Source organism: Kitasatospora sp. NPDC002522 (genome assembly GCF_053595195.1).
The window spans coordinates 1-55,830 of sequence record NZ_JBSFXE010000036.1 but is presented as its reverse complement, the minus strand read 5'-3'; the positions used below and the strand labels follow the sequence as shown (position 1 = coordinate 55,830).

General features: G+C 73.4%; 51 protein-coding genes, 1 tRNA gene, 1 pseudogene and 1 riboswitch (1 of these 54 only partly in view). Of the genes and pseudogenes, 38 read left to right on the top strand and 15 right to left on the bottom strand.

Annotated elements, in window-relative coordinates; all coding sequences use genetic code 11:
- Positions 1–560 carry the 5' portion of a UDP-N-acetylglucosamine 1-carboxyvinyltransferase gene (gene murA, locus ACWD4U_RS26655; RefSeq protein ID WP_363456290.1) on the bottom strand. It extends 796 nt beyond the left edge of the window, so 560 of the gene's 1,356 nt are visible here — the first part of the coding sequence; the start codon lies at positions 558–560; its stop codon lies beyond the left edge, outside the window.
- 226 nt (positions 561–786) lie between these two features.
- Between murA and ACWD4U_RS26650 the strand changes: the two genes are divergently transcribed.
- From ACWD4U_RS26650 to ACWD4U_RS26610, 9 genes and pseudogenes are all read left to right on the top strand, one after another.
- Positions 787–1,356, top strand: coding sequence for a YqgE/AlgH family protein (locus tag ACWD4U_RS26650; RefSeq protein WP_449787324.1), 570 nt, complete (start codon positions 787–789; stop codon positions 1,354–1,356).
- A 71-nt stretch (positions 1,357–1,427) separates the two neighbouring features.
- A complete protein-coding gene (locus ACWD4U_RS26645) occupies positions 1,428–1,703 on the top strand; it encodes a DUF3039 domain-containing protein (protein WP_363456287.1) in 276 nt (91 codons plus the stop codon).
- Positions 1,704–1,774: 71 nt separating this feature from the next.
- A complete protein-coding gene (locus ACWD4U_RS26640; RefSeq protein ID WP_363456285.1) occupies positions 1,775–3,412 on the top strand; it encodes a beta-N-acetylhexosaminidase in 1,638 nt (545 codons plus the stop codon).
- Between the two features lie 218 nt (positions 3,413–3,630).
- Positions 3,631–4,527 (top strand): FAD binding domain-containing protein, encoded by an 897-nt coding sequence (locus ACWD4U_RS26635; protein ID WP_363456282.1) that lies wholly within the window; start codon positions 3,631–3,633, stop codon positions 4,525–4,527.
- 44 nt (positions 4,528–4,571) lie between these two features.
- Positions 4,572–5,135: pseudogene (locus ACWD4U_RS26630) on the top strand ((2Fe-2S)-binding protein); the annotation flags it as partial.
- A 521-nt stretch (positions 5,136–5,656) separates the two neighbouring features.
- Positions 5,657–7,981 carry a xanthine dehydrogenase family protein molybdopterin-binding subunit gene (locus ACWD4U_RS26625; protein ID WP_363456279.1) on the top strand — a complete coding sequence of 775 codons (2,325 nt, stop codon included), beginning with the start codon at positions 5,657–5,659 and terminating at the stop codon, positions 7,979–7,981.
- Between the two features lie 158 nt (positions 7,982–8,139).
- Positions 8,140–9,522, top strand: coding sequence for a S8 family serine peptidase (locus ACWD4U_RS26620; RefSeq protein ID WP_363456277.1), 1,383 nt, complete (start codon positions 8,140–8,142; stop codon positions 9,520–9,522).
- A gap of 117 nt (positions 9,523–9,639) precedes the next feature.
- The gene (locus tag ACWD4U_RS26615; protein WP_363456274.1) at positions 9,640–9,960 is read left to right on the top strand and encodes a hypothetical protein; all 321 of its coding nucleotides are present in this window, start codon (positions 9,640–9,642) and stop codon (positions 9,958–9,960) included.
- A gap of 10 nt (positions 9,961–9,970) precedes the next feature.
- On the top strand, positions 9,971–11,464 hold the full coding sequence (locus ACWD4U_RS26610) for a WXG100 family type VII secretion target (RefSeq protein WP_363456271.1): 1,494 nt from the start codon (positions 9,971–9,973) through the stop codon (positions 11,462–11,464).
- Between the two features lie 114 nt (positions 11,465–11,578).
- Here the strand turns inward: ACWD4U_RS26610 and ACWD4U_RS26605 are convergent, their stop codons facing one another.
- Positions 11,579–12,328: a DUF427 domain-containing protein gene (locus tag ACWD4U_RS26605; protein WP_363456268.1), complete on the bottom strand. Its 750-nt coding sequence runs from the start codon at positions 12,326–12,328 to the stop codon at positions 11,579–11,581.
- A 171-nt stretch (positions 12,329–12,499) separates the two neighbouring features.
- Positions 12,500–12,571: transfer RNA gene (locus ACWD4U_RS26600), tRNA-Cys, on the bottom strand.
- A 256-nt stretch (positions 12,572–12,827) separates the two neighbouring features.
- Positions 12,828–12,893, top strand: a riboswitch (guanidine-III (ykkC-III) riboswitch).
- A 34-nt stretch (positions 12,894–12,927) separates the two neighbouring features.
- Here ACWD4U_RS26600 and ACWD4U_RS26595 point away from each other — a divergent pair.
- A complete protein-coding gene (locus ACWD4U_RS26595) occupies positions 12,928–13,242 on the top strand; it encodes an SMR family transporter (protein WP_363456265.1) in 315 nt (104 codons plus the stop codon).
- A gap of 95 nt (positions 13,243–13,337) precedes the next feature.
- Positions 13,338–14,825 (top strand): MFS transporter, encoded by a 1,488-nt coding sequence (locus ACWD4U_RS26590; protein WP_363456262.1) that lies wholly within the window; start codon positions 13,338–13,340, stop codon positions 14,823–14,825.
- A 7-nt stretch (positions 14,826–14,832) separates the two neighbouring features.
- On the opposite strand, the gene ACWD4U_RS26585 is transcribed toward ACWD4U_RS26590, so the two are convergent.
- On the bottom strand, positions 14,833–16,125 hold the full coding sequence (locus tag ACWD4U_RS26585) for a polysaccharide deacetylase family protein (RefSeq protein WP_363456259.1): 1,293 nt from the start codon (positions 16,123–16,125) through the stop codon (positions 14,833–14,835).
- A 303-nt stretch (positions 16,126–16,428) separates the two neighbouring features.
- Between ACWD4U_RS26585 and ACWD4U_RS26580 the strand changes: the two genes are divergently transcribed.
- Entirely contained in the window at positions 16,429–18,999 is a 2,571-nt protein-coding gene (locus tag ACWD4U_RS26580; RefSeq protein WP_363456256.1) for a phosphatidylglycerol lysyltransferase domain-containing protein, read from the top strand.
- A gap of 231 nt (positions 19,000–19,230) precedes the next feature.
- The gene (locus ACWD4U_RS26575) at positions 19,231–19,845 is read left to right on the top strand and encodes a class F sortase (RefSeq protein WP_363456336.1); all 615 of its coding nucleotides are present in this window, start codon (positions 19,231–19,233) and stop codon (positions 19,843–19,845) included.
- A 21-nt stretch (positions 19,846–19,866) separates the two neighbouring features.
- Here the strand turns inward: ACWD4U_RS26575 and ACWD4U_RS26570 are convergent, their stop codons facing one another.
- The gene (locus ACWD4U_RS26570) at positions 19,867–20,361 is read right to left on the bottom strand and encodes an SsgA family sporulation/cell division regulator (RefSeq protein WP_363456253.1); all 495 of its coding nucleotides are present in this window, start codon (positions 20,359–20,361) and stop codon (positions 19,867–19,869) included.
- A 418-nt stretch (positions 20,362–20,779) separates the two neighbouring features.
- On the opposite strand from ACWD4U_RS26570, the gene ACWD4U_RS26565 reads away from it, so the two are divergent.
- From ACWD4U_RS26565 to ACWD4U_RS26555, 3 genes are all read left to right on the top strand, one after another.
- Complete coding sequence (locus ACWD4U_RS26565; protein ID WP_363456333.1) at positions 20,780–22,603, top strand: DEAD/DEAH box helicase; 1,824 nt, start codon at positions 20,780–20,782, stop codon at positions 22,601–22,603.
- 384 nt (positions 22,604–22,987) lie between these two features.
- Positions 22,988–23,638 (top strand): IclR family transcriptional regulator, encoded by a 651-nt coding sequence (locus ACWD4U_RS26560; RefSeq protein WP_363456250.1) that lies wholly within the window; start codon positions 22,988–22,990, stop codon positions 23,636–23,638.
- 48 nt (positions 23,639–23,686) lie between these two features.
- On the top strand, positions 23,687–24,511 hold the full coding sequence (locus ACWD4U_RS26555; protein ID WP_363456247.1) for a hypothetical protein: 825 nt from the start codon (positions 23,687–23,689) through the stop codon (positions 24,509–24,511).
- A gap of 113 nt (positions 24,512–24,624) precedes the next feature.
- Here the strand turns inward: ACWD4U_RS26555 and ACWD4U_RS26550 are convergent, their stop codons facing one another.
- From ACWD4U_RS26550 to ACWD4U_RS26540, 3 genes are all read right to left on the bottom strand, one after another.
- Entirely contained in the window at positions 24,625–25,383 is a 759-nt protein-coding gene (locus ACWD4U_RS26550) for a helix-turn-helix domain-containing protein (RefSeq protein ID WP_363456244.1), read from the bottom strand.
- A 187-nt stretch (positions 25,384–25,570) separates the two neighbouring features.
- Positions 25,571–26,053, bottom strand: coding sequence for an Lrp/AsnC family transcriptional regulator (locus tag ACWD4U_RS26545; RefSeq protein WP_363456241.1), 483 nt, complete (start codon positions 26,051–26,053; stop codon positions 25,571–25,573).
- A 63-nt stretch (positions 26,054–26,116) separates the two neighbouring features.
- A complete protein-coding gene (locus ACWD4U_RS26540; RefSeq protein ID WP_363456238.1) occupies positions 26,117–26,638 on the bottom strand; it encodes a hypothetical protein in 522 nt (173 codons plus the stop codon).
- Between the two features lie 178 nt (positions 26,639–26,816).
- Between ACWD4U_RS26540 and ACWD4U_RS26535 the strand changes: the two genes are divergently transcribed.
- From ACWD4U_RS26535 to ACWD4U_RS26520, 4 genes are all read left to right on the top strand, one after another.
- Entirely contained in the window at positions 26,817–27,521 is a 705-nt protein-coding gene (locus tag ACWD4U_RS26535; protein ID WP_363456235.1) for a response regulator transcription factor, read from the top strand.
- Between the two features lie 17 nt (positions 27,522–27,538).
- Complete coding sequence (locus tag ACWD4U_RS26530; protein WP_363456330.1) at positions 27,539–28,912, top strand: HAMP domain-containing sensor histidine kinase; 1,374 nt, start codon at positions 27,539–27,541, stop codon at positions 28,910–28,912.
- Positions 28,913–29,100: 188 nt separating this feature from the next.
- Positions 29,101–30,648, top strand: coding sequence for a glycoside hydrolase family 18 protein (locus ACWD4U_RS26525; protein ID WP_363456232.1), 1,548 nt, complete (start codon positions 29,101–29,103; stop codon positions 30,646–30,648).
- Between the two features lie 144 nt (positions 30,649–30,792).
- Positions 30,793–32,205, top strand: a complete 1,413-nt coding sequence (locus tag ACWD4U_RS26520; protein ID WP_363456229.1) for a glycosyltransferase 87 family protein — start codon at positions 30,793–30,795, stop codon at positions 32,203–32,205.
- Between the two features lie 37 nt (positions 32,206–32,242).
- On the opposite strand, the gene ACWD4U_RS26515 is transcribed toward ACWD4U_RS26520, so the two are convergent.
- A complete protein-coding gene (locus tag ACWD4U_RS26515) occupies positions 32,243–32,662 on the bottom strand; it encodes an SsgA family sporulation/cell division regulator (protein ID WP_363456226.1) in 420 nt (139 codons plus the stop codon).
- Positions 32,663–32,973: 311 nt separating this feature from the next.
- Here ACWD4U_RS26515 and ACWD4U_RS26510 point away from each other — a divergent pair, with 311 nt between their 5' ends.
- Both ACWD4U_RS26510 and ACWD4U_RS26505 read left to right on the top strand, forming a co-directional pair.
- Entirely contained in the window at positions 32,974–34,908 is a 1,935-nt protein-coding gene (locus ACWD4U_RS26510; RefSeq protein WP_363456223.1) for an RDD family protein, read from the top strand.
- 121 nt (positions 34,909–35,029) lie between these two features.
- Positions 35,030–35,707, top strand: a complete 678-nt coding sequence (locus ACWD4U_RS26505) for an RDD family protein (RefSeq protein WP_363456220.1) — start codon at positions 35,030–35,032, stop codon at positions 35,705–35,707.
- Between the two features lie 185 nt (positions 35,708–35,892).
- Here ACWD4U_RS26505 and ACWD4U_RS26500 read toward each other — a convergent pair whose 3' ends face one another.
- Complete coding sequence (locus ACWD4U_RS26500) at positions 35,893–36,252, bottom strand: hypothetical protein (RefSeq protein ID WP_363456217.1); 360 nt, start codon at positions 36,250–36,252, stop codon at positions 35,893–35,895.
- 371 nt (positions 36,253–36,623) lie between these two features.
- Between ACWD4U_RS26500 and ACWD4U_RS26495 the strand changes: the two genes are divergently transcribed.
- From ACWD4U_RS26495 to ACWD4U_RS26465, 7 genes are all read left to right on the top strand, one after another.
- On the top strand, positions 36,624–37,313 hold the full coding sequence (locus tag ACWD4U_RS26495; protein ID WP_363456214.1) for an endonuclease V: 690 nt from the start codon (positions 36,624–36,626) through the stop codon (positions 37,311–37,313).
- Between the two features lie 125 nt (positions 37,314–37,438).
- Complete coding sequence (locus tag ACWD4U_RS26490) at positions 37,439–37,912, top strand: hypothetical protein (protein ID WP_363456211.1); 474 nt, start codon at positions 37,439–37,441, stop codon at positions 37,910–37,912.
- A 64-nt stretch (positions 37,913–37,976) separates the two neighbouring features.
- Complete coding sequence (locus ACWD4U_RS26485; protein WP_363456208.1) at positions 37,977–39,407, top strand: WXG100 family type VII secretion target; 1,431 nt, start codon at positions 37,977–37,979, stop codon at positions 39,405–39,407.
- Between the two features lie 91 nt (positions 39,408–39,498).
- Entirely contained in the window at positions 39,499–40,905 is a 1,407-nt protein-coding gene (locus ACWD4U_RS26480; protein ID WP_363456205.1) for a S8 family serine peptidase, read from the top strand.
- Between the two features lie 201 nt (positions 40,906–41,106).
- Positions 41,107–42,477, top strand: a complete 1,371-nt coding sequence (gene mycP, locus ACWD4U_RS26475) for a type VII secretion-associated serine protease mycosin (protein WP_363456202.1) — start codon at positions 41,107–41,109, stop codon at positions 42,475–42,477.
- 277 nt (positions 42,478–42,754) lie between these two features.
- Positions 42,755–43,069, top strand: coding sequence for a hypothetical protein (locus ACWD4U_RS26470; protein WP_363456199.1), 315 nt, complete (start codon positions 42,755–42,757; stop codon positions 43,067–43,069).
- 29 nt (positions 43,070–43,098) lie between these two features.
- Entirely contained in the window at positions 43,099–43,647 is a 549-nt protein-coding gene (locus ACWD4U_RS26465) for a DinB family protein (protein ID WP_363456196.1), read from the top strand.
- A 7-nt stretch (positions 43,648–43,654) separates the two neighbouring features.
- Here ACWD4U_RS26465 and ACWD4U_RS26460 read toward each other — a convergent pair whose 3' ends face one another.
- Positions 43,655–44,749, bottom strand: coding sequence for a DUF2332 domain-containing protein (locus tag ACWD4U_RS26460; RefSeq protein ID WP_363456193.1), 1,095 nt, complete (start codon positions 44,747–44,749; stop codon positions 43,655–43,657).
- Positions 44,750–45,055: 306 nt separating this feature from the next.
- Positions 45,056–45,505 (bottom strand): hypothetical protein, encoded by a 450-nt coding sequence (locus ACWD4U_RS26455; protein WP_363456190.1) that lies wholly within the window; start codon positions 45,503–45,505, stop codon positions 45,056–45,058.
- A gap of 240 nt (positions 45,506–45,745) precedes the next feature.
- On the opposite strand from ACWD4U_RS26455, the gene ACWD4U_RS26450 reads away from it, so the two are divergent.
- Complete coding sequence (locus ACWD4U_RS26450) at positions 45,746–47,026, top strand: cation diffusion facilitator family transporter (protein ID WP_363456187.1); 1,281 nt, start codon at positions 45,746–45,748, stop codon at positions 47,024–47,026.
- A 52-nt stretch (positions 47,027–47,078) separates the two neighbouring features.
- Here ACWD4U_RS26450 and ACWD4U_RS26445 read toward each other — a convergent pair whose 3' ends face one another.
- Positions 47,079–47,588 (bottom strand): hypothetical protein, encoded by a 510-nt coding sequence (locus ACWD4U_RS26445; RefSeq protein WP_363456184.1) that lies wholly within the window; start codon positions 47,586–47,588, stop codon positions 47,079–47,081.
- A gap of 317 nt (positions 47,589–47,905) precedes the next feature.
- On the opposite strand from ACWD4U_RS26445, the gene ACWD4U_RS26440 reads away from it, so the two are divergent.
- Complete coding sequence (locus tag ACWD4U_RS26440; RefSeq protein ID WP_363456181.1) at positions 47,906–48,931, top strand: type IV toxin-antitoxin system AbiEi family antitoxin domain-containing protein; 1,026 nt, start codon at positions 47,906–47,908, stop codon at positions 48,929–48,931.
- Positions 48,932–48,974: 43 nt separating this feature from the next.
- Here ACWD4U_RS26440 and ACWD4U_RS26435 read toward each other — a convergent pair whose 3' ends face one another.
- Both ACWD4U_RS26435 and ACWD4U_RS26430 read right to left on the bottom strand, forming a co-directional pair.
- Positions 48,975–49,571, bottom strand: a complete 597-nt coding sequence (locus tag ACWD4U_RS26435; RefSeq protein WP_363456179.1) for an isochorismatase family protein — start codon at positions 49,569–49,571, stop codon at positions 48,975–48,977.
- A 139-nt stretch (positions 49,572–49,710) separates the two neighbouring features.
- The gene (locus ACWD4U_RS26430) at positions 49,711–51,024 is read right to left on the bottom strand and encodes a nicotinate phosphoribosyltransferase (RefSeq protein WP_363456176.1); all 1,314 of its coding nucleotides are present in this window, start codon (positions 51,022–51,024) and stop codon (positions 49,711–49,713) included.
- Positions 51,025–51,152: 128 nt separating this feature from the next.
- Between ACWD4U_RS26430 and clpS the strand changes: the two genes are divergently transcribed.
- The 7 genes from clpS to ACWD4U_RS26395 all read left to right on the top strand — a co-directional run bounded on the left by clpS (position 51,153) and on the right by ACWD4U_RS26395 (position 55,711).
- The gene (clpS, locus tag ACWD4U_RS26425) at positions 51,153–51,446 is read left to right on the top strand and encodes an ATP-dependent Clp protease adapter ClpS (protein ID WP_363456173.1); all 294 of its coding nucleotides are present in this window, start codon (positions 51,153–51,155) and stop codon (positions 51,444–51,446) included.
- Between the two features lie 43 nt (positions 51,447–51,489).
- Positions 51,490–52,065, top strand: coding sequence for a DUF2017 domain-containing protein (locus ACWD4U_RS26420; protein WP_363456170.1), 576 nt, complete (start codon positions 51,490–51,492; stop codon positions 52,063–52,065).
- A 127-nt stretch (positions 52,066–52,192) separates the two neighbouring features.
- Positions 52,193–53,650 carry an amino acid permease gene (locus ACWD4U_RS26415; RefSeq protein ID WP_363456168.1) on the top strand — a complete coding sequence of 486 codons (1,458 nt, stop codon included), beginning with the start codon at positions 52,193–52,195 and terminating at the stop codon, positions 53,648–53,650.
- Positions 53,651–53,671: 21 nt separating this feature from the next.
- Entirely contained in the window at positions 53,672–54,103 is a 432-nt protein-coding gene (locus tag ACWD4U_RS26410) for a M67 family metallopeptidase (protein ID WP_363456165.1), read from the top strand.
- Positions 54,104–54,244: 141 nt separating this feature from the next.
- Complete coding sequence (locus ACWD4U_RS26405) at positions 54,245–54,358, top strand: putative leader peptide (protein WP_324606789.1); 114 nt, start codon at positions 54,245–54,247, stop codon at positions 54,356–54,358.
- A gap of 106 nt (positions 54,359–54,464) precedes the next feature.
- The gene (locus ACWD4U_RS26400; RefSeq protein WP_363456162.1) at positions 54,465–54,743 is read left to right on the top strand and encodes a MoaD/ThiS family protein; all 279 of its coding nucleotides are present in this window, start codon (positions 54,465–54,467) and stop codon (positions 54,741–54,743) included.
- Positions 54,743–55,711, top strand: a complete 969-nt coding sequence (locus tag ACWD4U_RS26395; RefSeq protein ID WP_363456159.1) for a PLP-dependent cysteine synthase family protein — start codon at positions 54,743–54,745, stop codon at positions 55,709–55,711. Before ACWD4U_RS26400 ends, ACWD4U_RS26395 begins: the two co-directional genes overlap by 1 nt.
- The last annotated feature ends 119 nt before the right edge of the window (positions 55,712–55,830 follow it).

Here is a 55,830-nt window from a genome sequence, read left to right as displayed (position 1 = left end):
GTGACGCCCTCGGCGAGCACCGCGGTGAGCAGCACCTGCTCGGTCGCGCCGACCGAGGGGTAGGGCAGCTCGATCTTGGTGCCGCGCAGCCGCTGGGTGGCGACCAGGTAGGTGCCCTGCGGGTGCTTCTCGATGGTGGCGCCGAACTGGCGCAGCACCTCGAAGTGGAAGTCGACCGGCCGGCCGCCGATGTCGCAGCCGCCCAGGCCCGGGATGAAGGCGTGGCCGAGGCGGTGCAGCAGCGGGCCGCAGAACAGGATCGGGATGCGGGAGGAGCCGGCGTGCGCGTCGATGTCCGCGACGTTGGCGCTCTCCACGTGCGACGGGTCGAGGATCAGCTCCCCCTCCTCGTCGCCGGTGCGTACGGTCACCCCGTGCAGCTGCAGCAGGCCGCGGACGACCTTGACGTCCCGGATGTCCGGCACGCTGCGCAGTCTGCTGGGGCCCTGGCCGAGCAGTGCGGCGACCATGGCCTTGGGGACCAGGTTCTTGGCGCCGCGGATCTGGATCTCGCCTTCGAGCGGGTTTCCGCCGTGGACCAGCAGGACGTCGTCGGTCATCGTTCTCGCAATCCGGGTGCGCAGAGGAGGTTTTCGGCTGCGGGGCGAAGGGAAGAGCTCTTCACCACCCATAGATGGTAGAGGGTGGGCGATTGGTTCCCGTGTGCCCTATTGGTGATCATGCTGTAAGGGGTGCGGCGCGGCACCGTCATTGGGCCATCGGAGTGGCTCGCCGGGTTCCGTGTCCGTCGCCCCGATCGGCGCTGTCCGGGGCATCATTGCAGGCATGAAAGCGGCATCCTCGCTCACCGGCCGGCTGCTGGTGGCGACGCCCCTGCTGACCGACCCGAACTTCGCCAGGTCCGTCGTCCTGCTGCTCGACCACGACCCGCAGGGCGCGCTCGGGGTGGTGCTGAACCGGCCCACCCCGGTCGACGTGTCCGCCGTGCTGGACGGCTGGGGGCAGCTCACCGGGCAGCCCGCGGTGGTCTTCCAGGGCGGCCCGGTGGCGCTCGACTCGGCGCTGGCACTGGCGGTGGTGCCCGGCGAGGACGACCAGCCGGGGCCGCTGGGCTGGCGGCGGGTGCACGGGGCGATCGGACTGGTCGACCTGGAGGCGCCGCCGGAGGTGCTGGCCGGGGAGCTCGGGGGACTGCGGGTGTTCGCCGGGTACGCCGGCTGGTCGCCCGGCCAGCTGGAGCAGGAGATCGCCGAGGGCGCCTGGCACCCCGTCGACTGCGAGGTGGGCGACGTCTGCTGTCTCGACCCGGACGGGCTGTGGCGGGCGGTGCTGCGCCGCCAGCGCGGGCCGCTGGCGATGCTCGCCACCTACCCGGACGACCCCACGCTGAACTGACCGTCCGCTCCCGTGCGCGGTGCGTCCGAGTGGTGGCCCGGTTCCGGGCGACGCCCATAGACTTGGCACTCATGAGCACTCTTGAGCCCGAGCGCGGCCTCGGCACCGGCACCCTGGTCGAGCCCGTCCCGCAGACGTCGCACGGGGACGGCGACCACGAGCGCTTCGCCCACTACGTCCAGAAGGACAAGATCATGGAGAGCGCGCTCTCCGGGTCCCCCGTGGTGGCGCTGTGCGGCAAGGTCTGGGTGCCCGGCCGCGACCCGAAGAAGTACCCGGTCTGCCCGATGTGCAAGGAGATCTTCGACGGGCTGAACAACCCCGCTGGGGACGACAAGCAGAAGTGACGGCGGCGACCTGCGGAGACTTCTCCGCAGTGGTCTATGCCAATCTGGATAATCGGGGCAGGATGAGGCGCATGGACCTCATCCCTGCCCCGAAGCACGTCCAGGCCCGACCCGGCGGCGATCCCTTCGTCCTGCACGCCGGCTCCCGGATCGCCGCCGCGCCCGGCGCCGAGGGGGTGGCCCGCCGACTGCGCGCCGAGCTGTCCGCCGCCACCGGGTTCGACCTCGACGCGGCGCCCGCGGGGCAGGCCGCCGAGCTGGTGCTCGCCCTCGACCCGGAGCTCGCCGCCGAGGAGTACCGGCTGACCGCCGACGCCGGGTCCGTCCGGCTCACCGGCGGCGCGGCCGCGGGCCTCTCGCACGCCGCGCAGACCCTGCGCCAGCTGCTCGGTCCCGCCGCCTACCGCCGCGCCCCGCTGCCCGGCGCGGTGTGGACGGTGCCGGCGGTGGAGATCGCCGACGCGCCGCGGTTCGGCTGGCGCGGGGCGCTGCTGGACGTCTCCCGGCACTTCATGCCGGTGGCCGGGGTGCTGCGGTTCATCGACCAGCTGGCCGCGCACAAGCTGAACGTCTTCCACTTCCACCTGACCGACGACCAGGGCTGGCGGATCGAGGTCCGGCGCTACCCGAAGCTCACCGAGACCGCGTCCTGGCGCGAGCGCTCGATGGTCGGCTACCGGGCCGGCGGACGCCACGACGACCAGCCGCACGGCGGCTACTACACCCAGGACGACCTGCGGGAGATCGTCGCCTACGCGGCCGCCCGGCACATCACCGTCGTCCCCGAGGTCGACCTGCCCGGCCACAACCAGGCCGCCATCGCCGCCTACCCCGAGCTCGGCAACACCGACGTGGTGGACACCGCCGCGCTCGGCACCTGGACCGACTGGGGCGTGAGCGAGAACATCCTCAACGCCTCCGACGCCACGCTGCGCTTCTACGAGCACGTGCTGGAGGAGGTGCTGGAGATCTTCCCCTCCACCTTCGTCCACCTCGGCGGCGACGAGTGCCCCAAGGACCAGTGGAAGGCCAGCCCCGCCGCCCAGGCCCGGATCGCCGAACTCGGCCTGAAGGACGAGTTCGAGCTGCAGAGCCACGTCATCCGGCACTTCGACCGCTGGCTGGCCGAGCGCGGGCGCCGGCTGATCGGCTGGGACGAGATCCTCGAGGGCGGGCTGGCGCCCGGCGCGGCGGTCTCCTCCTGGCGCGGCTACGAGGGCGGGATCGCCGCCGCGCGGGCCGGGCACGACGTGGTGATGTGCCCCGAGCAGCACGTCTACCTCGACCACCGGCAGGCCGGCGGCGAGGAGGAGCCGGTCCCGGTCGGCTGGGTGCGCAGCCTGGAGGACGTCTACCGGTTCGAGCCGGTCCCGCCGCAGCTCGACGAGGCCGCCGCCGTGCACGTCATCGGCACCCAGGCGAACATCTGGACCGAGTTCATGAACGATGCCCGCGACGTCGACTACAAGGCGTTCCCGCGGCTCGCCGCGTTCGCCGAGGTCGCCTGGTCCGACCTGCCGCGCACCCCCGCCGAACGCGACTGGAGCGGCTTCGAGCAGCGCATGGACACCCACTACCGCCGCCTCGAGGCCCTGGGCGTCGAGTACCGCCGCCCCGACGGCCCCCGCCCCTGGCAGCGCAAGCCCGGCATCGTCGGCCGCCCGCTGGACGGGGCGCCCGGGCCGTCCGGCCCGCACACCGCACCGTGACCGGGCGGTAGCACGTCGGAACTCCGGGCGCGGCCCCCACGTCATGATCAGGTGAACAACCGATCACACGTACAACGGCTTGGTCGCGGACGCGTCCGGAGTTGTCCCGAGTTGTTCGGTCCTGTCCGCAGCCGGGGAAGTGATCAGCGGCCTTTGTGTGCCAGAGTTGCCCAACCCACACCGATCGCCCGTACCCTACGGGCGGGGCCGCACTGCAAATGGAGCACGGTGGAAACCTGGTGAACCGGACGATCATGCTGCCGGCCTCGGTCGACGAGGCGGTCGAAGCCCTGGCCGCCACCCCGGGGGCGGTGCCGGTGGCGGGTGCCACCGACTTGATGGAGGCGGTCAACGCCGGGCGGCTACGGCCCGCCGCGCTGATCGGCCTCGGCCGGATCACCGAACTGCGCGGCTGGCGCTACGAGGACGGCGGCACCGCCGTGCTCGGCGCCGGCCTCACCCACGCCCGGATGGACCGTCCCGACTTCGCCGCGCTGATCCCGGCCCTCGCCGACGCCGCGCGCACCGCCGGACCCCCGCAGGTCCGCAACGTCGGCACCCTCGGCGGCAACATCGCCACCGCCGCCCCGGCCGGCGACACCCTCCCGGTGCTCGCCGCCCTGGAGGCCACCGCCACCCTGGCCCGGGCCGGCGCCGTCCGCGAGGTCCCGATCAGCCACCTGCTCACCGGACTCGACCCGCTGCGCCCCGGCGAACTGCTCACCTGGGTCCGGGTCCCGCTGCTGCACGCCCCGCAGGTCTTCCTGAAGTCCACCGGCCGCAGCGGCCCCGCCCGCGCCGCCGCCTCGGTCGCCCTGGTCCTCGACCCGGCCCGCCGCGGCGTGCGCTGCGCGGTCGGCGCGGTCGCGCCCGTCCCGCTGCGCCCGCTGGAGGCGGAGAGCTGGGTGGCCGGCTGCATCGACTGGGACGCCCGCGGCCAGGACGGCGCGGTGCTGATCGACCCGGCCGCGCTCGCCGCGTTCGGCGAGTACGTGGCCGGTGCCTGCGTCCCCGAGGGCGGGGCGCTCGGCGAGGGGGCGGGCTCGGCAGCGGCCCGGCTCCGGCGTACCGTAAGCGTGCTGGCCCGCCGGGCACTGGGAAGGGCGCTGAAGTGACGGACGAACTGCACCACCACGGCGGGATGCTGGCCGGCGACGTGCGGCCCACGGCCTCCTACACGCTGCGGGTCAACGGCGTGGAACGCCCCGTCACCGACGCCTGGATCGGCGAGAGCCTGCTGTACGTGCTGCGCGAGCGCCTCGGCCTGGCCGGCGCCAAGGACGGCTGCGAACAGGGCGAGTGCGGCGCCTGCTCGGTGCAGGTCGACGGGCAACTGGTGGCCGGCTGCCTGGTGCCCGCCGCGCTCGCCGCCGACAGCGAGATCGGCACCGTCGAGGGCCTGTCCGGCGCGGGCGGCGCCAGTGACGTCCAGCAGGCGCTCGCCGACTCCGGCGCCGTCCAGTGCGGCTACTGCACCCCCGGCCTGGCCATGGCCGTGCACGACCTGCTGCAGCGCAACCACCGGCCCAGCGAGGTCGAGGCCCGGCAGGCCCTGTGCGGGAACCTGTGCCGCTGCACCGGCTACCGCGGCGTGCTCGCCGCCGTGCAGAACGTCGCCGACGCCCGCGAGGCCGAACTCGAGGCCGAGCTCACCGCCGCCGAACAGGCCGCCGCGGCCGCCAAGGCCAAGGCCGCCGCCGACGGCGCGGACGAGGGCGCCCACCCGCGGAGCGGCGCCGCCGTCGCCACCGAGCAGTCGCTCGCCGACCTCGCACTGGCCGGCGAACTCCCGCTCTACGCGGACTCCGAACTCTGGCACGAGGCCGACCAGCTGATCCCCCATCAGCAGCAGGGCGAGCACCTCGACGCCACCCACCGCACCGGCGGCTACGCCTACCCGCCCACCCCGCCGCACGGCACCCCCGTCCCGGCCGGCTTCGCCGACCCCGGCTACCAGGGCTACCCCGCCTCCGGCTACGAGCCCACCCCCGCGCACGGCACCGCCGCCGACGCCCACCCCGGCACCCCCGCGCACGGCACCCCGTACCTGCCGACCCCGCCGCACGGCACCGCCTACCCCGGCGGCTACGACGGCCGCGGCACCGGCGCGGTGCTCGACGCCGGGGCGTACGACGGCACCGTGTACGACACCAACGGCGCCGGGTTCGACCCGCGCACCGGCTACCCCGGCGGCTACGACGCCACCCCCGCCCACGGCATCCGGCTCCCCGAGGACGAGAACGCATGACCTCCGCCACCGAGCAGCTCCCGGCGGCCGCCCCCGCGGAATCCGGCGAACCCTTCGGCCTCGGCAGCTCCCCGCTGCGCACCGACGCACTGCCCAAGGCGCTCGGCATCTACCCGTACGCCGCCGACCTGTGGGCCGAGGGCCTGCTGTGGGGCGCGGTGCTGCGCTCCCCGCACCCGCACGCCCGGATCGTCTCGGTCGACACCTCCGCCGCACTGGCCGTCCCCGGCGTGCACGCCGTGGTCACCGCCGCCGACCTGCCGCCCGGCCCGGACGGCACCCCCGACGGCGCGCCCGCCGGCCCGATCGCCGCCGACCGCCCCGTGCTCGCCGCCACCGTGGTCCGCCACCACGGCGAACCGGTCGCCGCCGTCGCCGCCGACCACCCCGACACCGCCCGGCTGGCCGCCGCCGCCATCGTCGTCGAGTACGAGCCGCTGGAGCCCGTCACCGACCCCGAGGCGTCCTTCCACGCCCCGCCGCTGCACCCCGACGGCAACCTCTTCCGCCACCTGCCGCTGCGCACCGGCGACCCCGACGCGATCGGCGAGATCGTCGTCGAGGGCCTCTACCAGGTCGGTCGGCAGGACCCCGCCCCGATCGGCGCCGAGGCCGGACTCGCCGTGCCCCGCCCCGACGGCGGCGTCGAGCTGCACCTGTCCTCCACCGACCCGCACGGCGACCGCGACCGCACCGCCGCCTGCCTCGGCCTCGACCCCGACCGGGTCCGCCTGGTCGTCACCGGCGTCCCCGGCGCCACCAGCGACCGCGAGGACCTCTCCTTCCAGGTCACCCTCGCACTGCTCGCGCTGCGCACCGGCCGCCCGGTCAAGATGGCCCTCACCCGCGCCGAGTCCTTCCAGGCGCACACCTCCCGCCACCCCGCCCTGCTGCGCTACCGGCACCACGCCGACGCCGAGGGCCGGCTGGTCAAGGTCGAGGCGCAGATCCTGCTCGACGGCGGCGCCTACGCCGACGTCTCCGCCGAGGCGCTGGCCGCCGCCGTCGCCTTCTCGGTCGGCCCCTACACCTGCCCCAACGTCTTCGTCGACGCCTGGGCGGTGCGCACCAACAACCCGCCGGCCGGCCGGATGCGCGGCGAGGGCGCGCTGCAGACCTGCTTCGCCTACGAGTCCCAACTCGACCAGCTGGCCAAGCAGATCGGCGTCGACCCGGTGGAGATCCGGCGCCGCAACGCGATGGCCACCGGTGACCCGCTGCCCACCGGACAGGCCGTCACCTGCCCCGCCCCCGTCGCCGCCCTGCTCGACGCCGTCTCCGACTCCCCGCTGCCCGCGCTCCCGGTCGACGACCCCGAGGCCGACTGGCTGCTGCCCGGCGGACCCGGCGGCGCCGGCGACCCCACCGCGGTGCGCCGCGGCATCGGCTACGCCGTCGGCATGGTCCACATGCTCGGTGCCGAGGGCGAGGACGAGGTGGCCACCGCCACCGTCCGGGTCAGCGGCGACCACGCCACCGTCATCTGCGCCGCCGTCGACTCCGGCCAGGGCTTCGCCACCCTCGCCCGGCAGATCGTCCAGTCCGTGCTCGGCGTCAGCGAGGTCTACATCGCGCCCGTCGACAGCGACCAGTCCGCCGCCGGCCCCGCCGCCCGTGGCCGGCACACCTGGGTCTCCGGCGGCGCGGTCGAACGCGCCGCGCTGATGGTCCGTCACCAGATGCTGCAGCCGATCGCCGCCGACTTCGGCATGTCCGTCGAGCTCCTCACCATCACCGACGGGAAGATCAGCTCGTACGACGGTGTGCTCGGCATGCCGGTCAGTGAGGCGCTCGAAGGCCGCGAACTCTGGGCCACCGCCCAGTGCCGCCCGCACCCCACCGAACCCCTCGACCCCGAGACCGGCCAGGGCGACGCCTTCGTCTCCATCGCCTTCTGCGCGATGCGCGCCGTCGTCGACGTCGACATCGAACTCGGCGCCGTCCGGGTCGTCGACGTCACCGTCGCGCAGGACGTCGGCCGCGCGCTCAACCCCCGCCAGATCGAGGACCGCATCGAAGCAGCCGTCGCCCAGGGCGTCGGCCTCGCCCTGCTCGAGGACCTGCGCACCGACAACGGCGTCCTGCTCAACCCCTCCCTCACCGGCTACCGCCTCCCCACCGCCCTCGACACCCCCGACATCCGCATCGCCGCCCTCCTCGAGGAACGCGACGTCGTCGCCACCTTCGGCGCCAAGGCCGTCAGCGCCGTCCCCGCCGTCGTCGCCCCCGCCGCGATCGCCGCAGCGGTCCGCGCCGCCACCGGCCTCCCCGTCGGCCGCCTCCCCATCCCCCCGGAAGACGCCACCGTCCCCGCCGCCTGACCCCCCGTCACCGAGCCGCCGTACGTCCACGAAATCCCCGTGGGCCGACTCCCGGGCCTCTGCGCGCACACCCGGATCGGGCGATACGATCGGACGGTCCTGCGTTCCGGGGGGCACTGCGAGAACGAACGGGCTGTCAATCGACTGACGGGGTACTGATGACGCTGACCAGACTCACGCGCGTGCTCGGCGCGGCCACACTGACCGCAGGCTTCCTGCTCGCAGGCCTGCCGACCGCCTCGGCGGACCAGGTGCGGGACGGGCAGTGGGCGAACCAGTACTTCAACCTCGACAAGGTGTGGTCGGTGACGAAGGGCGACGGCATCAAGGTCGCCGTCATCGACGAGGGCGTGGACCCGACCTTCCCGGACCTCGTCGGTCAGGTGCTGCCCGGCTACGACCCGAGCGGCGGCGACCATGAGCGGAAGCCCACCGACCCGCACGGGACCGGTATGGCCAGCCTGATCGCCGGCCGCGGCCACGGGAGCAACGAGGGCGTGCTGGGTCTCGCACCCGGCGCGAAGATCATCCCCGTCTACAAGGACTCGGCGGCCGGCGGCGACGCGGTGCCGGAAGGCATCAAGTGGGCGGTGGACCACGGTGCCGGCGTCATCAACATCTCGCTGTCCGGTGCCGACAACCCGAAGATGGCCGACGCCGTGTCCTACGCCGTCAGCCACAACGTGGTCGTGGTGGCGGGAGCCGGCAACGACGGCGGGCCGGTCGAGTCGCCTGCGAACACGCCGGGCGTCATCGCGGTCGGGGCGGTGAACAAGGACCTCAAGTCCTGGGACAAGTCGAACTCCGGGCCGGAGATCATGCTGTCGGCCCCGGGTGTGGACATCGTGCACGCCGGGCCCTGTTCGTCGAGCCAGTACTGCATGGCGGACGGCACGTCGGACGCCACCGCCTACGTCTCCGCCACGGCTGCCCTGGTGCGGGCGAAGTTCCCGAACCTGACGGCGGGTCAGGTGGCGAACCGGCTGGTGAAGTCGGCCAAGGCTCCGGCGGGCGCAGGCAAGCTGCCGGACACGCACTACGGCTACGGGATCGTCCGCGCCTACGAGGCGCTGACCATGGACATCCCGGCGGGCTCCGCCCAGGGCCCGCTCGCGGGTGCGGCCACGGGCTCCAGCCCGTCCGCCGGCGCGACCGCGGGAACGGGCGCGGGCAGCGCCGACCCGGGGTCGGGCCTGGGAGACCCGGACCCGCTGCCGGCGATCAAGGGCTCGTCGTCCGGGTCCAGCCTTCCGCTGATCCTGGGCATCGCCGCAGTCGTAGTGGTGCTCTTCATCGTCATCATCGCGATCGCGGTGGCCAGCAGCCGCAAGCGCAACCGCGCCCAGGCCGTTCCCGGCCAGCCGGGCGGTCCCGCTCCGTACGGTGCGCAGCAGGGCTGGCCGCCGGCCCAGCCGCAGCAGCAACCCTATGGTCAGCAGCCTCCGATGCCGCCGTACGGCCAGCAGGCTCCGCCGCCCGGGTACCCGCCGCAGCAGACGCCCTATCAGAATCCTTACCAGGACGGCAATCAATCGCGTTGAGAGCGTGTCAGTACACCGCTCAAACGCGATAGGATCGAACGCTCTAACTGAACGGTAAGGCCACCAACCAGAGCGTTACCACGGGGAAGTTTCGACACTCCAGGGGGAGAGGGCCTCGTGTCCGAGGGATACCGCGTCAACCCAGCAGAGCTGGAGGCAGTCGTCAAGCGGCTGCGGGCCCTCCAGCAGAACATCAGTACCTGCGGGACCAACACCAAGTACAAGACCGACATCACCAGGGACGCCTTCGGCGGCGACTTCGTCGAGGCCCATGCGCTCTTCGAGGCGCACGGGAAGATGCAGGTGTTCCTGACCCAGACCATCTCCGATCTGGACGCCTTGATCAACGAGTACGGGGACAAGACCCAGCTGGTCACCGACCGGTACAACGGCCGGGAGACCGACGGGCAGGCGACCATGAACCAGATTCAGGCGTAGGGGGTCTGACATGGCATCGGGAAAGACTCCGTTCGACCGCTACGACCTGATCCCGCTCAAGGACATGGTCCAGCACTCGAGCCCGGACCGGATCCGGGAGGTCGGCCAGCACTGGGTGAGCGTCCACCAGGAGCTGACCCAGGTCGCTGCCGACCTCCAAGCGGCGGTCCAGCACGCGACCACGCACTGGGACGGCGCCGCCGCCCAGGGCTTCGCGCAGAAGGGCGGGCAGATCCAGGAGAGCCTGGTCAACACCGCCGCGCACGCGCAGAACACCTCGGTGGCGATGAACTACGCCGCCACGGCGCTGCAGCAGACCAAGTCCACCATGTCCTCGATCAAGGTCCCGGACTTCTGGGACCGGGTGGGCAAGACGCTCAGCGACGGCTTCGCCTCGTCCGACGAGGGCTTCAAGCGCGACATCGCCTCCGGGATGAACCGGATCGACGCGGTCAACAAGAACGCGCACGACCTCTCGGCCACCGAGGTCGCCCACCAGTACGCGATCGGCGTGATGGAGCACCTCGGCCCGCAGTACATCCAGGCGGCGGACTACCTCGATCACCCGCCGAGCGAGAAGCCGGTCGACTCGTCGAAGCCGTTCCCACCGGCGCCGACCAACCCCGTCCCTCCGCCCGGGCACACTCCGCCGTCGATGCCGATGCCGAAGTACCCGGAGGGGCCGCCTCAGCAGACGCCGCCGCAGCAGGTGGTGCCGGGGCCGCCGGATGGGCCGAAGCCGACGCCTTGGCATCCGACGGGGCCGGTTCAGCCTCCGGGTGGGCCGATCGTTCCGCCGGGTGGGCCGGTGATCGCTCCGCCGGTGCAGCCGCCGGGGACTGAGATCACCGGGTTGCCGCCGTTGACGGGTACTCCGACGGGGCCCGGTGGGCCGGGGATCGGGATGCCGGGTGGGCCGGGGACGATTCCCGGGCCTGGCGGCGGCGGTGGCGGCGGCCTCTCGGGCGGCGGCGGTGGCGGCGGCGGTTACGTGCCGGGCCTCGGCGGCGGTGGCGGCTTCGTGCCGGCCGGCGGCGCCGGTGGCGGTCGGGTCGGCGGCGGCGGGCTCTCGGGCGCCGGCGGTGCCGGTGGCGCGGCCGGTGGCCGGGCCGGTGGTGCGGCCGGTGCCGGTGGCGCGGGTTCCGCGGCCGGCAAGGGTGCGGCCGGGGCCGGCGGCATGGGCGCCATGCACGGTGGCGGCATGGGCGGCGGCGGTGGCGCGGGCTCGAAGGGCGGCGGCAAGAACAGCGGCCTGGTCCGCAAGGCCGGTGGCACGGTCGGCAACGCCAAGGGCGGTGCCGGTGGCCGGTCCTTCACCCAGGGCGGTTCGGGCATCGGCAAGGGCCGTGGCAACGGCCAGGCCGGTGCGGGCGGCATGCACGGCGCCCCGGGTTCGGGTTCCGGCGGCCGCAAGAAGAAGGGCGAGGGTCACCGTCCCGACTACCTGATCGAGGACGAGGAGACCTGGCGCGGCGGGACCGCCAACCCGCCGGTCATCGAGTAGTACCGGTAGGAGCAGCAACAAGGCGCGGGCGTCGGCGCCCCGGATCCGAGAGGACCGGGGACCGGCGCCCGCGCCGCGTTGTGTTCCGAGAGGCTCGCGGCCCGGCCGTGGTGGTCAGCTCGGCCGGGGCTGCCGGACGTCGTCGACGAAGACGTCGACGCGTTCGTCGTAGAAGGCGACCAGGCCGGCGATCTTCTGGGACTCGGGCAGTGGAGTGGGGTACGACCAGGCGAGGTCCTGGTGCAGGGTGTCGCCGACCTGGGCGGAGAGGTAGGTCGCGGTGCCCTTGTAGGGGCAGTGGGTGATCCGGTCGCTCGTGGTGAACAGCGGGAGCACCAGGTCGGTCGGCGGCAGGTAGTAGCGGGTGGGCAGGCCGGTCTCGAAGAGCAGGCGGGGGGAGCGGGAGAGCGCGAGCAGCGTGCCGTCGAGCTCGATCCGGACGGTGCGCGAGGACGGCAGGATGTCGATCCGGGTGTACGGGTCGCGGGCGTGGGTGAAGACCTGCTCGTCCTCCTCGTACCAGGCGTCCATCGCCGCCCAGTTGAAGCGCAGGTGGTCGCGGATCGCCTCGACGGGGGAGTCCGGGTACTGCCGGACGGCGTGCTCCGCGGTGTGCCCGCCCACGGTGAGGGTGAGGACCCGGGCATCGCCGAGCAGCGGGCGTCGGGAGATCCGGTCGGTGGCGGTGAGCAGGTCGGTACGCACGTCGGCGACCGGAATGTAGTAGACGGGGTACCGGTCGTGCTCCCAGACCATCAGGGCCCGGGTGGTGTCGGCCACGGCCAGTCCGCCGAGGTACGTGCGGATCCGCTTGCCGCAGGGTTCGATCCGCGGCGCGGGGGCGGTTCGATCGCTGGAGGTCATACCGGGGACAACGCGCGGCGGCGCACGGTAATTTCGGGGCGGGGAAGGTGCTGAGAAAGGCGCACGGAAAGGCCCGGGGAAAGGCGACAGGAATGCGCCGAATCGCCCGAGGGCAGCGGAATGCACCGGGCGCGACATTCGGCGGGAATGTCGCACCCGGTGTTCCGGAAGAGGCCATGACGGGATTCGAACCCGTGTAAACCGCTTTGCAGGCGGTCCCCTGAACCACTCGGGCACACGGCCGTGGGGGAGCCGACGAGGCGTCAGAACGCCTGGTGGCGAAGGTCGTTGCGGATCAGGCGCAACAACAGGAACGCATCCGGCAGGGACAGGAGGCGCAGGTGCGGGGCGCTGCGAGGGCCACCGTCTTCCTGTTCATTGCCGACTCCTGTCGTCGCTCTGCCTGCGTTGGTGAATTCATCATAGGGGTGCCGGTGGGGGTGGCGTCAATATCCGTATATGAATTCCGTGTGTCGCGGCTGTGCTACGGTCGAAGGCGTGGCGGGCCGTGAGCGGTCCGCCCCGGACGAGGTGCGACGTACCCGGTGGGACAAGACGGCGCGGTAGGTGTTTCGACTACTGCGGAGGAGTCCGTCGTCATGGCCTGGGTGGTTCTGATCGTCGCGGGGTTGCTGGAGACCGTGTGGGCGGTCGCGCTGGACGCGACCAAGGGGTTCTCGCGACTGGTGCCGACCGTGGTGTTCGCGGTGGCGCTGGTGCTCTCGATGGGCGGACTGGCGTACGCGATGCGGTCGATCCCGCTGGGCACGGGTTACGCGGTCTGGGTGGGGATCGGTGCGATCGGCACCGCGCTGTACGGGATGGCGGCGCTGGGCGATGCGGCGAGCGCGGCGCGGATCACCTGTCTGGTGCTGATCCTGGCCGGGGTGGTCGGGCTCAAGGTGCTGCACTGAGTCCGCCGGCCGGCGGGTCCTAGGTCCGGAAGCGGAGCTTCCGATCCGACCGCAGGTCAGGAGTAAATCGGCAGGTCGGCACTTACCATGTGGGAATGACCACCACCTCCGAGACACAGCCCGGCCTCCCGCCCGCGACACGTCCCGACCACGGAGCCGACCACGCAGCCGGCGGCGGGGCCGACGACGGGACCGGCGGGGTGCTCAGCGGCCCGTACCGGGCGCTGACCCTGGGCATCGTCTCGGTGGTGCTGCTGCTGGCCTTCGAGGCGACCGCGGTGAACACCGCGATGCCGGTGGCGGCGCGGGAGCTGGACGGCATCGCGCTGTACGCCTTCGCGTTCTCCGGGTACTTCACCAGCACCTTGTTCGCCCTCGTGGTGTCGGGCCAGTGGAGCGACCGGCGCGGGCCGCTGGCGCCGCTGTTCACCGGGATCGCGGTGTTCGCCGCGGGGCTGGTGGTCGCGGGGACGGCCGCCAACATGTGGCTGTTCGTGGCGGGCCGGGCGATCCAGGGCCTGGGCGGCGGGCTGGTGATCGTGGCGCTGTACGTGGTGGTCGGCCGGGCGTTCCCGGAGCGGCTGCGGCCGTCGGTGTTCGCGGCGTTCTCGGCCGCCTGGGTGCTGCCCTCGATCCTCGGTCCGGTGATCTCCGGCGCGGTCACCCAGCACCTGGGCTGGCGCTGGGTGTTCCTGGCGGTGCCGGTCCTGGTGCTGCTGCCGCTGGCCGTGATGGGTCCGGCGCTGAGCCGGTCGGAGCGCGAGCAGCCGCCGCTCGACCCGCAGCCGTTCGACCGCCGACGCACCCGGGACGCGGCGATGGCCGCGGTGGGCGCCGGGTTGCTGCAGTACGCGGGTCAGCGGCTGGACGTGGTCGCGCTGCTGCCGGCGCTGGCGGGGGCCGGGCTGCTGCTGCCCGCCGTGGTGCGGCTGCTGCCGCGCGGGGCGCTGCGGGCGGCGCGCGGGCTGCCGACGGTGATCGTGCTGCGCGGCGTGGCGGCGGGGGCGTTCTTCGCGGCGGAGGCGTTCATCCCGCTGATGATGGTGACGCAGCGGCACCTGTCGCCGACCATGGCGGGGCTGACGCTGACCAGCGGCGGGCTGTCCTGGGCGCTGGGCTCCTGGCTGCAGGGCCGGCCGGGAGCGGAGCGGCACCGCGAGACGATGATCCGGCTGGGCTTCGTCATGACCGCGGTGGCGATCGGCGGGGCGGCGCTGGTGCTGGTCCCGGCGGTGCCGACCTGGGTGACGGCGGCCTGCTGGGCGGTCGGCGGCGTCGGCATGGGGATGGCGGTGGCCAGCATCAGCGTGCTGATGATGAAGCTGTCCGCGCCGGAGGAGACCGGTCTGAACTCGGCGGCGCTGCAACTGAGCGACGCGCTCGGCAACGTGCTGCTGATCGGCCTCGCCGGGGTGCTGTTCGCCGCGCTCGGCGGTGGCGGCGCGGTGGTGGCGGGAACGCAGGACGGCCCGGTGCCGGCCGGGCCGTTCGCGGTGATCTTCCTGGTGATGGCGGGGGTCGCGCTGCTCGGCGCGCTGCTCTCCGGCCGGGCGGCGGCGCCCCGCGCGGGGAGCGCCGCCTGAGGGCGGGTCAGACCTTCGCGGCCGCGGAGGCGGGGGCGGAGGCGCTGGTGCCCGCGCCGCCGAGGTAGCCGTTCCAGCCGCCCATCGGGGACTCGCCGGGGGCGAGCGCCTGGAGCTTGCGCAGCACCGCCGGGTCCTGGACCTCCAGCCACTCGACCAGTTGGCGGAAGGAGACCATCCGGACCTCGGGCTTGTCGGCGATCTGCTTCAGGGTCTCCTCGACGGCGTTCATGTAGATGCCGCCGTTCCACTGCTCGAAGTGGTTGCCGATGATGAACGGCGCGCGGTTGGAGTTGTAGGCGCGGTTGAAGCCGTTGAGGTAGGAGTCGCGGGCCTGGGTCTGCCAGAAGCCGTGCTGGCCCGGGTCGGCCTTGGTGTTGTTGCCGGACTGGTTGTACATGATGTTGTAGTCCATCGAGAGCACCTGGAAGCTGTGCCCGGGGAACGGGATGGACTGCAGCGGCATGTCCCACAGCTGGCCGCCGGCGAACTTCTGCGGCCAGACCTGCAGCCCGCCGGGGCCGGAGGAGTCGTACTTCCAGTTGCGCTTGGCGGCGGTCGGCAGCAGTCCGCGCTGGCCCTCCAAGCAGGGGGTGCGGCCGCCGATCAGCTCCTTGCGGTAGTCGAAGGGCAGCGCGGGCAGGTCGGTGATGCCGGTGTTGGTCTTCCAGTTCATGACGAAGTCCATCGCCTGCTGGATCTCGCTGTCCCAGTCCTCGGCCGACCAGCGGCCGCCGCCGGTCGGGCCGCAGAAGTGGCCGTTGAAGTGGGTGCCGATCTCGTGGCCCTCCAGCCAGGCCGCGCTGATCTGCTCGATGGTGTCGCGGACGTGATTGTCCGCCAGGTAGCCGATGTCGGAGGCGCCGACCGGGTGCTGCGGCGGGCGGTACATCGACTTCTTCGACTCCGGCAGGGTGTAGATGCCGCTGAGGAAGAACGTCATCGAGGCGTTGTGGTCCTTGGCGAGCTGCCGGAACCGGCTGAACAGCTTGTTGTCCAGCTCGCCGGCGCCGTCCCATGAGAAGACCACGAACTGCGGCGGGCGCTGCCCGGGTTCCAGCGGTTCGGCCTTCGGCTGGCCGGGCTGCGGGCCGGTGTCGGAGGTGGAGCCGTCGCCGATCAGCGCGGCCGGCGGCTTGGGGACGGCGCTCGGGCTGCCGCTGGCCGACAGTCCGTCGGCCTGGGCGGGCGGGCCGGCCTGCTCACCCCCGCTCCCCTTGGCGCCGGAGCATCCGGCGGCCAGCGAGGCGGCGGTCGCGGCACCGGCGGCCAGCAGCGTCCTGCGGGACAGGGCGTCCATGTCTCACATCCGTTCACCAGGGAGTAAGCGAAGTCAACCGGCCGGAGGGACGGTCCATCAGATGAAATGAGTGATGCGTCGTCCGGGGGAGTCCGGCTCAGCATGGCACGGGTCGGGGCGGCACGCCGGTAATCACGGCCAGGTGTACGGATGACCGGGGGAGCGGCAGGCCACACGCTCACCTGTTCGGCGCACGGTGTACGGAGCGGCGCTGGCGTCAGGCAGTTGACCTGGCGTCAGATGGCACCACCGCCCCGGACCCGTCCACCGCCCGCCACCCCGACACGGAGGTCCCACCCGCCCATGTGGCAGTCGCTTCTCGACGCCTACCGGCAACGGATCGTGGAGACCGGCCGGGAGCCGCTGTTCCTGCTGCTGCTCGGTCTGGTCCTGTCGTTCCTGTCCATCCGCTTCTCCACCCGGATGATCCGGGCGCAGGTCCGCTGGTGGCCGGGGAACGTCACCCCCGGCGGCCTGCACATCCACCACGTGGTGTTCGGGCAGGCGCTGCTGCTGATCTGCGGCGTGTCGGCGTTCGCCATCCGGGGCGACGGCGGCGCCTGGTGGAACCTGCTGGGCTTCGGCTTCGGCGTCGGGTGCGGCCTGGTGCTGGACGAGTTCGCCCTGGTGCTGCACCTGAAGGACGTCTACTGGAGCGAGCAGGGCCGTACCTCGGTGGACGCGGTGGTGCTGGCGGTGGCGGTGATCGGCCTGCTGCTGATCGGCGAACTCCCGCTCGGCGGCTTCATCTCCCACCCGGACGGCCCCACCCTGGCCGGGGCGGCGGTGCTGTTCGCCCTGGTGGTGGTCAGCCTGCTCAAGGGCAAGACCTGGACCGGGCTGCTCGGCATCATGCTGTGGCCGGTCGCCCTGGTCGGGGCCGTCCGGCTGGCCCGCCCCGGCAGCCCGTGGGCGCGCTGGCGCTACCGCTCGCGGCCGCGCCGGATGGCCCGCGCCGAACGCCGCGAGGACCGCATCCACCGCCGGCTGGTCGCCGCCAAGACCGCCGCCTACGACCTGGTGGCCGGCAGCCCCGACACCGGTGCCGGCCGGCCCGACGCCGGAGTCGACGCCGCGGCGCCGCCCGTCGCCGTCCCGGTCGCCGAACCCGTGCCGGCCCCGGCGCCCGAGCCCGCGGTCGAACTCCCCGTCCCCGGCTGGCGGCTGCGCTGCGCCGAGGTCGCCCAGTGGTACCTGCGGATCGCCACCCTGCTCAACCTGGTCGGCGCGGTCGTGGTGCCGTTCCGCGAACAGGTCGACCGGGCCAACCGCGGCGAGTACTTCACCCCGGTCCTGGTCACCTCCGGCTTCACCACCGCACTGCTGGCCGGGCTGCTCGCCGTGATGCTGCGCCGCCGCAAGCGCGCCGCCTGGCTGACCGCGCTCGCGCTGACCGCACTGCACGTCGCCGTCTACGCCCTCGCACTGGGCTTCCCCGAGTACCGCGCCCACCCGTTCAACTGGGTCTCCACCGCGGTCACCCTGGCCCTGCTGGTCGTCCTGTGGCTGGGCCGCGCCGCCTTCCGGGTCCGCGGCGGGCGCGGCAACCTGTCGCTCGCCGCCGCCGTCCTGCTGCTCGGCGGCGCCGCACTCACCTTCCTCGGCGCACTCGCCGTCCGGCTCAGCCACGCCGACGGCGTCCCGAGCTGGGGCGAGGCCGTCGGCTACGTACTGCTGCGCCTGGTCACCCTCTCGGGGGTCGTCCAACTCAGCGACGTCGACGTGCCGCGCTGGATCGACGTCGCCGTCAACCTGCTCGGCACGGCGCTGCTGCTGCTCACCCTGCGGATCCTGCTGCGCTCCCCGCGCGGCACGGACCAGCAGAGCCCCGAGGACGAGCTGAGACTGCGTCAGCTGCTCGCCCGGCAGGGCGGCCGCGACTCGCTCGGCTACTTCGCGCTGCGCCGCGACAAGTCGGTCGTCTGGTCGCAGAGCGGCAAGGCCGCCGTCGCCTACCGGGTGGTCAACGGCGTGGCGCTGGCCTCCGGCGACCCGCTCGGCGACCCCGAGGCCTGGCCGCAGGCGATCGAGGACTGGCACCGGCAGGCCCGCGCGCACGCCTGGATCCCCGCCGTCACCGGCGCCGGCGAGCAGGGCGGCACCGTCTACGCCCGGGTGGCCGGCCTGCGCGCCCTGCACCTCGGCGACGAGGCGGTGGTCGACACCGCCGGCTTCACGCTGGCCGGGCGGGACATGCGCGGCCTGCGCCAGACCAGCCGCCGGGTCGCCCGGGCCGGGTACCAGGTGGTGATCCGCCGTCACCGCGACATCCCGCCCGACGAGTTCACCGCGCTGGTCCGGCTCGCCGACGCGTGGCGGCACGGCCGCACCGATCGCGGCTTCTCGATGGCCCTCGGCCGGCTCGCCGACCCCGCCGACGGCGACTGCCTGATGGCCGAGTGCCGAGACGAGAACGGCCGCACCGCCGCGCTGCTCTCCTTCGTCCCCTGGGGGTCCGACGGGCTGTCGCTCGACCTGATGCGACGCGACCGGGAGTCCGACCACGGCCTGGTCGAGCACACCGTCGCCGAGCTGCTCGAACGCGCCCGCGAAGGGGCGGAGCCGCTGGCCGGGGTGGCCCGGGTCTCGCTGAACTTCGCGATGTTCCGCGAGGTCTTCGAGGAACGCCTGGGCGCCGGGCCGGTCCTGAGACTGTGGCGGGGGGTGCTCCGCTTCCTCTCCCGCTGGTGGCAGCTGGAATCCCTCTACCGGGCCAACGCCCGCTACCGGCCCAGCTGGGAGCCGCGCTTCGTGCTCTACGACAAGCCCTCCGAACTCCCCGCGATCGGCCTCGCCAACGCCCTGGCCGAGGGCTTCCTGACCCGCCCCCGCCTCCGCGGCCGCCGCACCACGCTGGGGGAGCTCCGCGACTGACACCCGCAACGCGCGCTGCGCGCGGCGGGAGGAGCTTGCGATGAGCTTCGCGGGGCGCCGGGCCGGACGGTCGTGCTTCCCGCCTTCCGGCCGGAGGCCGTGTGCTGCGCGCGGCGGGCGGGTCGCTTGGCTGAGGGGGTGTCACCCGGAGGGGCTTGCGGGGGTGCTGGGGGTGGTGGGCGTGGGTTGACTGGGCGGGTCGTGGTCGGTGGGCGGGCGGGAGGTGGTGTGGTGGGCGGGCGGTGGTCGGGGGCGGTGGCGGCGGGGGGTGCGATCGTCCTGGGGGCCTGGTTGCTGAACGGCGGGCTGGGGGCGCTGCCGCCCGCGCCGGGCATCGCGCAGGCGTACGACGGGACGCCGGTGGGGCCGGTCGTCCCGCCGTTGCCGCCCTCGCCGCCGGTGCGGATCCGGATCCCGGTGCTGGGGGTGGACGCCCCGGTGGCCCGGCTGGCGCTGGACGCGCAGGGCCGGCTGCAGCCGCCGCCGGACGCCGACCGGAACCTGGCGGGGTGGTACCGGGACGGCGCCGCGCCGGGCTCCAGCGGGGCGGCGATCCTGGCCGGGCACGTGGACAACGCGCACGGCCCGGCGGTGTTCTACCGGCTGGGCGCGCTGCGCCGCGGCGACCAGCTGGAGATCGCCCGGGCCGACCGGGCCACCGCCTGGTTCCAGGTGGACGGCGTCGAGGTCTACCCGAAGCAGGACTTCCCGGACGCCAAGGTGTACTCGGCGACCCCGGACTCCCAGCTGCGGCTGATCACCTGCGGAGGCTCGTACACCCATGGGGGCGGGTACGACGGCAACGTGGTGGTCTACGCGCACCTGGTGCGCACCGGGAAGGACTGACGTGCGCTGGCGGCCCGGCGGTCAGGCGAGCAGTTCGGCGAGCGCCCGGTCGGCGTCCAGGTGCCGTAGCTCCTGGCCCTCCGGCACGGTGAGGTAGCTGCTCCACAGGAAGCGGCGCAGCGCCTCGCCGTCGAACTGGAGCAGGGCGACGCCCCCGGGGGAACGCAGTTCGACCATGGTGCGCCCGCCGAGTGCCGGGCGGATGTGCACGTCGCCCTCGCCGCTGGGCAGGTCCAGGCCGGTGGCGAGCAGGTGGCGGGCGAACACCCAGGTGATCTCGGCGGGTGGCGGGGGCCCGTCGAGCACCGGGCCGTCGGCGGGTTCGAGTGCGTCGAAGGGTTCGAGCGGGTCGGTGTCCACGGCGTCCAGGGCGTACTCGGCCGGGAACAGCATGGCGACCGCCAGCGGATCGTCCGACCGGTAGCGCAGGGTCACCCGGAGCCGGGCGGTGCGGTGGGTCGTGACGATCAGACGGGCGTGGGTGGTGTGCTCGACCACCGCGGGCACTGCGTACACGGCGTTTCCTTCCGGGGGCGTGCGAATGCGGGAGTGGCCGGTGCCGACTCCTGCTACTGAAGAGTCGAAAGTGGACGAAGTGATTACGCCCGTTTCCGGACTTCCTGATGTGATCTGCGTCATGCTCGGCCGGGCGGGCGTCGGGGTGGGTCCGAGGCGGACGGGGAGGCGGCGGTCCGCGGCGGCGGGTCGAACGAGTTGTCGCCCGGCGCGGTCGCGGTGGCGAGGCGCTGACGGGTGGTCAGCCGGAATGGGACGCGCGCCACAGGGGCGTGCCGTGGCCCCCGTCCGGCTGCGGGGACGGGCTAGGCTGGGCGGGTTCCACGCCTGCCCGCCGACCGCGGGATCGGGGCCGAATACCGGCTCTGACCTGCGACGACCCTGTTCGGAGACCGTGACTACCGCCGCCTCCTCCTCGATGTCCCCGCTGTTCTCGCACGCGGACGCCGCCCATCCCCGGCCCGCCGGGACGTCCGCCGCCACCCACCTCTCCCCGGCCTTCCCGGGCCGTGCCCCCTGGGGTACCGCGGGCAAGCTGCGGGCCTGGCAGCAGGGTGCGCTGGACCGGTACATCGAGAGCCAGCCGCGGGACTTCCTGGCGGTCGCCACCCCGGGCGCCGGCAAGACCACCTTCGCGCTGACCCTGGCCTCGTACCTGCTGCACAACCACCTTGTGCAGCAGATCACCGTGGTCGCGCCCACCGAGCACCTGAAGAAGCAGTGGGCCGAGGCCGCCGCCCGGATAGGGATCCGGCTGGACCCGGCGTACTCCTCGGGCCCGCTGTCCAAGGACTACCAGGGCATCGTGGTGACCTACGCGGGCGTCGGGGTGAACCCGATGCTGCACCGCAACCGGACCGAGGCCCGCAAGACGCTGGTGATCCTGGACGAGATCCACCACGCCGGTGACTCGAAGTCCTGGGGCGAGGCCTGCTTCGAGGCCTTCGAGCCCGCCACCCGGCGGCTCGCCCTGACCGGCACGCCGTTCCGCTCGGACACCAACCCGATCCCGTTCGTCCAGTACGAGGCGGGCGGCGACGGCATCCGCAAGTCGGTCGCCGACTACACCTACGGCTACGGGCACGCGCTCTCCGACCACGTGGTCCGCCCGGTGATCTTCCTCAGCTACTCGGGCAACATGCGCTGGCGCACCAAGGCCGGCGACGAGCTGGAGGCGCGGCTCGGCGAGCCGATGACCAAGGACCTGATCGCCCAGGCCTGGCGCACCGCGCTGGCCCCGCAGGGCGAGTGGATCCCGGCCGTGCTGCAGGCGGCCGACCGGCGGCTGTCCGAGGTCCGCAAGGCCATCCCGGACGCCGGCGGCCTGGTGATCGCCACCGACCAGACGGTGGCCCGCGCCTACGCCAAGCTGCTGCGCGAGATCTCCGGCGAGAAGGTCACGCTGGTGCTCTCCGACGAGGCCGAGGCGTCCAAGCGGATCTCCGACTTCGCCGAGGGCACCTCGCGCTGGATGGTCGCGGTGCGCATGGTGTCCGAGGGCGTCGACGTGCCGCGGCTGTGCGTCGGCGTGTACGCCACCTCGATCTCCACCCCGCTGTTCTTCGCCCAGGCCGTCGGCCGCTTCGTGCGTGCCCGCAAGCGCGGCGAGACCGCCTCGGTCTTCCTGCCGACCATCCCGATGCTGCTCGGCTTCGCCAACGAGATGGAGCTGCAGCGCGACCACGTGCTGGACCGCCCGAAGAAGGAGGGCGAGGGCCTCTTCGACGAGGAGGACCGGCTGCTCGCCGAGGCCGAGAAGACCAAGGACGAGGCGGACGGCGGCACCGAGGAGTTCTCCTACGAGGCGCTGGGCAGCGACGCGGTCTTCGACCGGGTGCTGTACAACGCCATGGAGTTCGGCATGCAGGCGCACCCGGGCAGCGAGGAGGAGGAGGACTACCTCGGCATCCCGGGCCTGCTGGAGCCGGACCAGGTGCAGATGCTGCTGCAGAAACGCCAGCACCGCCAGATCCAGCGCTCCAAGGCCAAGCCCGCCGAGGAGGCCGACCTGCTGGAGCTGCCCGCCGAGGAGCGGCCGGTGGTCACCCACCAGGAGCTGCGGGAGCTGCGCAAGGAGCTGAACGCGCTGGTCGCCGCCTGGCACCACCGCACCGACCAGCCGCACGGCACCATCCACAACGAGCTGCGCCGGCAGTGCGGCGGCCCGCTCACCGCGCAGGCCACCGCCAACCAGCTGAAGGCGCGGATCGGCCGGATCCGGGAGTGGGCGACCCAGGGCTGAGACCCGGCGCCCCTGAAGAACCGTCACTTCTCGGCCAGCCCGGGAGCCGGTGTCCGGACTCCGGAACACTCTCGAACTGGTGCGCGGTTCAGGGCCGGGTAAATGGGTGGTTTTGTCCTGTATCACATCTCGAAAACGCGTCGAAACAGATCGGATTTTGGACAACCACTTCCGCTGTACACCCCCGGTTCACTAGCGTCTCCCCACACTCGATCGGGCCCCACCCCGTAGCCCGGGAGAGTGCCGCGGAGCTCTGTGCCCTTGTCGACGTCGCCGAGGCGCGGACTCCCGCGCGGACACCCCCCTGCGCGCGCTCAAATCCGGTTCGTCCCACGGCAGTTGTGTCGTAGGGTCGGCCTCGCCGCGGAAAGGACCAGGCGCGTCGTGACTGCTGAGACCTCCCAGACCCTGGACAGGGGTGTCCGGGTACTGAAACTGCTCGCCGATTCCGAGCGCGGGCTGACGGTGACCGAGCTGGCCGCCCGGCTGGCCGTGAACCGCACCGTCGTCTACCGGCTGCTGGCCACCCTGGAGCAGCACGGCCTGGTGCGCCGCGACATCGGCGGCCGGGCCCGGGTCGGCCTCGGCGTGCTGCGGCTCGCCCACCGGGTCCACCCGCTGCTGCGCGAGGCGGCGCTGCCCGCGCTGCGCTCGCTCGCCGAGGACCTCGGCGCCACCGCCCACCTGACCCTGGTGGACGGCAACGAGGCGCTGGCCGTCGCCGTGGTCGAGCCGACCTGGACCGACTTCCACGTCGCCTACCGCACCGGCCTGCGCCACCCGCTCAGCGAGAGCGCGGCCGGCCGGGCGATCCTGGAGGCCCGCGCCTTCCCCGGCCAGCGCCGTCCCGACCAGGGTTTCGTGATCACCCGTGCGGAGGAGCAGTCCGGGGCCAGCGGTGCCGCGGCGGCCCTGCTCGGGCTGAGCGGCATCGAGGGCAGCGTCGGCGTGGTGATGCTCAACGGCCTGGTCCCGGAGCGGGTCGGCCCGCGCGTGGTGGAGGCGGCCACCGAGGTCGCCGACGCGCTGCGCTGATCCGACTGGGCGTCCTCGGCGGCGCCCGCGGTGTGTTTGGATGCCGGTGTGTCCGAAACCAAGCAGCAGCCCCCGGTCGCGAAGCGGCCCTCGGCGATCTCCCCGAAGACCCGTGCGCTGACGCTGTGCGCCCTGCCGGTGGTGGCGCTGTTCGCGGTGGCCGCGTTCGTCCCGCTGCCGTACACGCTGGAGTCGCCCGGCGTCACCGCGGACACGCTGGGCCAGTACCAGGGCCGCCAGGTGATCACCATCACCGGTGCCCCGGTGCGCGCCACCACGGGGCAGCTGCGGGCGGTCACCATCTCGGCCACCAACCCGGGCGAGCGCAACAGCCTGTGGGACTCGCTGCTGGCGTGGACCGACCCCAAGCAGGCGGTCGTCCCCACCGAGCAGGTCTACCCGCAGAGCGACCCGGACAAGGCGCAGCAGGTGACGGAGCAGCAGATGACCGAGTCCCAGGACAGTGCCACGCTGGCCGCGCTCGGCTACCTGCACCTCTCGCCCGCGCAGGTGAAGGTGGTCATCGACCTCGGCGACATCGGCGGCCCGAGCGCGGGGCAGATGCTGGCGCTGGGCATCGTGGACAAGCTGGCGGGCGACGGCAAGGGCGGGGACCTGACCGGCGGCAGGATCGTGGCCGGCACCGGGACGGTGGACGCGGACGGGCGGGTCGGCGAGGTCGGCGGCGTCCCGCTGAAGACCCAGGCGGCGGCCCGGGACGGCGCGACGGTGTTCCTGGTGCCGCGCGGCGAGTGCGCCCAGGCCAAGGTGAACACCCCGGCGGGACTGCAGCTGGTGCCGGTGGACACCCTCGCCGACTCGATCGCCGCGCTCGGCGCGCTGAACAGCGGCGGCGCGGTCGCGCACTGCTGACGGTCGTCCGCGGCCGACGGCGGCCGTCCCGACGGTCGTCGGGGCAACGGGCCGGGCGTGGCACCCCCGTGCGCCCGGCCGTCGAGTGCGTCACCCCTCGGTACGGCGGGGTCCTACAGTCCGAAGGCGGCGGTCACCAGGTCGTCACCGACCCTGGTGCGCAGTTGGGCGGCGATCTGCGGTAACCGGTGCGCCTGCGTCATCGGCAGTCCCACCGCCACCGCGGCGAGCCCGCTGCCCAGCACGATCGGCACCGCCGCCCCGGCCAGCCCCATCGCGTACTCCTGGTACTGGGTGATCGGCGCGGCCCGCTGCGGTCCCTGCCGGGGCAGCAGCGGGAGGTGGGCCGGTTCCCGCAGGGTGTACGGGGTGAACGGCACCATCGGGTAACGGGCCAGGTGGGCCCGGCGCTCCTCGGCGGACATCAGGGCCAGCAGGGTCTTGCCGGCCGCGTGGGCGTGCGCCCCGGCCCGGAAGTGCCGCGGGTCGGCGGTGGGTGCGCCGGGGGCCGCGGCGGCGGCGACCAGGTCGATCTCGCCCTCCTTGTACCAGGCGAAGTGGACGGCCGCGGACAGCTCGTGGGCGAGCCGGCCGAGCAGCCCGTCCAGCCGGGACCGGCCGGCCTCCGGACTCTCCTCCCGGGTGAGTCCGGAGACCGCGGGCCCCGTCCGGTACAGGCCCTGACGACGCTCCAGGTACTCGTCGTGGACCAGGGTGCGCAGCAGGTGGTAGGTGGTGCCGAGGGCCAGCCCGGTGTCCCGGGCGAGCTGCTTGGCGGTGGCGCCCGCCGGGTAGCGGGCGGCGGCCTCCAGCAGGCGCAGCGCGCGCTGCGCGGAGGCGATCAGGGTGGGGGCGTCGGTGATCCGGCTCATCGGACCACCTCGGTGGTCCGAACGGCCTTGCGGGACCGCCGGGTTGACGCATGGACAGCTGGCGGGCACTCAGTGAGTGCGGTCCGTATGCTCATGGCTGGGATCTTTGCGTGCACGAGCAAGAGGCATATGCCAATATTCGCCCGGCGACGGTAGACACGCCCGAAACGCCGGAATCGGTCTGCGGTCAGGCCCCGGTGGCCTGCGCCACCAGCGGCAGGATCCGGTACGGCACCGGGTTCTCCAGCGCGATCGCGGTGGACGCCCGGACGATCCCGTCGAAGCCCACCACCCGGTCGATCACCCGCTGCAGGTCCGCGTTGGAGCGCGCGACGATCCGCACCAGCATGTCGCCGTGGCCGGTGATGGTGTGCAGTTCCAGCACCTCCGGCACCGCCGCCAGGTGCGCCCGGACGTCCGCGCCCTGGCCCTGGGAGATCTCCAGCGTGGCGAAGGCGGTCACCGGGTAGCCGAGCGCCGCCGGGTCGACCTGCGGGCCGAAGCCGCCGATCACCCCGCGCGCCTGCAGCCGGTCCAGCCGCGCCTGCACGGTGCCGCGGGCCACCTGCAGCCGGCGCGAGCACTCCAGCACCCCGATCCGCGGCTCCTCGGTGAGCAGCCGGATCAGCCTGCCGTCCAGCGCGTCGATGGCGTCGGGGTGCGAGGACACGGCGGGGCTCCGTTCACTGGGCGGGCGTTCGACCGACATTGTGCGGTCGCACGGCGCCGTCCGTCAGCCCGGGACGGTCTGCACGTCCGGCGGGTGGCCGTTCCAGGTGACGAAGACCGAGGACGTGCGGCCGTCCTTGGAGAAGTCGATCCGCATCCACTGGTCGCCGTGCCAGACCTGCATCCCCCAGCCGGTCTCCGGGGTCGCCGACACCAACTCGGCCTCGGTGGCCCGGAGGTCGAGCGCCACCCGGCCGCCCGGCACCAGGTAGCTGTGCACCGAGGTGGTCGGGCTCGGCGAGCGCTTCACGGCCGGGGTCCGGCTCGGCGCGGACGGCGTCGGGTCGGGGTCCGGGTCGGGGCTCGGCGCCGCGGTGGTGGCGTCGGCGGCCGCGGAGGTGGCCGGGGCGAGCGTCGGCGGCGGCGCGTCCCGGGTCTGCGCGGTGCCCGCCGTCGGCAGCGGCACCGCCACCGGCTCGTCGAACACCGTGTCCGCCAGCACCGCGTGCACGCCGAGCCAGGACAGCGCCACCGCCGCCCCGGTGGCCGCCGTCCAGGCGCCGAGTTTTACCAGTCCGCTCCGCATCGCGGGACATCCTGCCGTACGAAGGTCACGACCAGGTCAGTGGCCCGGACATTCCTCAGAAACCTTGCGGAAAAAGGGTGCAAGCGCGCCGGAAAGCGACTGGACCTGCCCGTCTTCCAGTGGCCTAAACCACCCGAGGTACAGACCAGTTCGCCGTGATGGCGTACCGTGCAGCCCCATGGCAACAGTGCTCGTGGTCGAGGACGACCCTTTCGTACGTTCCGCCCTGATCCGCCATCTGTCCGACTGCGGCCACGCCGTACGTTCCGTCGGCACCGCGCTGGAGGCGTTGCGCGAGGTCGCCCAGGTCGGCTGCGACCTGGTCGTGCTGGACCTCGGGCTGCCCGACCTGGACGGCAGCGAGGCGCTGAAGATGATCCGCGGCCTGACCAACGTCCCGGTGATCATCTCCACCGCCCGGGACGACGAGGCGGAGATCGTCCGGCTGCTCAACGACGGCGCAGACGACTATCTGGTGAAACCTTTCTCCGGGGAACACCTCACCGCCCGGATGGCCGCCGTCCTGCGCCGGCTCGGCGGCGGCGCCCTGACGGCCCCCCAGGTCCTGCGGGTCGGCGGCCTGACCATCGACCCGCAGCGCCGCGAGGCCCTGCTCGACGGCCGCCGGCTCGACCTGACCCGCCGTGAGTTCGACCTGCTGGCCTTCCTGGCCGGCCGGCCCGGCGTGGTCGTCCCGCGCAAGGAGATCCTCGCCGAGGTCTGGCGGCAGACCTACGGCGGCGACCAGACCATCGACGTCCACCTCTCCTGGCTGCGCCGCAAGCTCGGCGAAACCGCTTCCAACCCGCGCTACCTGCACACCGTCCGCGGCGTCGGAGTGCGACTGGAGGCACCGATCGGGCCGGGCGGGTGCACGACGTGAGCCGGATCCTCAGCTCACTGCGCTGGGCGCTGATCAAGGCCGCCATCGCCGGCACCATGATGGTCGCCCTGGCGTTCCTCATCCCGCTCGGCCTGATGGTCCAGCAGACCGCCCGCGACCGGGCGTTCACCGCCGCCGAACGCCAGGCCGCCGCGCTCGGCCCGGCCCTCGCCATCACCACCGACCAGGACGCCATCGCCCGCGCCCTGGCCTCCACCGACGCCGGCGCCCAGGAACGCCTCGCCGTCCACCTGCCCGCCGGACCGGTGGTCGGCACCGCCCGGGTCGACCAGGACGGCCTCAGCACCGCCGAGCAGCAGGGCCGGGCCGGCACCGTCCGCGCCCCCGGCGGCTACGCGCTGCTCCAGCCGGTCGCCGTCGACAACGGACGGGTCGCCGTGGTCGAGGTGTTCGTGCCCGACGCCGACCTGTCCCGCGGCGTCGGCACCGCATGGCTGGTGCTCTCCGGCGTCGCCCTCGCGCTGGTCGCGGTCTCCGTCGCGGTCGCCGACCGGATGGGCACCCGGATCGTCCGCTCCGCCCGCCGGCTGGCCGCCGCCGCCCGTTCGCTCGGCTCCGGCAACCTCACCGTCCGGGTGCCGGTCGACGGACGCGAGGCCGCCGGCGCCCCCGAGGAACTGCGCGAAGCCGCGCAGGCCTTCAACGCGATGGCCGACCGGGTGGTCCACCTGCTCGCCGCCGAACGCGAACTCGCCGCCGACCTCTCGCACCGGCTGCGCACCCCGCTCACCGTGCTGCGCCTCAACGCCGCCTCGCTCGGCGACGGCGACGCCGCCGACGCCACCCGGCACGCCGTCGCCCAACTGGAGCGCGAGGTCGACCAGATCATCCGCTCCGCCCGCCGCGACCCGGTCGACGCCCCGGCGGTCGCGCTCGGCTGCGACGCCGTCGAGGTGATCCGCGAGCGCGTCGCCTTCTGGTCCGCGCTCGCCGAGGACGAGGGCCGCCCCTGGCAACTGGCCGGCGACGAGCGGCCCGTCCCCGTCCCCGTGCAGCGCGGCGACCTGGCCGCGGCCGTCGACGCGCTGCTCGGCAACGTCTTCCGGCACACCGCCGTCGGCACCGCCTTCGCCGTCGACCTGTTGGCGACCGAGCACTCGGTGATCGTCCTGGTCGGCGACGGCGGCCCCGGCTTCACCGACCCCGACGCCGCCATCCGGCGCGGCGCGGGCCACGGCGGCGAGGGCTCCACAGGCCTCGGCCTGGACATCGTCCGCAAGCTCGCCGAGGCCACCGGCGGCGACCTCGCCCTCGGCCGCTCGGCCGTCCTCGGCGGCGCCGAGATCCAACTGCGGCTCAACACCCGCACCGAGGTCCAACTGCCGCGGCAGCAGCGCCGCCGCCCCGGCCGCCCGACCCGCCGGAACTGACCGGATGCCGCCGCCGAACGCTGCCGCCGCGGGGGATGCAGCGAGGTGTCGGACCTTTTCCTTAAGTACGGCCTAAGCGGCCACTACCGCTGCCTCAGCAGACGAAATCCGGCCACCGCCGACGGCTAGCGTCAACGGCGGCCGGGTGCGAGTCCCCGGCTCACCCACTGCGCGGAGGTAGCCGAAGCATGACCAGCAGCAGCCAGCCGACCCGATCCGCCGGCCACCGCCGCCGTCCGCGCCGCAAGCCCCTGGTGGCCGGCGCCGCGACGGTCGCCGTGCTGGCCGCCGCCGGGATCGCGGTGCTCGCCCAGTCCGCGGACGCCGCCGCGCTCGGCGCGGCCTACAGCCGCACCAGCGTCTGGGAGTCCGGCTACACCGGCCAGTACCTGGTCGCCAACTCCACCTCCGGCACCATCCAGGACTGGACGCTCAGCTTCGACCTCCCGGCCGGCGCGAGCATCTCCTCGCTGTGGAACGCCTCCTACACCGTCAGCGGACGGCACGTCACCGTGAAGCCGGAGAGCTGGAACCGCTCCCTCGCGCCCGGCAACACCGTCGACGTCGGCTTCGTGGTCCAGGCCGCCGGCGCCGCCCAGGCCGAACCCGGCAACTGCCGGATCAACGACACCGCCTGCACCGGCGGCACCGGCCCCGCGCCCACCCCGTCCGGCCGCCCCACCACGGCGACCCCGACCCCGGCCCCCACGCCCAGCCCCAGCGCCACCAAGCCGACCGCCGCCCCCAGCAGCGCCAAGCCCACCACCCCGGCGCCCACCCCCACCCCGACACCGACCAGCACCGTCGTCCCGGCCGGCACCGCCCGCTTCGCGCCGTACATCGACACCTCGCTCTACCCGGCCTACGACCTGCTCGGCACCGCGAACGCCACCGGCGTCAAGAACTTCACCCTCGCCTTCGTGGTCTCCGGCGGCGGCTGCACCCCCAAGTGGGGCGGCGTCACCGACCTCGGCTCGGACGCCGTCGCCGCCCAGATCGGCGCCCTGCGGGCCAAGGGCGGCGACGTCCGGGTCTCCTTCGGCGGCGCCAACGGCAGCGAACTCGCCCTCGCCTGCACCTCCACCGCCGACCTGGCCGCCGCCTACCAGAAGGCGATCGACGCCTACGGCCTCACCAAGCTCGACTTCGACATCGAGGGCGGCGCGATCGCCGACACCGCCGCCAACACCCGCCGCGCCCAGGCCATCGCCCAGCTCCAGCAGACCGCCGCCGCCAAGGGCCGCCCGCTGGACGTCTCCTTCACCCTGCCCGCGCTGCCCACCGGCCTCACTCAGGACGGCGTCAACCTGGTCGCCGGCGCCAAGGCCGCGGGCGTCCAGCTCGGCGCGGTCAACATCATGGCGATGGACTTCGGCGACGGCGTCGCCCCCAACCCCCAGGGCCGGATGGGCACCTACGCGATCGCCGCGGCCACCGCCACCCAGGCCCAGCTCAAGTCCGTCCTCGGCGTCGACGACGCCACCGCCTGGGCCAAGACCGCGGTCACCCCGATGATCGGCGTCAACGACGTCGCCACCGAGGTCTTCACCGTCGCCGACGCCACCCAGCTCGCCGACTTCGCCCGCGGCAAGCACCTCGCCTGGCTGGCCATGTGGTCCGGCACCCGCGACAAGGCCTGCCCCGGCGGCGCCAAGGGCTACGCCGACGCCACCTGCTCCAGCATCGACCAGCAGCCGCTCGCCTTCACCAAGGCCTTCGCCGCCTACACCGGCTGACCCCGCACGTCGGCCGCCACCGCGCGCCGTTGCCCCGGGCCCGAGGAGGGGAGCCCGGGGCAACCGCGCGCAGTGGCGCATCCGGGCAGGTCCGGTAGTGTCGGCTGCTGGCCCACGGGGGCCGACGGCGGACGGAGCGAGACAGTGACCACGGTGCAAGCGGACCGGACGACGCCCCCCGGGCGCGACCCGCAGCCCCCCGTACCCGCCTGGCGCCGCCCGCTCACCGCCCCCGCCCGGCTGCTCGCCGACCTCGCCGCCGCCCTGCGCGCCGCCCCCCGCCGCCCGCTGCTCGCCGCCACCGCGCTCGCCGCACTCTCGCTGGTCGCGTACGCCACGGTGCGGCACTTCGTCGGCACCTCGATGGTCGACATGATCGTCTACCGGGCGGAGGGCGCCGCCGTCGCCCACGGCCGCGACCTCTACGCGATCCGGGTCACCGAGTGGGACCTGCCCGCCACCTACCCGCCGTTCGCCGCGATGCTGTTCGTGCCGACCACCTGGTTCGGCGTCCCGTTCCTGCGGATCGCCGTCACCGCCGGAAACCTCGCGCTGCTCGCGCTGCTCGCCCACCTGTCCTTCAAGCTGGTCGGCTGGCCCCGCCGCGAGGTGCGGCCGATCGGCGTGGTCCTGATCACCGGACTGGGTGTCTGGCTGGAACCGGTCTTCACCACGCTCCGCTACGGCCAGATCAACCTCGCGCTGGCCTGCCTGATCCTGTGGGACCTCACCCGCCCCGACAGCGCCCGCACCAAGGGCCTGGCGATCGGCCTGGCCGCGGGCATCAAGCTCACCCCCGGCCTGTTCGCCGTCTACCTGCTGATCACCGGCCGGGTTCGGGCCGCGTTCGTCGCCGGTGCGACCTTCCTCGGCACCTTCCTGATCGGCGCCCTGGTGCTGCCGGACGCCACCCGCGGCTTCTGGACCACCTACCTGTTCGACTCCACCCGGGTCGGCAAGACCGTCATCGTCGACAACCAGTCACTGCGCGGCATGGTCGCCCGCCTGCTGCACGCCGAGAACCCCGGCCTGCCCGCCACCGCGCTGGCCGCCGCCGTCGCCGTCGCCGGACTCGCCATCGCCGCCTGGGCGCACCGCAGCGCCCGCTGGTCGCCGCGCGCCGAGGCCTGGAGCGTCTGCGCCGCCCTGGTCACCGCCGTCCTGATCTCCCCGATCAGCTGGACCCACCACTGGGTGTGGTGCGTGCCGATGCTGGTGCTGCTCGCCGCCGAGGCCGCCCACGAGCGCTCCCGCCCGGCCGCCGTCCGGCACCTGCGCTGGCGGCCGATCCTCGCCCTGACCGTGCTCGGCTTCCTCTCCTTCGGCATGTGGGTCGTCCCGCACAAGGGCGACCTCGACCAGCACCTGCCCGCCCTGCACCAGCTCCCCGCCTCGGTCTACCCGCTGCTCGGCCTGTGCTTCCTCGCGGTCGCCGCGCTCCGGGTCCGCTCCCGGCGGATCGCCGCCGGCGCCCCGCTGGTGCGCGTCCCCGCGCAGCGCCCCGGCCCGGACGGGCTCGGCAGCGCCGGTGCCCAGAAGGCCCCCGCGGCCCGCTGAACAGTCCGCTCCGCCGCAGTCCGCTCCGCCGCGCCCCTCACGCCAGCAGCTCGGCGAGCGAACCGTCCAGGTCCAGCGCCTCCAGCTCCGCACCCGGCGGCACCAGCCGGTGCGCCCGCTCCAGCCAGGCCGCCACCGTCGCCAGCGGCGCCTCCAGCAGCGCGTCGCCGGCCGGCGAGCTCAGCGCCATGCACAGTACGCTGCGTCGCCCCGACCGGGTCGGCCAGATCCGCACGTCCCCCTGCCCGCACGGGCGGAACGTCCCCTCCACCAGCAGCTCCCGGGCGAACACCCAGGTCACCGGCGTCCCGCTGTCCAGGTGGAACGCCACGTACACCGCGAACGGGTCGTGACTCCCGTACGACAGCCGGGCCGGCACCGGGACGCTGCGCTCCGGCGACAGCACCAGTTCCAGTTCCAGTTCCTGCTCCACCACGCCCGTCGACTGTCCGGCCATGACCGCTCACCCTCCTCGCACCGCGGGGCCGCCGTTCGGCCCCCGCACCCGGAGAGAGGGGGAGGGCCGCGCACTCTTACACGGGTTCGCACAGAACTTTTCCCGCACCGCCCCGGTTGTTCCCCACGGGGCCGGATGCGCGCCCCCGCGGACCTGGCGGGTACGGCGAGTTCCACGACTTCCGGTGAACCCGGGGGACGAGGTCCGTCCAGGTACTACCCTTTGTGACTGCCCGGCGACTCTCCGCCCGCGGCTCCCCCACGCACATCCGCACGCCTGCTCGCCGCGGTGCCGGTACGAAGGAAGACGCAATGACGGACCGGCCCTCCCCAGGTGGCACCACCCTCGGCGCGTCCGCACCCGGCGAGGCCGGCCGACCCGGCTACTACCCCGACCCCTCGGTCCCCGGCTTCGTCCGCTACTGGGGCGGCCACGCCTGGGTCCCCGGCACCAGCCGGGCCGCCCCCGCCCCCGGCGAGCTGCTGGAACCCCCGCGCTTCGTCGCCCGCCACCTCAGCCCCCCGCCGTACCTCACCCCGCCCGGCGTCGCCGCCCCGGCGCCCGCGCTGACCGAGACCGGGCCGGTCTACCTCGACGAGACCGGCGCCGGCGCGGCCTTCACCATGGCGGCGAGCGCGTCCGCCCCCGGCACGCCGCCGGTGGACCCGCTACAGCCGCCCCGCGACCTGGAGCTCCGCCCGCGCACCGGATCCGAGCAGCTGCGCCCGGTCGAACCCGCGCCCTGGGCCGTGGCCGGCAACGGACTCCAACCGGTCACCACCCCGGAGTCCTGGGCGACCGCTGCCGCCCTCCGCTCCGCCCGCGAGGTCGAGGCCGCCGCCCGCCCGCTGGAACTCGCGCCGAGCGCACCCCGCAGCGACACCGGGCTGCACGACTCAGGGCTGCGCGACTCGGGGTTGCACGACTCAGGGCTCCACGACGGCGCTCAGCCGTACCCCGGCGGCGGACTGCTCGGGAGTCCGGCGCCCTACGCCGACGCCGGACTGCTCGGCGGCGATGCGATGCCGCCGGCCGACGCCGGGCCGTACGGGGACATGCAGCCGCACGCCGAGGCCGCGCCGGCAACCGGGCCGGCGTCGCCCGCCGTGTTCGCGTTCACCCTCGGCGAGGAGCTTGCGCCGTTCGAGTCGCCGTTCGAGTCGCCATTCGCGAAGCCCTCCGGGTCGCGCGCCGAGTCGCCCGTCGAGGAGCTCGCGCCGCGGCCCGCACAGCCGCTCGGCGGGACGCCCTGGCACGGTGCGGCCGGACCGGACCCCGCCAGGCCCGACTCGGTCGGCCTGGCCGCCGGTCCGGCGCCGCTGCACGAGCCGCTGCCCGATCGGCTCCCGGTGTCGCTTCCGGAGCCGCAGCCGTCCGCCGACTCCGGATGGCGGGCCGATCCGCGGGCGCAGCGCGGGCTGATGGAGACCGGCGACGCACCGCGCTGGGTCTCGTGGGGCGTCGAGTCGCCGACCGCCGCTGACGAACCGTCAGCAGAACCGTCGCAGCAGCCGTCCGCCGCGGCACCCCGCGCGGCGCACGTCACCAGCGAACGGGTCCGTCCGCCGCGCTGCCCCGAGCCCGAAACCGCCCCTGCCGCTGCTCCCGCCCCCGCCCCCGCTCCCGCGCCCGCTGCTTCGTCCGCCGCTTCGTCCGCCGCTGAGCGCCCGCGCCGTACGCCGTCGAAGCCCTCGACCGGCTCCGCCACCCGACCCACCCCCGGCTCCACGTCCGGAGCGCGGCGGGGGAGTGCCGCCCCGGTGCCCGCGGCGCTCGGGGCGCGGGCGTTGGCGTGGCTGCTGGACGGGGCGGTGACCACGGTGGTTGCGGCGGCCGTCGCGGTGCCGGTGGCCGGTCCGGCGATCGAGCACCTGCAGCGGAAGGTCGAACGGGCCGAACTGGCCGCCAGGATGACCGGCCACCAGTCCCAGGTCCTGCTGCTGGACCAGGTGGTGCTCGGCCGCCTCGGCGCCCTGCTCGGGGTGCTGCTGCTGTTCGGGCTGCTCTACCAGGTGCTGCCGACCGCCCGCACCGGCCAGACCTTCGGCAAGCGGCTGGCCCGGGTCCGGGTGGTCGCGGCCGGCGGTACGCGTCCGCCGGGTGTCGGCCGTTCGCTGCTGCGCTGGCTGGTGCGCTGCCTCGGCACCGTCGTGCTGATCGGTCTGCTCGCCCCGCTGCTGGACCGTTCCGCCCGGCGCGGCTGGCACGACCGCGCGGCCCGGACCCGGGTGGTCCGGGCCGGCTGACCTGGCGTCAGCGCAGGTTGACGAGTCGTCAGGGCAGGTGCGGGTCGTGAAACGAACCCAAAGGGGCCGAAACGACGCAAATGTCCCAACATCGTAGTATTCACGGTGTTCTACTCGGGGCATGAGCACCCAGGAACCCAACGGCACCGAGCCGGAGGAGGGCGCCAGGCCCTCGTTCGACAAGCAGCCCCCGTCGGCGGGCAGCCCGTACGAGACGCCGCCCGGCTACGGCGGTCAGTACGGTACCCCGGCCGGTTCGGGCTCCCCGTACGACAACCCGCCGCCCGGGTACGGTCCGCCGCCCGGGCAGACCCCGCCCCCCGGCGACCCGTCCGGCTCGCCCTACGGCGCGCCGGGCCCCGGGCCGGTGCCCGGGATGCCGGCGCTCGGTGGCTGGGGCGCGCGGATCGTGGCCAAGGTGATGGACTGGGTGATGGTGCAGGCGGTGGCGATCGTGGTGCTGCTGCCGTTCGCGAACTTCGGCAAGCAGGACGGCTGGGTCGGTTCGGCCTGGCTCGGCTACCTGCTCTTCCTGGTCTACGAGGGCGTGATGTTCAGCCGGGACGGCCAGACCCTCGGCAAGAAGGTGATGAAGGTCCGGGTCGCGATGCTCGCCGACGGCTCCGAGCCCACCCCCGGCGCCGCCTGGACCCGCGCCGCCACCTTCGTCGTCCCCGCGCTGATCTGCTGCGGCGGCCTGTGGTGGCCGGTCGACGGCCTGTTCGGCGTCTTCGACAAGCCCTACCGCCAGTGCGTGCACGACAAGGCGGCGAAGACCGTGGTGGTCTCCACCGCCTGACACGTCGTCGGGCCCTGGCCCGTCACCGGCCCCTGGCCCGTCGTCGGAGGCCGGCGCGTCATCGGTCGCTGATGCGTCACCGGTCACCGGTCACTGGTCGCTGGGCCCCGGGCACTCGGCAGCGGTCGACCTGCCGCGCGCCCGGGAGTTCTCCGTCCCCGGTCGGACGCCGCCCGCCGCGCTCGCTACCGGGACTGGCGGGCGTACTCCGGCTGCGGCAACGCCGTGCGGACCGGGAGTTCCGGCGCGGCCGTCGGCACCTGCCCGGACGGGGGAACCTGCCCCGCCGCTGGTGCCGGCGCGGTCGCGGGCTCGTCGCGGCGCGGCGAGGAGGAGACCAGCGCGGTGACCAGCGTCCCCAGCGCCACCGCGAAGCCGCACAGCACCGCGACCTGCCACACCCCGGTCTCCCCGGAGACGGCCAGCAGGGCCACCGCCGCGGCGGCCGTGATCAGCGTGCCGAGCGCCAGCTGTCCGGCGCTCGGCGTGAAGTTGACGGATCGTGAAGCAGCGGATGGGGCGGTGGACCGGCGAGCGCGGGCCATGGCAGTCAACCCTTCACGCGGAGCGGACGGTTCGGCGATGCGGCGGCGGCGCGGGCTCCCGGACAGTGATCCGGGCCCGGTCGTCGGGCGGGCCGTTGGGCGGGTGCAGCCCGTCGCGGTCCGGTAAGTACAGCCTAACCGTTGGGAGTTGGCATATGCGGGGGCACGGGGGGCGCACGGGCTCACGCGCCCGCCACCGTCACCCCCGACGTGCTTATGGGACGCAACGCCGCCACTCGATAGCGTGGACCGGTGCGCGAGCGGGCCCGCCCGCTCGCATGCCTTGACCTGCGACCCGTGACCTGCGACCCGTAACCCGTAACCCGCGACCCGTGACCCGCGACCCGCCGCCGACGTGACCCGGAGCCACCGTGACCGTTCCCCCCGACTGGCCGACCACCGCAGACGCCGCCCGCGCCGAACAACACCGCCTGCGCCCCCTGGTCGACCCCGAAGGCCCCGAACCCCCGCGCCGCCCCGGCACCCTGATCGCCGGCGTCGACGTCGCCTACGACGACGAACGCGACGTCGTCGCGGCCGCCGCCGTCCTCCTCGACTACGCCACCCTCGACGTCGTCGAACAGGCCACCGCCGTCGGCCGGGTCGCCTTCCCCTACCTCCCCGGCCTGCTGGCCTTCCGCGAACTCCCCGCCGTCCTCGACGCGCTCTCCCGCCTCACCCGCACCCCCGACCTCATCGTCTGCGACGGTTACGGCCTCGCCCACCCCCGCCGCTTCGGCCTCGCCAGCCACCTCGGCGTCCACACCGGCCTCCCCACCATCGGCGTCGCCAAGACCCCCTTCACCTTCCACCACGACCCGCCCGGCCCGAACCGCGGCGACTGGACCCCCCTCCTCGACGGCCCCGAAACCGTCGGCCGCGCCCTCCGCACCCGCCAGGGCGTCAAGCCCGTCTTCCTCTCCACCGGCCACCGCATCGGCCTCCCCCAAGCCACCGCCGTCACCCTCGCGCTCACCCCTTCCTACCGCCTCCCCGAAACCACCCGCCGCGCCGACTCCCTCTGCCGCCGGGCCCTCGCCGCCACCGCACTCCACACCTGACCGACTTCCGCCACCAGGCAGCGTTTTGACGAGCCGTGGCATGTGTTAGACATATGGATTGGGGCCAACTTTCCTTCCGGCCCCGGCGGTCAAGCGGGCAGCAGGTACGGGGGAGGTACAAGAACGTGAGCACAGGTGGCAACGGCTACCGCGTCGAGGTCGACAGCCTCCGGGCGTTCGCCGCGCAAGTCCGCGGCCTGCTCAAGGAGTTCGAAGACGGCGCAGGCGGCTCGAAGGTCCACGGCATGACATCCGTGGGCTCGTCGGCGTTCGGCAACTTCGCGGAGGCAGAGGCGCTGCACGCGAAGTACGGCGAGATGCGGGACACACTGAAGCAGGTTCTGGACGGGCTTCAGGCCGCGATCGACGAGGTCCAGCAGCGGGCTGAGCGGACCGCGACGAACTACGAGGAGCAGGAGCACGGAACTGTTCGGCAGATGAAGCTGGACAGTGACGGTTGGTCGGTCGGTGGCGCGCCCACCCTCCGCACGACCTCGTCTGCCGGTTCACGTTCGCGGTCCGGAGTGCCGCAGGACTCGCGGCCGCCTGCCGGGAACAGCTCGCCGGCCGGTAGCGGAGAGCCGCACCCGACATGGTGACGAACCGGACGAACAGCAGCCTGGGCGAGGACCGCCCCACGGGTCGGCTGGAGGGGAGCCATCTGTGAACGACTTCACCAACTTTCACGCCTACAGTCACGGCGACCTGCGCAACATGGTGCAGTCCATGGACTCCGGCGGGGTCATGTCGGCCGCCGATCCGTGGCGTCGCGCGACCGACACGCTCAAGCAGATCCACTCTGCTTTGAACACCGCGGCGTCGGACGCCACCGCGTCGTGGCAGGGCAGTACCAGCGACACGTTCCACGCGCGGATGATCAATCTGTCCGACACGGTCAACAACGCAGCGGCGTACGCCAATGACGCTGCGAACGTGCTGCAGATGATGTCGGAAGCGATCGACACCGCGAAGCGCAACATGCCCGAGGAGCCGAGCTTCTGGGACAAGGCGGGCGACGCGATCAGCGATACCGCGCAGAGCGCGGTGGGTGTCGACAACGAGGACACCCGGACCTCCGTCGCTGACTCGCGCAAGGCCAAGGCTGTGGGCGTCATGGAGACCCTAGCGGCCAGCTACCGGAGCGCGACCTCCTATCTGAAGCCGCCGCCCCCGCCGCCCCCGCCGCCGCGGGGATATCTGGACGACAAGCAGCAGCTTCCGCCGCCGGACAACTCGGGTGCCGACGCGATCAGCGCGTTGATCGTGGGAGGCGGCCTAGGCCTCGTGAACGCCGGTCAGTCGATCGCTCCCTCTGGGGCGTCCAAGAACACCGGGTCGTCGAGCAACCGTGCCCCGCAGGCTCCCAAGCCTGCGGTGATCCGGCCCGCCGACCCCGGCATCTCGGGCGGCACGGCCAACCCCGTGCCGCAGCCCAAGGGGCCCAGCACCGGCATCGACGGGATTCATGGCGGTACGGGCGGCCCAGGTACCACCTCGACCATCGGTGGTACCAGCGGTATCGGCGGCGGCCGCGGTATCAACGGCGGCGGAGGCCTTGGGACGGCACCCAACATCGGTCCGGGTGGTCTGATCGGCCGTGGCGAGGAAGGCATGCTCGGCGGCTCCGGCATCGGCAGCAACCGGGCCGGCTTCACCGGTAGCAACGCCTCGAAGTCCGGCGCCTTCGGCGCCGGCGGCATGGGCGGCGCCAACGGTCCGGGCGGAATCGGCGGCGGAGCCGGTGGTGCCGGTGCCGGCGGCGCGGGCGGCAGCGGTGCAGGGGGTCGCTCCGGTGGCAGCCTGACCAGCAAGGCCGGCGGTGTCATCGGCGAGTCCACCCGGAGCACTGCGGGCGGACGTTCCTTCACCGAGGGCGGTTCGGGCATCGGACGCAGCCGTCCGGGCCAGGGCGCCGGGGCCGGCCAGGCCGGCGGTCCGGGGCAGGGCGGTGCCGGACAGGGCCAGGGTGCCGCAGGGCACGGCCAGGCCGGCAAGAAGGACAAGAAGAAGGGCAAGGACCGTCCCGACTACCTCGTCGAAGATGAGGAAACGTGGGCGTCCGGGGACCAGGTCAATCCGAACGTGGTGGAATGACCTTCGGCCACGAGAACAGTCGAACATGACCCGGCCGTCCGCAGATCCCAGGGTCTGCGGGCGGCCGCTTCAACGAGTGGGGTGACAAGGCTTGACGACCAGCCGATCCGTGCGCGGTCTGGCCGCGCTCGCCGCGGGGGCCCTGGTGTGGGGCATGAGCGCCGGACCCGCTTCGGCGGATCAGATCCGTGACGGCCAGTGGGTTCTGCAGAATTACGCCGTCGACTCGCGGGTCTGGCCCGTCAGCCAGGGTGAGAACGTCACCGTGGCAGTGATCGATTCCGGCGTTGCCGAGCATCAGGACCTTGCCGGACAGGTTGTTCAGGGCGCCGAGTTCCCGAGCGGGGGAGACCCCAGAGTCGACACGATCGACCACGGCACTGGCATTGCGGTGGACATCGCCGGCCGAGGACACGGCGATCACGCCGGAATCATCGGCTTGGCTCCCAAGGCCAAGATCATGCCGCTCAAGGTCAACACCCAGTCGGGCGAGAAGGAAGGCAGCTTCGACGCCAACGCCGTTGCCGCCGCGATCCGTTACGCGGTGGACCACGGAGCGAAGGTCGTCAACATGTCGTTCGCCGGAACGGACGGGACGAACAAGAACCTTCGTGAGACCGTCAACTACGCGATCCAGAAGGACGTCGTGCTGGTCGCGGCCTCCGGGAACGACGGCGACCAGCCCAATGTGAAGATCGGCTATCCCGCGGCATTCCCCGGCGTCGTGGTCGTCGGAGCGATCGACAGGAACGGTGACCTCTGGCCGCGCTCGGTGACCGGCGATCAGGTCACGCTTGTCGCTCCGGGCGTTGACATCTACACCGTGTCGTCGAAGTCGACCTCCAGCTACGCAGTTGCCAACGGCACGTCCGATTCGGCGGCCTATGTCTCGGCGATCGCCGCCCTCGTTCGGTCCAAGTATCCGAACCTGTCGGCCGGTCAGGTCATCAACCGGATGATCAAGAGTGCGGCGCAGCCCGAAGGGAAGGGGCCGTTCCCGAACAGCAAGTTCGGCTACGGGATTGCGTCGCCCGGGTCCTCGCTTGCCGCGAACCCCGCGGTGGACAACGGGCCGAAGGAGAACCCGCTGCTGGCCCGAGCCGAGTCGCCAGGGAGTGGCGCGACTCAGGGTGCGTCCTCCTCCGCCACGGCCGGCACCGGCAACCCTGCCCCGAGTAGTGGGACGTCCAACGGAGCCAGCAGTTCCTCCAGCAGCAGTGTCACGGTGATCGCCGTGGTCGGCGGCGTCCTCGCTCTCGTGGTCGTCGTCGTGATCATCGTCCTCATCCGCCGCTCGCGGAACCGCAACGGGGGTGGGCCCAACCCGCCTGGTGGGGGGGCGCAGGGGCCGGGGTACGGGGGTGGGTATCCGCCGCAGCAGGCGCAGCAGGTGTACGGGCAGCCGCAGGGTGGCGGGTATCCGCAGCAGCAGCCGTACCCGCAGCAGCAGTACCCGCCGCAGGCGCCGCCCGCGGGTGGGAATCCTTACCAGCACTGAACGGTGAGTTGGAGCGGTCCCTCGGACTGGGCGACATGGGCCCCGGCCGGGGGACCGTTCGTTGCCCGGGGGGCCGCGGCAGCACGGGCAGTCGGATGACTAGGGGACGGGGGTCCGCGAGTGAGCGGGAGAGTGGTGCGGGGCGCGGCCGTGTTGGTGGCGGGGGCGTTGGTGTGGGCGGGCGGCGGTGGGGGAATCGCCTTGGCGGATCAGATCCGTGACGGGCAGTGGGTGTTGCGGAACTACGGCGTGCAGGACCGGGTCTGGCCGATCAGCCAGGGTGCCGGGGTGACGGTCGCGGTGATCGACTCGGGCGTGGCCGAGCACCAGGATCTGGCGGGTCAGGTCGTGCAGGGGACGGACGTCTCGGGCGGCGGGGACCCGCGGGTCGACAGCATCGGTCATGGCACGGGGATCGCCGCTGACATCGCGGGCCGGGGGCACGGCGACCGGGCGGGGGTGATGGGGTTGGCGCCCAAGGCCAAGATCATGCCGGTCAAGGTGATGACGCAGTCCGGGGACCGGGACGGCAGCTTCGACTCCAACCAGATCGCCGACGCGATCCGCTACGCGGTCGACCACGGGGCGAAGGTGGTCAACATGTCCTTCGGCGGGGTCGACGGGACGAACGAGAAGCTTCGCGGGGCAGTGGCGTACGCGGTCGAGAAGGAGGTCGTCCTGGTGGCCGCGTCGGGGAACGACGGCGACCGGCCGGGGTCGGGGATCGACTATCCGGCGGGATTCCCCGGCGTGCTCGTGGTGGGGGCGGTGGACCGGAACGGCGAGGTCTGGCAGAAGTCGGTCGGCGGGAAGCAGCTGACGGTCGTCGCACCCGGGGTGGACATCTACACCGCGTCCACGACCTCGAACTCCAGCTACGCGACGGCTACCGGGACCTCCGACTCGGCGGCCTACGTGTCCGCGGTCGCGGCGTTGGTGCGGTCGAAGTACCCGAACCTGTCGGCGGGTCAGGTCGTCAACCGCATGATCAAGAGCGCGGTGCAGCCGGACGGCAAGGGGCCGTTCCCCAATGACAGGTTCGGCTACGGGATCGTCTCGCCGGCCGCCGCCCTCGCGGCGAACCCGGTGGTGGACAACGGGCCGAAGGAGAACCCGCTGCTCGGCCGTCCGGAGCCGAACCCGAAGGCGGCGGGCCACGCGACCGCTTCGGTCGACCCGGCGGCACCGACCCCGGGCGGGGGTCAGGCGGCCGCGTCGAGTCAGGACGGCTCCGGCAACGTCGGCAACAAGCTGCTCGTGGTGGCCGGCGCAGGTCTGGGCCTGGTCGTCGTGGTCGTCGTGGTGGTGTTGGCGGTGCGGTCCGGACGCCGGCGCCGGTCCACCGCACCCGGCGGCGCCCGCCGACCGGACGGGCCCACGTACGGATACCCGCCGCACCACGGCCCGCACCCACAGCCGTACGGCCGGCCTCAGCCACCCGGTCAGCCCCAGCCCCCGCAGCCCTACGGTCAGCCCCAGCAGCAACAGCCCTACGGTCAGTTCCAGCAGCAACAGCCCTACGGTCAGCCGCAGGCGTACCCGCCGGGCGGGGGGAATCCGTACCAGCGGTGAGGTGGCGCGGTGGCGACACGCTCACGGATGGGGGCGGTTGCTCGTGTGGGGGCGGCCGGTCAGGTAGGAGATGGCTGAGGAGTCGTCGGATACCTGGAGGGTCGTTCGTCATGATGCGTTGGAAGATTGCCGTGGTGGGAGTACTGGTCGCGGTGGCGGGGGTTGCGGGGGCGGGGCCGTCGGCGGCTGCGGACGGGCCGCAGAACGCCGAGCAGGCGGCGGTGTGTTCGAAGATGTTGGGGTCGCTGCTGCCGGGGCTCGTGCCGACCTCGATGGTGTGCAAGATCAACTCGGCGGGGTAGCTCGACTGAGCCGCCTCGCGGATGTCGGAGCGCTGCCCACGATCGAGGCCGACCGGCACGACACCGCCTCCGGCCCCCTGGTCGCGGTGGGCGACTGCCACACCTGCGACCGGGAGGCCGCGTTCGACGGGTTGCCGCAGCAGGAGCGGTTCGCCTCGGACGTCCAGTGCCGCCCGGCCCACGCGGACGCCCACGGGCGAATGGCCCGCGCGGATGCCCACGGGCAGGCAGCCCACGCGGGCGCCCGCTGGCGGGATCTCGATGACCGCTGGCGGTTGCGCCCCTGGTGAGGGGGTGGCCGCCGCGCCATCCTGGACGCATGATCACTCCTGACACCAAGGACTGGACCTGGGTCCTCGAACGCTCCTGCGCCGACTGCGGCCTGGATGCCCAGGCGGTGCCGTACCTCGAGGTCGCGGGCATGATCCGCGCCAACGCGGCGTCCTGGACGGAGATCCTCGCCGCCGATCCCGCGCAGCTGCGCGAGCGGCCCGGCCCGGATACCTGGTCGGACCTCGAGTACGCGTGCCACGTCCGCGACGTGTTCCGGCTGTTCGACCAGCGGCTGGCGCTGGTACTCGGTGAGGACGACCCGACCTTTGCCAACTGGGACCAGGACGAGACGGCCGTGGCGGAGCGCTACGGCGAGCAGGACCCGGCCCGGGTCGCGGTCGAACTCGCCGAGGCCGCGGAGCAGTTGGCGAGGTCCTTCGAGGCGGTCGAGGGTCCGCAGTGGCAGCGCACCGGCACCCGCAGCGACGGCGCCCGGTTCACCGTGGAGTCCTTCTCGCGCTACCTGATCCACGACCCGGTGCACCACCTGCACGACGTCACCGGCATCAAGCACCAGGCCGCCAAGGCGAACTGACGACTCCTCAGAGTTCGAAAGCGGGGTCGGACGCGGCGAGCGTCCAGGCCGGCAGCCCGTGCGGCACCGACTCCGCCAGCACCCGCTCCCGCCCGGCGCCCAGCCGGGCGGTGAGCAGGAAGCGGTGCTCGGCGCCGACCCGGCGGGGCTCCAGGGCGAGGTGGACGAACGGAGCGGACGGCCCGGCCGCGGTGGCCAGGCGCGCCAACTCGCCCTCCACGGACTGCCATTCGTCCGCCGGGACGTACTGCCGCATGACCGAGTGCCAGACCACGGTCAGCGTCCCCTCGGCGACCTCGACCTCGCGCAGGAACGCGGCGGCGCCGAGCGGTGCGACGGGGGCGGGGGTGCCGGCGGCCAGCTGCAGGGCACCGTCCAGCCGTGACAGGCGCGGGAGTTGGTCGGCCCAGACGTAGGCGCGCAGGGCGAGGGAGCCGGCCGCGGAGCGGGGGTCGATCGGGGTCGGGTCGCAGCCGCGGCGTTCGACCACCTGCTGGAGCGGGGCGTCCGGCAGCCACGGCGGCGGGTCGCCGCGCCAGGCGTCGGCGAGCAGGACGGGGGAGTCCGCGGGGCCGTAGGAGAACCCGGGGGAGGCGCAACGGAACTGCTCGGCCAGGAGGTTGAGCCCGGCGCTGGAGCCGAGCTCGAACAGCCGGACCGGCAGCGGGCCGGTGGACAGTTCGCGCTGGGCCCAGGTCAGGCCGGCCAGCAGCAGATTGGCCCGGCCGACCTCGTTGGTCTGCGGGGGCCGGGTCAACCAGTCGCGGATCCAGGGCAGTTCGGCGGCCACGGTGGCGCGGAACGCGGGCCAGGGCGCGTCCGGGTCGGCGGGGTCGAACCGGCCGCCGGCGCTCGGGTAGTGGACGGCGAGGGCGGGCGCCCGGCCGGAGAGCACCAGGGCGTGGACGGCGCCGAGCAGGCGCAGGGCGATGGCGGCCGGTCCGGGGGCGTCCTCGTGTCCGGCGATCGCCTCGGCGCAGGGGCCGGCCTCGGCCAGGTCCTCGGCGGCGCGGCGCAGCAGGGCGGCGGACAGCGGCGAGCCCAGTTCGGCGCAGGCTTCGGCCTGGTGCCGAAACATGGCGACGGCGTGGTCGAGCGGCATACGGGGTCTCCGTCCTCAATCGACTGGAGATCATCTTTCGCCGGAGCGCCATGCCGCGGTAGCGCCCCACGGGGTGATTCCCCTCACGGGCGCCCCGCCCGCCTGCTCCGGCTGCCCCGCCACCCACCCCTCTCCACCCCCATCGGCCCCGCCCGCGACGTCGTTCGCCCGGACGCTGCGCGCGGAGGCACGCGAGGGGCGGGGAACGGGCTCAGGGGCGCGTGTGGCGGCCCCGCACGCGGGGTGGCGCGGCCACACCCGCACCGTCCGCCACGCGGCCGCCACGGCGGCGTCGGAGGCCCGTGCTCACCAGTCGGCGGTGCGGCGGCGGTGGGTGTGGCGGAGCTGGCTGGTGATGTTGGCGGTGTCGCCGCCCACCACGTCGGCGATCTCGGGCGTGGCCAGGCCGACCACGTAGTGCAGGATCGCCAGGTCCTCGTCGTCGCCGCCGGGACGCAGGTCCTCGCCGCCGACCAGGGCGTGCTGCTCGGTGACGGTGTCGCGGAGGATCTGCCAGGCCGCGGCAGCGGGGTTGGGGCTCTCCAGGACGGTCGGCCAGACGGCGGCCAACGCGTGCAGGGCGAGCCGGACCACCCGGTGGGCGGCACCGGGCTCGCGGAACCAGACTCGGGCGTAGCTCAGGTACCGGGGCTCGTGCAGTTCGCAGAAGGCGGCGAACTCGACGGAGACGTGCGGAAGTTCGGTGGACCAATCGACGGATGCCGAGTCTGCGGCCGGGATATGACGGTCAGTCACATCAGCTGCCTCTCGATCTGGGTCCGGACGGGGAGCGTCAGCGCTCACTCTAGGCCCTCGGGCAGGTGCTGTGGGTGACAAGTCTGCTGAGATGCCCGGCACCGGACCGTATTCCGGCCGTTGTGTGACGCCCCGTCAGCAGTCATCGCTCCCGGGGCGCAGCTGCGAGCACGTCGCACCTGGTCAGACATGGTAGATCGGCAGTGGCTGCAGGGCAGTTGGTGTGCCACTGTGAGCCCCATGGGTGAACGCGGACACGGCGACGGGACTCACCTTCCAGAGCGAATCCCGGGCCACGGGCATGACCACCATCACACATCCGACCGGCAGCACCGGCACGGCCACGAGCACCACGGCCACCACCACCCGCACGGCGGCACCGGCCAGGACCCCCACGAGAACAGCCACGGCCACCGTCAAGACGGCCCCGACCATCACCACGGCGACCATACCGACTCCCGGCACGGCGATCACCACCACGCCGAGCACCATCGCACCGAGCACCATCACACCGAGCACCATCACACCGACCACCCGCACGGCCGGACCCGCGCCCGCAGGCTGGCCCACCGGCTCGCGCACCTGTTGCGCCCGCACTCCCACGACGCCGCGGACCGGGTGGACCCGGCGATGGAGTCCTCCGCCGCCGGGCTGCGCACGCTGTGGGTCTCGCTGCTGGTGCTGGGCGCCACCGCCGCCGTGCAGGCGGTGATCACCGCACTGTCCGGCTCGGTGGCGCTGCTCGGCGACACCGTGCACAACGTGGCCGACGCGCTGACCGCGGTGCCGCTGGGCGTGGCGTTCCTGCTCGGCCGGCGCGCCGCCAACCGGAGCTACACCTACGGCTACGGCCGGGCGGAGGACCTGGCGGGCGTCGCGGTGGTGGTGGCGGTGGCCGCCTCCTCGCTGCTGGCCGGCTGGACGGCGGTGGACCGGCTGCTGCATCCGCGACCGGTGGAGCACCTGTGGGCGGTGGCCGGCGGGGCGCTGATCGGCTGCGTCGGCAACGAGTGGGTGGCCCGGTACCGGATCACCACCGGGCGGCGGATCGGCTCGGCGGCACTGGTCGCGGACGGTCTGCACGCCCGCACCGACGGGCTGACCTCGCTGGCGGTGCTGTTCGGCGCGGGCGGCAGCGCCCTGGGCTGGCGGCTCGCCGACCCGGTCGTGGGGCTGCTGATCACGGTGGCGATCCTGGCGGTGCTGCGGACCTCGGTGCGCGAGGTGGGCCGACGGCTGATGGACGCCGTCGACCCGGCCCTGGTGGACGCCGCGGAGCGCGAACTCGCCGCGGTGGACGGGGTGCGCGGGGTCGGCGCGGTGCGGATGCGCTGGATCGGCCATGCGCTGCGCGCCGAGGCGGAGGTCGTGGTCGACCACACGCTGACGGTGGTGGCCGGCCACCAGGTGGCGGTGGCCGCGGAACGGGCGCTGATCCGCGCCGTCCCCCGCCTGCTCGCCGCCACCGTGCACATCGACCACGTCCCGGCCGAGGGCCGACCCGCGCACCTCGGCGCCTGACGCGCCATCAGCTGACTGACCAGGCGTCATATGTGGTCGCCCGGGCGGTCCTTCAGGCCCCGAAGGCCCGCCCGGCCGACCCGACTCCGCCCTGCGCGGCACCAGCACCAGCACTCGCACCGGCCGCCCCACCCGCAGCCGCGTGCGCCGCCGCGCTCGCCGCCGCGGCCTCCGCCGCGAGGGCGGCCGAGGCCACCGTCTCGGGGGAGCGGCGTTCCTGGCGGGGGATGCCCGAGTCCGGTCCGGGGCGCAGTGGGAGTTCGTCGACCGCCTCGCGCGCGGCCAGGTAGGCCTGCACGGCGGCGATCCCGTACACGGGCTGGATCAGTTGGTGGCCCTTGAAGAACGGCCGGGCCGGGGCGAACCCGGCGGCGGTCACCAGGTCGCGGATCTCGGCTATCTCTTCCTCGCTGCGCGCCGTGAAACGCACCTCCCAGCCCTTCTTGTACGCGCGGCCCTCGTCGCCGCCGCGCCGGGCGGGATCGGGTTGGCGGACGTAGCCGGGCAGGCGGCCGAGGCGCAGTCGGGCGGCGCGCTGGGCGGATGACTCGTCGCGGGGCATGAGCCGATGTTAGGCAATTCGGGGGTGCCCCGGTGTAGCCGGGGCGGTATCCAACCGTGTGGGCTCGATCACGGTCGGTCAGGACGCGCAGGTCAGCGTCCTGGTGTGGGAAGAGTCGTGATGCTGTGGCGATCCAATGAAAATCGGATAGTAGAAAACAAGTCCGATCTAATCCGGCAACGGAGTGAACGTCCTATCCGCCGAATGGGTGAGGATATGGGGACTTTAGTGCGGAGCAGTCCCGGTTTGACGACGGTTGGGTAACAGCTCGTCAGGTCAGGAGTCGACTGTCGGTGGTGCGGGGGAGTGTTGACGGCATGAACTACCAGATTCCCCCGCAACCCGCCTCGCTCGAGGAACTCGCCCGCCGCCAGCAGAACGTGGTGACGGCCAGTCAGTTGCGCGCCCGGGGCGTGCCGGCCCGCATGGTGAGCGAACACTGCCGGAGCGGCGGTCCGTGGCAGCGGCTGCTGCCACGGGTCTACCTGCTGCAGGACGGCTCACCCACCCCGGAGCAGCGGATGTGGGCGGCGCTGCTGTACGCGGCGCAGAACGGCCGGGAGGAGGGCGGCCGGGAGGGCGCGGTGATCACCGGCGCGGCGGCCCTGGCGCTGTACGGCTTCGTGTCGATGCCGCGGCTGCCCGCGGTGCTCGGGGTCGAGGTGCTGGTGCCCCGGCAGCGCCGGCTGCGGGACTCCGGGCCGGTGCGGATCCGGCGCACCGAACGGGAGTTGGTGGCCCGGTCGGTGCACGGCCTGGCCTGCGCGCCGGTCGCCCGCGCGGTGGCCGACGCGATCCGCGAGTGGACCGAGCAGGGTGCCTTCGAGACCGGACTGGTCGGCCCCGGCCTGCTGCGCGCGGTGCTGCGCGAGGCGGTGGAGCGGGAGGGCGGCTGCGCGGCCGCCGAGCTGATTGGCGAACTCGCCGACGCCGGCCTGCTGGAGGAGCCCCGGGTGCGCGCCGCGGTGGACGAACTCCTCGCCGCGCGGCGGGAGTCGGCGTTCGCGAAGCTGGCCGGGCTGGCCGCCGAGCAGGGCCTGCCCGCCCCGCTGGCCGGCCCCGAGCTGCGGATGCGCGGCGGCACGTACATCGCGGTGCCCGACCTGTACTGGCCGGAGGCCGCGGTGGCGGTCGAGGTGGACTCCGAGCTGCGCTGCGTCAGCGAGGGCGAGGCGGCCTGGGTGCGCGGCGGCCAGCACCGGATGGAGTACCTGGGGGTGCGCGTGGTGTACGTCTCCTCGGCCCGGCTCGCCGCCGAACGAGACGTGGTCGGTGGCGAGTTGGCCGAGGCGTACGAGCGCGGCGGCGAGGACGTGGTGGAGCTGGTGGTCACCGAGCGCTGACCGCCGACAGAGTGACGGTCGGTCAGGTGGACCTGGCGGAGGGTCAGCCGGTGGTGCGGACCACCGGGGCGCCGGTCAGCTCCACGCCCGCGGCGCGCAGGTCGTCCAGGGCGGTGGCGGTGGTGGCGGGCGCGACGCCGGCGGTCAGGTCGAGCAGGACGCGGGTGCCGAAGCCCTCGCGGGCGGCGTCCAGGGCGGTGGCCCGGACGCAGTGGTCGGTGGCGATGCCCACCACGTCGACGTCGGTGACGCCGCGTTCGCGCAGCCAGGCGGCGAGGGTGCCGCCGTGCTCGTCGAGGCCCTCGAAGCCGCTGTAGGCGGCGGCGTGCGCGCCCTTGGAGAAGACCGCCTCGACGGCGCCGGAGGTGACCGAGGGGGCGAAGTTGGGGTGGAAGCCCACGCCCTCGGTGCCCGCCACGCAGTGCACGGGCCAGCTGGAGACGTAGTCGGGCTCGGCGGCGAAGTGCGGGCCGGGGTCGATGTGGTGGTCGCGGGTGGCGACGATGTGGGCGTAGCCGGGAGCGGAGTCGGCGATCAGGTCGGTGATCGCGGCCGCGACCTCGGCGCCGCCGGCGACGGGAAGGCTGCCGCCCTCGCAGAAGTCGTTCTGCACGTCGACGACGATCAGGGCCCGGTGCATGGCTGGCTTCTCTCGTTGGGATGGGGTGCGGCCCGAGGCGGCCGCGTCGGCGGGTGGTGCTCCGGGACCGGCCCCGGAAGCGGTGGCGCTTGGCACTCTAGGCAGTGGCGTGCGACGGCGGAAGGGTCCGCGCCGCGGCTCAGCCGGTGTGACGCTCGGTGGTCAGGACCGGCTCGCCGCGGGAGAGCTGGGTGGCCGACAGCGGGAGCGCGGCGCGGGCCCGGCGGTGGCGCTCGCGGGCGGCGTCCAGCGGTTCGCGGCCGACCACCTCGCCGCCCTGGATCAGCGGCACGTGCACCAGGTGCGGCTCCAGTTCGGCGGGCACCGGGCCGGTGCCGACGATCTCGGTGTCCGCGACGCCGTCCGCGTCGGGCCGACGGGCCGCCCACTTGCGTCCGCCGACGCTGGTCTTGCCGCCGGCCGAGCGCTTGGCGACCGGCACCAGCTCGCCGCCGGGCACCGACTCGCGGGCGACCAGCTTGTAGACCATCGCGCAGGTCGGGTGGCCGCTGCCGGTGACCAGGCTGGTGCCCACCCCGTAGCCGTCGACGGGGGCGGCGGCGAGCGCGGCGATGGCGTACTCGTCCAGGTCCGAGGTGACGATGATCTTCGTCCCGGTGGCGCCGAGCTCGTCGAGCTGGCGGCGCACCCGGTGGGCGAGCAGGGTCAGGTCGCCGGAGTCGATCCGGACCGCGCCGAGGTCGGGGCCGGCCACCTCGACCGCGGTGCGGACCGCCTCGGCCAGGTCGTAGGTGTCCACCAGCAGGGTGGTGGAGCGGCCCATCGACTCGATCTGGGCGGTGAAGGCGTCCTTCTCGGTGTCGTGCAGCAGGGTGAAGGCGTGCGCGGCGGTGCCGGTGGTGGGGATGCCGTAGGTGAAGCCGGCCTGAAGGTCCGAGGTGGCGGCGAAGCCCGCCAGGTAGGCGGCCCGGGCGGCGGCGACCGCGGCCTGCTCGTGGGCGCGCCGGGCGCCCATCTCGATCACCGGCCGGTCCCCGGCGGCGGCGGTCATCCGGGAGGCCGCGGCGGCGATCGCCGAGTCGAAGTTGAGGATCGACAGGATCACCGTCTCCAGGATCACCGCCTCGGCGAAGCTGCCCTCCACGGTGAGCAGCGGCGAGCCGGGGAAGTACACCTCGCCCTCGGGGTAGCCGTGGACGTCGCCGGTGAACCGGTAGTCGGCGAGGAAGCGCAGGGTGTCGTCCTCCACCACCTTCTGGTCGGCCAGCCAGTCGAGTTGCGGGGTGGTGAAGCGGAAGTCCTCGATGGCGTCCAGCACCCGGCCGGTGCCCGCGACCACGCCGTAGCGGCGCCCGTCGGGCAGGCGGCGGGTGAAGACCTCGAAGACCGATCGGCGATGGGCGGCGCCGCTGCGCAGCGCGGCCTGCAGCATGGTGAGCTCGTAGCGGTCGGTGAGCAGCGCGGAGCTGCGGTGCGCGGTGATGGCGTCCATGGGGATGATGCTACTACCACTTAGCGTCAGTTTGACGATTTCTCGCGCCGGGTCGACCCTGATTCGCTCCGCCGTCCCTCGGATGGAAGCATGGGGAGGGAAACCGAGTCGACGAGGAGAGGCAGCCTGTGAGTGTCGCGCCGGTGGAGATCGAGCGCCCGGAGACGGAGGGGGTCCCGGTCACCGAGCCGGACACTCCGTGGGTGACCATCGTCCACAACGACCCGGTCAACCTGATGAGTTACGTGCAGCACGTCTTCCAGGCGTACTTCGGGTACCCGAAGGACAAGGCCCGCAAGCTCATGATGGACGTGCACACCAAGGGGCGGGCGGTGGTCTCCAGCGGCACCCGCGAGGAGATGGAGCGGGACGTGCAGGCGATGCACGGCTACGGCCTGTGGGCCACCCTCCAGCACGACTGACGGCCCGTCATCCACCGATCCACGAGGGACTGATCCGAAACCCATGGCCGGTTTGTTCGAAAGCACCGGAAGCGGCGGCGCGGCGATCGCGCTGGACGAGGTGGAGTGCTCCATCCTGCGCTCGCTCGAGGTGCAGATGCTGGAGCTGATCGGCCCGCCGCCGGGCGGGGAGAGCACCGACCCGCTGGCCGCGCTGTTCGCCGAGGGCCCCAGCGAGGCGCCCGCCGACCCCGCCCTGCTCCGGCTGTTCCCGGACGCGTACGGCGGCCCCGGCGCCGCCGAGGACGCGCAGACCGCCGAGATGTCCGCAGAGTTCCGCCGCTACACCGAGCTCGACCTGCGGGCCCGCAAGCGCGAGGACGCGCTGGCCGTGGTCCGGTCGCTGGACGGGCTGGCCGGCGAGGGCGGCGTGGTCAAGCTGGAGCCGGCGCAGTGCCCGCGCTGGCTGGGCGCGCTCAACGACCTGCGGCTCACCCTCGGCTCCCGGCTGGAGGTCGCCGAGGACGACGAGGAGGGCCTGTACCAGCTGCCCGAGGAGGACCCGCGCAAGCCGCTGGTGATCGCCTACCTGTGGCTCGGCGCGATGCAGGAGAGCCTGCTGGAGTCGATGACGGACTGACGCCGGCCCGGCCCTCCGCCGCCCGCGTTCATATTGTCCGTTTCCTCAGAGAACGCTCAGATTCGCCCCGTTATCTCCGGTGTGCGTGGTTCACTGCTGCCCTTGGCCGGACAGTGAGGCGAGGGCGATGGCAGAACAGACAGAGCGGGCGTACGACGAGGCGACCACCGCGGTCGGGAACGCGCAGGAGGAGGGCTACCAGCGCGGTCTGGGCAGCCGTCAGATCCAGATGATCGCGATCGGCGGCGCGATCGGCACCGGCCTGTTCCTGGGCGCGGGGACCGCGATCTCCAAGGCCGGGCCGAGCCTGATCCTCAGTTACGCGGTGGCCGGCGTGGTGATCTTCGTGATCATGCGGGCGCTCGGCGAACTGCTCACCTACCGGCCGGTCTCCGGCAGCTTCGCCGAGTACGCCCGGGAGTTCCTCGGCCCGTTCGCCGGGTTCGTCACCGGCTGGACGTACTGGCTCTTCTGGGTGGTCACCGGCATGGCCGAGACCACCGCCGCCGCGGTCTACGTGCGGTTCTGGGCGCCGGACATCCCGCAGTGGCTGACCGCGCTGGTGTTCCTGGTGCTGCTGTACGCGGCCAACCTGATCTCGGTGAAGCTGTTCGGCGAGATCGAGTTCTGGTTCTCCATGGTCAAGGTCACCGCGATCATCGGGATGATCCTGATCGGCGTCGGCGTGCTCACCCTGGGCTTCTCGGACGCCGGGGACACCGCCTCGGTCAGCCACCTGTGGGACCGGGGCGGCTTCTTCCCGCAGGGCGTCGGCGCCACCGTGATGACCCTTCAGATCGTCATGTTCGCCTACCTGGGCGTGGAGTTGGTGGGCGTCACCGCCGGCGAGAGCGAGAACCCGGAGAAGACCCTGCCGCGGGCGATCAACACCCTGCCGCTGCGGATCGCGCTGTTCTACGTCGGCGCGCTGGTGATCATCCTGTCGCTGGTGCCGTGGACCGAGTTCCAGCCCGGGGTCAGCCCGTTCGTCGCCGCATTCGGCAAGATCGGCATCCCCGCCGCGGCCGGGATCATCAACTTCGTGGTGCTCACCGCGGCGCTCTCCTCCTGCAACTCCGGGATGTACTCCACCGGCCGGATGCTGCGCGACCTGGCCCTGCGCGGCCAGGCCCCCGGCCGGCTCACCCGCCTCAACGGGCGGCGCACGCCAGCCGCCGCGATCACCCTGTCCTGCCTGCTGATGGGCGCCGGGGTGGTGCTCAACTACCTCGTCCCCGAGCGGGCGTTCCAGTACATCACCTCGATCGCCACCGTTTGCGGCCTGTGGACCTGGGGCGTCATCCTGGCCAGCCAGCTGCGCTACCGCGCCGCCTGGACCAGCGGACGCCTGCCGGCCCCGAGCTTCCGCGCCCCCGGCGGCCCGCTGCGCAGCCGGCTGGCGCTGGCCTTCCTGGTCCTGGTCGCGGTCCTGATCGCCTTCGACGAGAACGCCCGCATCTCGCTGTACGTCTTCCCCGGCTGGGCGCTGTGCCTGGTGATCGGCTACGCGGTGCTCAAGCGCCGCGCCCCGTCCGCCCTGGACGGCGCCCCGGACCCGCACCGCCACGCCGGAAGCCGCGGATAGCCGCTCGCTATCCTGGCCCGCATGCTGACCATCACCCGAGAACTGCGCGACCGGATCGTCGCCCACGCCCGCGAGGACCACCCCGACGAGGCGTGCGGCGTGGTCGCCGGACCGGCCGGCAGCGGCCGGCCCGAGCGGTTCGTTCCGATGCTCAACGCGGCCCGCTCGCCCACCTTCTACGAGTTCGACTCCGGTGACCTGCTGAAGCTCTACCGCGAGATGGACGACCGGGACGAGGAGCCGGTGGTGATCTACCACTCGCACACCGCCACCGAGGCGTACCCGTCCCGCACCGACGTGAGCTACGCCTCCGAGCCGTTCGCCCACTACGTGCTGGTCTCCACCGCCGAGGGCACCGGCGCGGACGACCCCTACCAGTTCCGCTCGTTCCGCATCGTGGACGGCGTGATCACGGAGGAAGACGTCGAGGTGGTCGAGGCCTACCAGGCCTGAGCCGGAGCCGCCCGGGGACGGGCCCGTCCGCACCGCGCCCCGCGCGGCGGCCGGGCCCGTCTTCTCATTCCCTGGAACGCAGACGACCGGATGGCGAGACGGAGCTGTCACTGCGGGGGCGGGAATCGATACGATGCGTCCATGCGTTCCGTCGATGTGAGCAACCAGGCCCCAGGCATCCGCCTCGTGGCGCGCCTGCACGTCGACCTGTGCCGGCTCGCCAGCGCGATCTGTCCCGGCACCGCCGCGCGCTGACGCGGCAACGACCCGCCCGAACTCCGGCCCCGCGTCCCGGGGCCGTTCCCTCCTGCCGCGCCCACGCCGGCCCGGCCCCCGAATTCACTCCCACAGGAGCGCAGTCATGGCCATCGAGGTCCGCATCCCGACCATCCTCCGCAGCTACACCGACGGCGCCAAGGCCGTCGACGGCACCGGCGCCAACCTCGGGGAGCTCTTCACCGACCTCGACGCCCGCCACCCCGGCCTGGCCGCCCGCCTGCTCGAGGGCGGCGAGCTGCGCCGCTTCGTCAACGTCTACCTGAACGACGAGGACGTCCGGTTCCTGGACGGCGTGTCCACCTCCGTGGCCGACGGCGACAGCATCACGATCCTCCCCGCCGTGGCCGGCGGTATGAAGTAATGCGCTACGACAGCCCGCTCGAAGCCGTCGGCAACACCCCGCTGGTGCGGCTGCCGCGGCTGTCCGCGGCGATCCCCGGCAACGCGGACGGCCTGGTCTCGCTCTGGGCGAAGCTGGAGGACCGCAACCCGACCGGGTCGATCAAGGACCGGCCGGCGCTGCACATGATCGAGCGGGCGGAGGCGGCCGGCCGGCTCACCCCCGGTTGCACCATCCTGGAGCCCACCAGCGGGAACACCGGGATCTCGCTGGCGATGGCGGCCAAGCTCAAGGGCTACCGGATGGTCTGCGTGATGCCGGAGAACACCAGCGAGGAGCGCCGCGAACTGCTGCGGATGTGGGGCGCGGAGATCATCTCCTCGCCGGCCGCGGGCGGCTCCAACACCGCGGTGCGGATCGCCAAGGAGATCGCCGCCGAGCACCCGGACTGGGTGATGCTCTACCAGTACGGCAACCCGGACAACGCGGGCGCGCACTACGCGACCACCGGCCCGGAGATCCTCGCCGACCTGCCCACCGTCACCCACTTCGTGGCGGGCCTGGGCACCACCGGCACCCTGATGGGCGTCGGCCGCTACCTGCGCGAGAAGGTCCCCGGCGTGCAGGTGGTCGCCGCCGAGCCGCGCTACGACGACCTGGTGTACGGCCTGCGCAACCTCGACGAGGGCTTCGTACCGGAGCTGTACGACGCCGAGGTGCTGACCACCCGGTTCTCGGTCGGCTCGGCCGACGCGGTGACCCGTACCCGGGACCTGCTCCAGCAGGAGGGCATCTTCGCGGGCGTCTCCACCGGGGCGATCCTGCACGCCGCGATCGGGGTGGGCCGCAAGGCCGCCCAGGCCGGCGAGCGGGCGGACGTGGTCTTCGTGGTCGCCGACGGCGGCTGGAAGTACCTGTCCACCGGCATCTACACCGCCGAGTCCACCGAGGCGGCGGTCGAGGCCCTGCACGGCCAGCTCTGGGCCTGACGGTCCGTCGACACGGCGGCGGGGGGCCCCCCCCCCGGGGGCCGCCCCCCGGCGGGGGGCGCTGCCAGTGGCCCAATTTTTGGGTCTATATCCCGGGGGGTGTCAACAGTGATGTTTTG

Excerpts from the sequence above, each read along its gene's own strand:
- ACWD4U_RS26465 (WP_363456196.1), top strand. The coding sequence starts at position 43,099 with ATGATCACTCCTGACACCAAGGACTGGACCTGGGTCCTCGAACGCTCC.
- ACWD4U_RS26515 (WP_363456226.1), bottom strand. The coding sequence starts at position 32,662 with ATGGCCGGACAGTCGACGGGCGTGGTGGAGCAGGAACTGGAACTGGAA.
- ACWD4U_RS26500 (WP_363456217.1), bottom strand. The coding sequence starts at position 36,252 with ATGGCCCGCGCTCGCCGGTCCACCGCCCCATCCGCTGCTTCACGATCC.
- ACWD4U_RS26395 (WP_363456159.1), top strand. The coding sequence starts at position 54,743 with ATGCGCTACGACAGCCCGCTCGAAGCCGTCGGCAACACCCCGCTGGTG.
- ACWD4U_RS26610 (WP_363456271.1), top strand. The coding sequence starts at position 9,971 with ATGGCATCGGGAAAGACTCCGTTCGACCGCTACGACCTGATCCCGCTC.
- ACWD4U_RS26400 (WP_363456162.1), top strand. The coding sequence starts at position 54,465 with ATGGCCATCGAGGTCCGCATCCCGACCATCCTCCGCAGCTACACCGAC.
- ACWD4U_RS26445 (WP_363456184.1), bottom strand. The coding sequence starts at position 47,588 with ATGCCCCGCGACGAGTCATCCGCCCAGCGCGCCGCCCGACTGCGCCTC.
- ACWD4U_RS26430 (WP_363456176.1), bottom strand. The coding sequence starts at position 51,024 with ATGGACGCCATCACCGCGCACCGCAGCTCCGCGCTGCTCACCGACCGC.
- ACWD4U_RS26585 (WP_363456259.1), bottom strand. The coding sequence starts at position 16,125 with ATGGACGCCCTGTCCCGCAGGACGCTGCTGGCCGCCGGTGCCGCGACC.
- ACWD4U_RS26405 (WP_324606789.1), top strand. The coding sequence starts at position 54,245 with ATGCGTTCCGTCGATGTGAGCAACCAGGCCCCAGGCATCCGCCTCGTG.
- ACWD4U_RS26605 (WP_363456268.1), bottom strand. The coding sequence starts at position 12,328 with ATGACCTCCAGCGATCGAACCGCCCCCGCGCCGCGGATCGAACCCTGC.
- ACWD4U_RS26415 (WP_363456168.1), top strand. The coding sequence starts at position 52,193 with ATGGCAGAACAGACAGAGCGGGCGTACGACGAGGCGACCACCGCGGTC.
- ACWD4U_RS26540 (WP_363456238.1), bottom strand. The coding sequence starts at position 26,638 with ATGCGGAGCGGACTGGTAAAACTCGGCGCCTGGACGGCGGCCACCGGG.
- ACWD4U_RS26505 (WP_363456220.1), top strand. The coding sequence starts at position 35,030 with ATGAGCACCCAGGAACCCAACGGCACCGAGCCGGAGGAGGGCGCCAGG.
- ACWD4U_RS26590 (WP_363456262.1), top strand. The coding sequence starts at position 13,338 with ATGACCACCACCTCCGAGACACAGCCCGGCCTCCCGCCCGCGACACGT.
- ACWD4U_RS26440 (WP_363456181.1), top strand. The coding sequence starts at position 47,906 with ATGAACTACCAGATTCCCCCGCAACCCGCCTCGCTCGAGGAACTCGCC.
- ACWD4U_RS26620 (WP_363456277.1), top strand. The coding sequence starts at position 8,140 with ATGACGCTGACCAGACTCACGCGCGTGCTCGGCGCGGCCACACTGACC.
- ACWD4U_RS26550 (WP_363456244.1), bottom strand. The coding sequence starts at position 25,383 with ATGAGCCGGATCACCGACGCCCCCACCCTGATCGCCTCCGCGCAGCGC.
- ACWD4U_RS26645 (WP_363456287.1), top strand. The coding sequence starts at position 1,428 with ATGAGCACTCTTGAGCCCGAGCGCGGCCTCGGCACCGGCACCCTGGTC.
- ACWD4U_RS26460 (WP_363456193.1), bottom strand. The coding sequence starts at position 44,749 with ATGCCGCTCGACCACGCCGTCGCCATGTTTCGGCACCAGGCCGAAGCC.
- ACWD4U_RS26410 (WP_363456165.1), top strand. The coding sequence starts at position 53,672 with ATGCTGACCATCACCCGAGAACTGCGCGACCGGATCGTCGCCCACGCC.
- ACWD4U_RS26435 (WP_363456179.1), bottom strand. The coding sequence starts at position 49,571 with ATGCACCGGGCCCTGATCGTCGTCGACGTGCAGAACGACTTCTGCGAG.
- ACWD4U_RS26450 (WP_363456187.1), top strand. The coding sequence starts at position 45,746 with ATGGGTGAACGCGGACACGGCGACGGGACTCACCTTCCAGAGCGAATC.
- ACWD4U_RS26635 (WP_363456282.1), top strand. The coding sequence starts at position 3,631 with ATGGAGCACGGTGGAAACCTGGTGAACCGGACGATCATGCTGCCGGCC.
- ACWD4U_RS26595 (WP_363456265.1), top strand. The coding sequence starts at position 12,928 with ATGGCCTGGGTGGTTCTGATCGTCGCGGGGTTGCTGGAGACCGTGTGG.
- ACWD4U_RS26525 (WP_363456232.1), top strand. The coding sequence starts at position 29,101 with ATGACCAGCAGCAGCCAGCCGACCCGATCCGCCGGCCACCGCCGCCGT.
- ACWD4U_RS26510 (WP_363456223.1), top strand. The coding sequence starts at position 32,974 with ATGACGGACCGGCCCTCCCCAGGTGGCACCACCCTCGGCGCGTCCGCA.
- ACWD4U_RS26580 (WP_363456256.1), top strand. The coding sequence starts at position 16,429 with ATGTGGCAGTCGCTTCTCGACGCCTACCGGCAACGGATCGTGGAGACC.
- ACWD4U_RS26650 (WP_449787324.1), top strand. The coding sequence starts at position 787 with ATGAAAGCGGCATCCTCGCTCACCGGCCGGCTGCTGGTGGCGACGCCC.
- ACWD4U_RS26535 (WP_363456235.1), top strand. The coding sequence starts at position 26,817 with ATGGCAACAGTGCTCGTGGTCGAGGACGACCCTTTCGTACGTTCCGCC.
- ACWD4U_RS26420 (WP_363456170.1), top strand. The coding sequence starts at position 51,490 with ATGGCCGGTTTGTTCGAAAGCACCGGAAGCGGCGGCGCGGCGATCGCG.
- ACWD4U_RS26625 (WP_363456279.1), top strand. The coding sequence starts at position 5,657 with ATGACCTCCGCCACCGAGCAGCTCCCGGCGGCCGCCCCCGCGGAATCC.
- ACWD4U_RS26640 (WP_363456285.1), top strand. The coding sequence starts at position 1,775 with ATGGACCTCATCCCTGCCCCGAAGCACGTCCAGGCCCGACCCGGCGGC.
- ACWD4U_RS26565 (WP_363456333.1), top strand. The coding sequence starts at position 20,780 with ATGTCCCCGCTGTTCTCGCACGCGGACGCCGCCCATCCCCGGCCCGCC.